The 57671-nt window shown below is 51.9% G+C and carries 53 protein-coding genes, 1 tRNA gene and 1 CRISPR repeat array (1 of these 55 running past the window's edge); of the genes, 27 read left to right on the top strand and 27 right to left on the bottom strand.

Annotated features, from left to right (window positions below):
• On the bottom strand, nucleotides 1–135 hold the 5' end (the start) of the coding sequence (locus M0R30_RS04055; protein WP_292543666.1) for a CDP-2,3-bis-(O-geranylgeranyl)-sn-glycerol synthase. The gene continues 366 nt to the left of window position 1, outside the view; 135 of the gene's 501 nt are visible here — the first part of the coding sequence; it begins with the start codon at nucleotides 133–135; its stop codon lies off the left edge, out of view.
• A gap of 156 nt (nucleotides 136–291) precedes the next feature.
• Between M0R30_RS04055 and tes the strand changes: the two genes are divergently transcribed.
• Nucleotides 292–1758, top strand: a complete 1467-nt coding sequence (gene tes / locus M0R30_RS04050; RefSeq protein ID WP_292543663.1) for a tetraether lipid synthase Tes — start codon at nucleotides 292–294, stop codon at nucleotides 1756–1758.
• A gap of 833 nt (nucleotides 1759–2591) precedes the next feature.
• Here tes and M0R30_RS04045 read toward each other — a convergent pair.
• The 5 genes from M0R30_RS04045 to pyrC all read right to left on the bottom strand — a co-directional run bounded on the left by M0R30_RS04045 (nucleotide 2592) and on the right by pyrC (nucleotide 7284).
• The gene (locus tag M0R30_RS04045) at nucleotides 2592–3527 is read right to left on the bottom strand and encodes an ornithine cyclodeaminase family protein (protein WP_292543660.1); all 936 of its coding nucleotides are present in this window, start codon (nucleotides 3525–3527) and stop codon (nucleotides 2592–2594) included.
• A gap of 81 nt (nucleotides 3528–3608) precedes the next feature.
• Nucleotides 3609–3890: a UPF0058 family protein gene (locus M0R30_RS04040; protein ID WP_292543657.1), complete on the bottom strand. Its 282-nt coding sequence runs from the start codon at nucleotides 3888–3890 to the stop codon at nucleotides 3609–3611.
• A gap of 197 nt (nucleotides 3891–4087) precedes the next feature.
• Nucleotides 4088–5317: a DNA primase DnaG gene (gene dnaG / locus M0R30_RS04035; RefSeq protein ID WP_292543654.1), complete on the bottom strand. Its 1230-nt coding sequence runs from the start codon at nucleotides 5315–5317 to the stop codon at nucleotides 4088–4090.
• 164 nt (nucleotides 5318–5481) lie between these two features.
• Nucleotides 5482–5799, bottom strand: a complete 318-nt coding sequence (locus M0R30_RS04030; RefSeq protein WP_292543650.1) for a DUF167 domain-containing protein — start codon at nucleotides 5797–5799, stop codon at nucleotides 5482–5484.
• Between the two features lie 261 nt (nucleotides 5800–6060).
• On the bottom strand, nucleotides 6061–7284 hold the full coding sequence (pyrC, locus tag M0R30_RS04025) for a dihydroorotase (RefSeq protein WP_366513109.1): 1224 nt from the start codon (nucleotides 7282–7284) through the stop codon (nucleotides 6061–6063).
• Nucleotides 7285–7532: 248 nt separating this feature from the next.
• Here pyrC and M0R30_RS04020 point away from each other — a divergent pair, with 248 nt between their 5' ends.
• The 4 genes from M0R30_RS04020 to M0R30_RS04005 all read left to right on the top strand — a co-directional run bounded on the left by M0R30_RS04020 (nucleotide 7533) and on the right by M0R30_RS04005 (nucleotide 9964).
• Nucleotides 7533–8273, top strand: coding sequence for a hypothetical protein (locus M0R30_RS04020; RefSeq protein WP_292543645.1), 741 nt, complete (start codon nucleotides 7533–7535; stop codon nucleotides 8271–8273).
• A gap of 44 nt (nucleotides 8274–8317) precedes the next feature.
• Nucleotides 8318–8557 carry a YwbE family protein gene (locus M0R30_RS04015; protein ID WP_292543643.1) on the top strand — a complete coding sequence of 80 codons (240 nt, stop codon included), beginning with the start codon at nucleotides 8318–8320 and terminating at the stop codon, nucleotides 8555–8557.
• Nucleotides 8558–8737: 180 nt separating this feature from the next.
• The gene (locus M0R30_RS04010; protein ID WP_292543641.1) at nucleotides 8738–9358 is read left to right on the top strand and encodes a chemotaxis protein CheC; all 621 of its coding nucleotides are present in this window, start codon (nucleotides 8738–8740) and stop codon (nucleotides 9356–9358) included.
• 81 nt (nucleotides 9359–9439) lie between these two features.
• Nucleotides 9440–9964, top strand: a complete 525-nt coding sequence (locus tag M0R30_RS04005; RefSeq protein ID WP_292543639.1) for a DJ-1/PfpI family protein — start codon at nucleotides 9440–9442, stop codon at nucleotides 9962–9964.
• Nucleotides 9965–9986: 22 nt separating this feature from the next.
• On the opposite strand, the gene M0R30_RS04000 is transcribed toward M0R30_RS04005, so the two are convergent.
• Nucleotides 9987–10069: transfer RNA gene (locus M0R30_RS04000), tRNA-Leu, on the bottom strand.
• A 284-nt stretch (nucleotides 10070–10353) separates the two neighbouring features.
• Here M0R30_RS04000 and M0R30_RS03995 point away from each other — a divergent pair.
• From M0R30_RS03995 to M0R30_RS03960, 8 genes are all read left to right on the top strand, one after another.
• Entirely contained in the window at nucleotides 10354–11358 is a 1005-nt protein-coding gene (locus M0R30_RS03995) for an asparagine synthase-related protein (RefSeq protein WP_292543637.1), read from the top strand.
• On the top strand, nucleotides 11348–11617 hold the full coding sequence (gatC, locus tag M0R30_RS03990) for an Asp-tRNA(Asn)/Glu-tRNA(Gln) amidotransferase subunit GatC (protein WP_292543635.1): 270 nt from the start codon (nucleotides 11348–11350) through the stop codon (nucleotides 11615–11617). Before M0R30_RS03995 ends, gatC begins: the two co-directional genes overlap by 11 nt.
• A complete protein-coding gene (gatA, locus tag M0R30_RS03985; RefSeq protein WP_292543632.1) occupies nucleotides 11617–12918 on the top strand; it encodes an Asp-tRNA(Asn)/Glu-tRNA(Gln) amidotransferase subunit GatA in 1302 nt (433 codons plus the stop codon). The genes gatC and gatA overlap by 1 nt, the downstream gene beginning before the upstream one ends.
• Nucleotide 12919: 1 nt before the next feature.
• On the top strand, nucleotides 12920–14374 hold the full coding sequence (gatB, locus tag M0R30_RS03980; protein ID WP_292543629.1) for an Asp-tRNA(Asn)/Glu-tRNA(Gln) amidotransferase subunit GatB: 1455 nt from the start codon (nucleotides 12920–12922) through the stop codon (nucleotides 14372–14374).
• Between the two features lie 5 nt (nucleotides 14375–14379).
• The gene (locus M0R30_RS03975; RefSeq protein WP_292543625.1) at nucleotides 14380–17208 is read left to right on the top strand and encodes a DNA topoisomerase I; all 2829 of its coding nucleotides are present in this window, start codon (nucleotides 14380–14382) and stop codon (nucleotides 17206–17208) included.
• Between the two features lie 125 nt (nucleotides 17209–17333).
• On the top strand, nucleotides 17334–18020 hold the full coding sequence (locus tag M0R30_RS03970) for a phosphoglycerol geranylgeranyltransferase (RefSeq protein ID WP_292543623.1): 687 nt from the start codon (nucleotides 17334–17336) through the stop codon (nucleotides 18018–18020).
• A gap of 9 nt (nucleotides 18021–18029) precedes the next feature.
• A complete protein-coding gene (locus M0R30_RS03965; protein WP_292543619.1) occupies nucleotides 18030–18791 on the top strand; it encodes an RNA methyltransferase in 762 nt (253 codons plus the stop codon).
• A 30-nt stretch (nucleotides 18792–18821) separates the two neighbouring features.
• The gene (locus M0R30_RS03960; RefSeq protein ID WP_292543617.1) at nucleotides 18822–19034 is read left to right on the top strand and encodes a hypothetical protein; all 213 of its coding nucleotides are present in this window, start codon (nucleotides 18822–18824) and stop codon (nucleotides 19032–19034) included.
• Between the two features lie 61 nt (nucleotides 19035–19095).
• Here M0R30_RS03960 and M0R30_RS03955 read toward each other — a convergent pair whose 3' ends face one another.
• Nucleotides 19096–20733 carry a serine hydrolase gene (locus M0R30_RS03955; RefSeq protein WP_292543614.1) on the bottom strand — a complete coding sequence of 546 codons (1638 nt, stop codon included), beginning with the start codon at nucleotides 20731–20733 and terminating at the stop codon, nucleotides 19096–19098.
• 234 nt (nucleotides 20734–20967) lie between these two features.
• A complete protein-coding gene (locus tag M0R30_RS03950; RefSeq protein ID WP_292543613.1) occupies nucleotides 20968–22134 on the bottom strand; it encodes a serine hydrolase domain-containing protein in 1167 nt (388 codons plus the stop codon).
• 148 nt (nucleotides 22135–22282) lie between these two features.
• On the opposite strand from M0R30_RS03950, the gene M0R30_RS03945 reads away from it, so the two are divergent.
• The 10 genes from M0R30_RS03945 to M0R30_RS03900 all read left to right on the top strand — a co-directional run bounded on the left by M0R30_RS03945 (nucleotide 22283) and on the right by M0R30_RS03900 (nucleotide 33477).
• Complete coding sequence (locus M0R30_RS03945) at nucleotides 22283–22516, top strand: hypothetical protein (protein WP_292543612.1); 234 nt, start codon at nucleotides 22283–22285, stop codon at nucleotides 22514–22516.
• Between the two features lie 392 nt (nucleotides 22517–22908).
• On the top strand, nucleotides 22909–23466 hold the full coding sequence (gene dcd, locus M0R30_RS03940; protein ID WP_292543611.1) for a dCTP deaminase: 558 nt from the start codon (nucleotides 22909–22911) through the stop codon (nucleotides 23464–23466).
• Between the two features lie 782 nt (nucleotides 23467–24248).
• A complete protein-coding gene (locus tag M0R30_RS03935; RefSeq protein ID WP_292543608.1) occupies nucleotides 24249–25427 on the top strand; it encodes a tetratricopeptide repeat protein in 1179 nt (392 codons plus the stop codon).
• A 123-nt stretch (nucleotides 25428–25550) separates the two neighbouring features.
• Complete coding sequence (locus M0R30_RS03930) at nucleotides 25551–27383, top strand: threonine--tRNA ligase (RefSeq protein WP_292543606.1); 1833 nt, start codon at nucleotides 25551–25553, stop codon at nucleotides 27381–27383.
• Nucleotides 27384–27570: 187 nt separating this feature from the next.
• Entirely contained in the window at nucleotides 27571–27831 is a 261-nt protein-coding gene (locus tag M0R30_RS03925) for a type II toxin-antitoxin system HicB family antitoxin (protein ID WP_292543604.1), read from the top strand.
• An 84-nt stretch (nucleotides 27832–27915) separates the two neighbouring features.
• On the top strand, nucleotides 27916–28038 hold the full coding sequence (locus M0R30_RS03920; RefSeq protein WP_292543601.1) for a hypothetical protein: 123 nt from the start codon (nucleotides 27916–27918) through the stop codon (nucleotides 28036–28038).
• Between the two features lie 603 nt (nucleotides 28039–28641).
• Nucleotides 28642–29220, top strand: a complete 579-nt coding sequence (locus tag M0R30_RS03915) for a hypothetical protein (protein ID WP_292543598.1) — start codon at nucleotides 28642–28644, stop codon at nucleotides 29218–29220.
• A 62-nt stretch (nucleotides 29221–29282) separates the two neighbouring features.
• Nucleotides 29283–29819 (top strand): hypothetical protein, encoded by a 537-nt coding sequence (locus M0R30_RS03910; RefSeq protein WP_292543596.1) that lies wholly within the window; start codon nucleotides 29283–29285, stop codon nucleotides 29817–29819.
• Nucleotides 29820–29904: 85 nt separating this feature from the next.
• Complete coding sequence (locus M0R30_RS03905) at nucleotides 29905–31296, top strand: hypothetical protein (protein ID WP_292543593.1); 1392 nt, start codon at nucleotides 29905–29907, stop codon at nucleotides 31294–31296.
• A gap of 99 nt (nucleotides 31297–31395) precedes the next feature.
• Nucleotides 31396–33477 carry a fibronectin type III domain-containing protein gene (locus tag M0R30_RS03900; RefSeq protein WP_292543590.1) on the top strand — a complete coding sequence of 694 codons (2082 nt, stop codon included), beginning with the start codon at nucleotides 31396–31398 and terminating at the stop codon, nucleotides 33475–33477.
• Nucleotides 33478–33498: 21 nt separating this feature from the next.
• Here M0R30_RS03900 and M0R30_RS03895 read toward each other — a convergent pair whose 3' ends face one another.
• The 16 genes from M0R30_RS03895 to M0R30_RS03820 form a co-directional block, all read right to left on the bottom strand.
• Nucleotides 33499–34848: a response regulator gene (locus M0R30_RS03895; protein WP_292543587.1), complete on the bottom strand. Its 1350-nt coding sequence runs from the start codon at nucleotides 34846–34848 to the stop codon at nucleotides 33499–33501.
• A 357-nt stretch (nucleotides 34849–35205) separates the two neighbouring features.
• Nucleotides 35206–35577, bottom strand: coding sequence for a response regulator (locus tag M0R30_RS03890; protein WP_292543584.1), 372 nt, complete (start codon nucleotides 35575–35577; stop codon nucleotides 35206–35208).
• Nucleotides 35567–37366: a PAS domain-containing sensor histidine kinase gene (locus M0R30_RS03885; RefSeq protein WP_292543581.1), complete on the bottom strand. Its 1800-nt coding sequence runs from the start codon at nucleotides 37364–37366 to the stop codon at nucleotides 35567–35569. The genes M0R30_RS03890 and M0R30_RS03885 overlap by 11 nt, the downstream gene beginning before the upstream one ends.
• A gap of 112 nt (nucleotides 37367–37478) precedes the next feature.
• Nucleotides 37479–38819: an adenylosuccinate lyase gene (purB, locus tag M0R30_RS03880; protein ID WP_292543579.1), complete on the bottom strand. Its 1341-nt coding sequence runs from the start codon at nucleotides 38817–38819 to the stop codon at nucleotides 37479–37481.
• A gap of 54 nt (nucleotides 38820–38873) precedes the next feature.
• Nucleotides 38874–39167, bottom strand: coding sequence for a hypothetical protein (locus M0R30_RS03875; RefSeq protein WP_292543576.1), 294 nt, complete (start codon nucleotides 39165–39167; stop codon nucleotides 38874–38876).
• Complete coding sequence (locus M0R30_RS03870; RefSeq protein ID WP_292543573.1) at nucleotides 39164–39370, bottom strand: hypothetical protein; 207 nt, start codon at nucleotides 39368–39370, stop codon at nucleotides 39164–39166. The genes M0R30_RS03875 and M0R30_RS03870 overlap by 4 nt, the downstream gene beginning before the upstream one ends.
• A 200-nt stretch (nucleotides 39371–39570) precedes the next feature.
• A complete protein-coding gene (locus tag M0R30_RS03865) occupies nucleotides 39571–39993 on the bottom strand; it encodes a PIN domain-containing protein (protein ID WP_292543570.1) in 423 nt (140 codons plus the stop codon).
• Nucleotides 39929–40156, bottom strand: coding sequence for a hypothetical protein (locus tag M0R30_RS03860; protein WP_292543567.1), 228 nt, complete (start codon nucleotides 40154–40156; stop codon nucleotides 39929–39931). Before M0R30_RS03860 ends, M0R30_RS03865 begins: the two co-directional genes overlap by 65 nt.
• Before the next feature lie 112 nt (nucleotides 40157–40268).
• Nucleotides 40269–45005: a CRISPR direct-repeat array (repeat unit 37 nt; unit sequence GTTTCAATCCTTGTTCTCTTGGATGAATCGCTCGAAG).
• A gap of 105 nt (nucleotides 45006–45110) precedes the next feature.
• Complete coding sequence (cas4, locus tag M0R30_RS03855) at nucleotides 45111–45704, bottom strand: CRISPR-associated protein Cas4 (RefSeq protein WP_292543564.1); 594 nt, start codon at nucleotides 45702–45704, stop codon at nucleotides 45111–45113.
• A 2-nt stretch (nucleotides 45705–45706) separates the two neighbouring features.
• The gene (gene cas2, locus M0R30_RS03850) at nucleotides 45707–46000 is read right to left on the bottom strand and encodes a CRISPR-associated endonuclease Cas2 (protein WP_292543562.1); all 294 of its coding nucleotides are present in this window, start codon (nucleotides 45998–46000) and stop codon (nucleotides 45707–45709) included.
• A gap of 11 nt (nucleotides 46001–46011) precedes the next feature.
• Nucleotides 46012–46980, bottom strand: coding sequence for a CRISPR-associated endonuclease Cas1 (gene cas1 / locus M0R30_RS03845; protein ID WP_292543559.1), 969 nt, complete (start codon nucleotides 46978–46980; stop codon nucleotides 46012–46014).
• A 6-nt stretch (nucleotides 46981–46986) separates the two neighbouring features.
• Entirely contained in the window at nucleotides 46987–47655 is a 669-nt protein-coding gene (locus M0R30_RS03840) for a CRISPR-associated endonuclease Cas6 (protein ID WP_292543556.1), read from the bottom strand.
• The gene (gene cas3 / locus M0R30_RS03835; protein WP_292543553.1) at nucleotides 47652–49883 is read right to left on the bottom strand and encodes a CRISPR-associated helicase Cas3'; all 2232 of its coding nucleotides are present in this window, start codon (nucleotides 49881–49883) and stop codon (nucleotides 47652–47654) included. The genes M0R30_RS03840 and cas3 overlap by 4 nt, the downstream gene beginning before the upstream one ends.
• Nucleotides 49880–50614, bottom strand: coding sequence for a CRISPR-associated protein Cas5 (cas5, locus tag M0R30_RS03830; protein WP_292543550.1), 735 nt, complete (start codon nucleotides 50612–50614; stop codon nucleotides 49880–49882). The genes cas3 and cas5 overlap by 4 nt, the downstream gene beginning before the upstream one ends.
• Before the next feature lie 13 nt (nucleotides 50615–50627).
• Nucleotides 50628–51566: a type I-B CRISPR-associated protein Cas7/Cst2/DevR gene (cas7i, locus tag M0R30_RS03825; protein ID WP_292543547.1), complete on the bottom strand. Its 939-nt coding sequence runs from the start codon at nucleotides 51564–51566 to the stop codon at nucleotides 50628–50630.
• Nucleotides 51566–53236, bottom strand: coding sequence for a hypothetical protein (locus M0R30_RS03820; protein WP_292543545.1), 1671 nt, complete (start codon nucleotides 53234–53236; stop codon nucleotides 51566–51568). Before M0R30_RS03820 ends, cas7i begins: the two co-directional genes overlap by 1 nt.
• 237 nt (nucleotides 53237–53473) lie before the next feature.
• Between M0R30_RS03820 and M0R30_RS03815 the strand changes: the two genes are divergently transcribed.
• The 3 genes from M0R30_RS03815 (at nucleotide 53474) to M0R30_RS03805 (ending at nucleotide 55301) form a co-directional block, all read left to right on the top strand.
• Nucleotides 53474–53746, top strand: coding sequence for a hypothetical protein (locus M0R30_RS03815; RefSeq protein WP_292543542.1), 273 nt, complete (start codon nucleotides 53474–53476; stop codon nucleotides 53744–53746).
• Between the two features lie 900 nt (nucleotides 53747–54646).
• Entirely contained in the window at nucleotides 54647–54883 is a 237-nt protein-coding gene (locus M0R30_RS03810; RefSeq protein ID WP_292543539.1) for a hypothetical protein, read from the top strand.
• Between the two features lie 94 nt (nucleotides 54884–54977).
• A complete protein-coding gene (locus M0R30_RS03805) occupies nucleotides 54978–55301 on the top strand; it encodes a PIN domain-containing protein (protein ID WP_292543537.1) in 324 nt (107 codons plus the stop codon).
• A gap of 91 nt (nucleotides 55302–55392) precedes the next feature.
• On the opposite strand, the gene M0R30_RS03800 is transcribed toward M0R30_RS03805, so the two are convergent.
• Both M0R30_RS03800 and cas6 read right to left on the bottom strand, forming a co-directional pair.
• Nucleotides 55393–56154 (bottom strand): tetratricopeptide repeat protein, encoded by a 762-nt coding sequence (locus M0R30_RS03800; protein WP_292543535.1) that lies wholly within the window; start codon nucleotides 56152–56154, stop codon nucleotides 55393–55395.
• A 15-nt stretch (nucleotides 56155–56169) separates the two neighbouring features.
• Entirely contained in the window at nucleotides 56170–56922 is a 753-nt protein-coding gene (gene cas6, locus M0R30_RS03795; RefSeq protein WP_292543532.1) for a CRISPR-associated endoribonuclease Cas6, read from the bottom strand.
• A 394-nt stretch (nucleotides 56923–57316) separates the two neighbouring features.
• On the opposite strand from cas6, the gene M0R30_RS03790 reads away from it, so the two are divergent.
• Entirely contained in the window at nucleotides 57317–57607 is a 291-nt protein-coding gene (locus tag M0R30_RS03790; RefSeq protein ID WP_292543529.1) for a hypothetical protein, read from the top strand.
• Nucleotides 57608–57671: the final 64 nt, after the last annotated feature.

Raw genomic sequence — 57671 nt, 5'->3', positions numbered from 1 at the left:
GCCGGCAACGAACCCCCGCCAGGTCTTTCCGTCGCCAAAGATCCGTTTCCCGTCGGAAAAATTCTTCCCGTTGTCGATGGGAATACCTCCGCCGCACAATGCGGCCACTGGATTGGGGAGGTAAGCCGGCAGCATGATCCACAGGGCTGAAAGCAATGGTATTATGAAGAACTCAATACTAATAATGTAGCACTCCAATACCTGTAATAAAGAGCAGATAGAAAGATTAAGGTTACTAAAACTGGAATCTCTTTCGGGAATCAATCAATAACATCCATCGGGTGGACGTTAATGCTGATAAAAAAGACACGGAGCCTTTGCCCCACATGTAATTCCGTCTTGGAAGCGGAGATTGTTGAAGAAGAGGGCAAGATCTGGCTACAGCGGACATGTCCGGAACACGGGTACTTCAAGCATCTCTACTGGTCAGATGCACGGATGTATCACCGGTACCAGGAGTACGATGCCGTTGGAAACGGTGTTGCAAACCCCCAGAACACTGCGCCACCGGAGAGTTGCCCAACAGCCTGCGGTCTTTGTAACAACCATCACTCACAGACGCTGCTGGCAAATATCGATCTCACCAACCGCTGCAACCTGGACTGCGACTTCTGCTTTGCCAATGCACGTGCATGCGGGTTTGTGTACGAGCCGTCGTTTGACGATGTCGTCCGCATGCTCCAGGTGCTCCGGGACGAGAAGCCGGTCCCCGCCCCCGCGGTCCAGTTCTCCGGCGGGGAACCGACCATGCGGGACGATCTTGCGGAAATCATCAGGAAAGCCAAGGCAATGGGTTTCCCCCAGGTCCAGATCGCAACCAACGGGGTCAAGCTGGCAAAGGACCCTGCGCTTGCCCAGCAGCTCAAGAGTGCCGGCCTGAACACGGTCTACCTCCATTTCGACGGGGTCAGCCCGGAGACGAACCCGTTCCTGAAGATCCACGAGAAGGCACTCGATAACCTCAAAAAGGTCGGCCTCGGGACCGTCCTCGTGCCCACGGTGATCCGCGGGAGAAACGACAATGAACTTGGGGATATCATCCGGTTCGCCATTGATAATATCGCAGTTGTGCGGGGAGTCAACTTCCAGCCGGTCGCATTCACCGGTGCCGCAAGCGACGATGACCTCCAGAAGTCCCGTATCACCATCCCCGATGTCCTTGCGAAGATCGAAGAGCAGATGGGGGGCGTCCTCAAGAAGGACGACTTCTACCCGGTACCCTGCGTCATACCATTCTCCGACCTTGTCGAGGCATATACCGGCCGGCCACAGGTCCGGTTCACGGCCCACCAGCACTGCGGGGCAGCGACCTATGTCTTTGCCCGCGAAGAGGGCATCATCCCGGTCAACCGGATGGTGGACGTCGACACCTTCTTCGAGTCGATCGAACAGATGGCCGAGACCCTGAAAAAAGGCGGTACGATCAATAAGTACAAGGCACTGCTCGAAGGGGTCAGGAACATGCACGGTTCCGTCCAGAAGGGGGAGCAGGGTGCGACAACGGAATTCTGGAAACTGATCAGCAAGTCCCTGATCGGCCAGAATTTCGACGCCCTCAGGGAGTTCCACTGGAATGCCCTCTTCATCGGTACTATGCATTTCATGGACAAGTACAATTACGATCTCGAGCGTGTCCAGCGGTGCTGCATTCACTACGCGACTCCCGACGGGAAATTGATCCCCTTCTGTACCTACAACAGCGGGCCGGTGTACCGCGAGCAGGTGTGGAAGAAGTACGCGAAGAAGACGGAAGAGTAAATTAAGTTCCGGTTTTTTTCGTTTTTTTATTACCAGCATTTCTATTATTGCGATACCCTGCACGCAAAACGCCTCGTCGGGACTCGGAGAACACTGATGCGGTCTTTTCCAGCCATATCTCTGAAAAGACTCGACATTTTACGCTACTCATTTACCTGTTATTTTAAATGAACCTTCATTGAACCGCTGCGGGGAATCAGTCGTCGCATCCGCGAGGACTGATTTGAGAAGAATCCGATAGGATTCTTCGAATGTGCCCCGCCGGGGGCGGCGGCGTGCATCGCAATTTCCACCGAAATGTTTCTTCACCACTAAGCGGGGGGTACCCACCCCACCCACTCAGGGAGGGGCACCCAGGGGGACCCCCCCTCCTCTGAAACCGGAGGGGAGGGGTAGGTACCCCTCCGGACACATGAGGGGTGGGTACCCCCCTCCCCCAGACCAAGCCAAACAAAACGTCGCTCCGACGACACCTCCACACGAACCCCAACCAGACCGGCTCCAACCGGAGTGGGGTAGCTACCCCTCCCGCTGAGGGAGGGGTGGGTAGGGGGACCCCTCCTCTTCCGGAAACGGGGGGGAGGGGGTGGGTACCCCTCCGGGCACAAGAGGAGGGCCCACCCCCCTTGCGGCCAACCGCTTCACCGTCGGAGGTCCACGCGAACCCCTGCTCCGGAAAATGCAGCAGGAGGGGGGTACCCCCCATCAACCTCCGGAGGGGCAGGGGGTACCCCCTCCCAAAAATTAAATGATGGGGGGAGGGGGCCCGGCAATTTAAAATCCAAGTGGAGGGGATATGTCGCAGACCCCCCCTTGCTCCGGACCATTCTGGTTCACGGAAACGGCAGCTCGATCCGCTTTCCGTGCTGCATCGCGATCTTCGCAATCGCGAGGTCCTGGATCGCAAGGCCGGTGGAGTCAAAGACCGTGATGGCCGACGGATCCCGGCGCTGTTTCTTCCCAATCACTACCTCCCCAAGCGTCCCGGCAATATCCGCCTCACGATATACCCCCGTACTGATCGGCACGTTGATCTCACCGGAATGAACTGCCTGCGCCGGATCGTCCACGAAGACCTGCGCCCGCCGGAGGATTGCAGGATCGAGTTCTTCCTTCCCCGGCGCATCTGCACCGATCGCATTGATATGGGTCCCCTCATGGATCCATTCGTCCCGGACAATCGGGCTCCTTGACGGGGTCGTCGTGACGAGTACATCGCAGTCACAGGCCTTCTCAACCGGTGCTGCCACGCACGGAAACTCCATGAACCGGTCGGTAAATTTCCGGACATGCCCGTCATTGCGGCCCCAGATCTTTATCTGCCGGATCTTCAGTTCCCGTGATATGGCTGCGACCTGTGCCTCTGCCTGCCGCCCGGTGCCAATGACACCGAGGACAATCTCTTTTTTCGGGGAGAGGTACTTGCATGCTACTGCACCGGCCGCACCGGTCCGCATGTCCGTGAGGCGGGTCGCATTGATGACTGCCGTGGGCTCGCCGGTCCCGATATCCAGGATCACCGTGAGGGCCATCACGGTCGGGAGGCCCTGCGTAGGGTTGTCGGGATGGACGTTCACAATCTTCACGCCGGCGATCCCGAGCGAGGGCAGGTAGGCCGGCATGGTCCGGAAATCCCCGTCAGGAAGCGTGATGTACACCTTGGGGGGCATCTGGACATCCCCCTTCCCGTGATCGGCGAACGCCGATTCCACCGCCCGGTTGACAAGACCGATGTCGAGACCCATGTCCGTGTCAGTGAAATACTCCATGAACGGGAATGATCGCTGATGCACCTTTAAGGTTGGGATGTTTAAGGATACGCTGCCGGAGGCAGAAAAACAGGTAAAAAGTTACTGGAAATCCATCTCTTTCAAGGTCTTGTCGGCCAGTTCTTTCATCCGGGCCGATATCCTGCTGGACGAGCTGTAATCCACTTCTTTCATCGCGTTGGCAATCTCGGTGCCGAGCACGAATATTGCGTATTTGTGCTCCATCTTGCTCTTGTGCTGCTGGGAGGGGGTGATCTTGAGCGCTGTATATTGGGAAAATTTCAGATCGGGATTAATCTCTTCGAAGTAATCCTTGACCTCCGCAAGCATCTGGTGAAGATTGATCAGTTCCTCTTTGTGCATGCTACCACTCCAGACAGTAGAATGGTCATATGCAGCATAAATAAATTTGTGTTAACGAGAGGTTCGAAGAACCTCGAGTTGGAGAAGACGACGCAACGGAGTCTTCGACATACGAGAGGTTCTTTTAGGACCTCCGGCTTTTCTCATCCTTGACCTTCGTTTTGAAGGTCTCGGATTCATCAGAACATAAAAAAAAATTACGACCCCATCTTCAGGAGACGGATCGAGAGCGGCCGCTTGATGATCCCCTTGAAATCCCGTGCCGCAACATAGGAAAGGCCTTTCCAGACAAGACGATCAAGGAGTTTCTGGTCTACGGGACGGTCAAGGACGAGGCCGGTGGCGGCGGGATCGATGGTCTCAATCGCCTTCTCCACTTCATCCGACCTCATCTCACGGACAACCGTCAGCTCGTCGTTTAAAAAACGTGCCGTGTTCTGCCCTTTCACATCATCGATGTGCTCTTTGAGGCTCAGGGGGCCGCCGGCTTCCCGCTGGTGTTTTGCCGGAGCCGATGTTTTTCCTTTTCGTTCGGGGGTGTCATCGGCATCGGACGATGGCCGGCCGATCCTGAAGTCTACCGGGAGTTCGGCCGAGGTCTCAAAGTACTGGTCGCGGACATATTCTACGGGGACCTTGTTGCGGAGCGTCTTGATGACCTCCTTCCTCGTCATGTCCTCCACGCTCTTTCCCTTGGGAGAGAACGCAACGAAATCGATGTCAGCGACCTGCATGAGCTCCCTGAGGATCAGCTCGCCCCCACGGTCGCCATCGAAGAATGCTGTCGTGGTCTTCTTCTCGCAGAGATCCACAACGCTCTTGGGGATATTGGTCCCTTCCACTCCCACAGCATTCTTGATGCCGTACCGCAACAGGTTCAGGACATCCGCCCGCCCCTCCACAATGATGATGGCATCCGCCTCAATGACATTCGGCCCGGCGGGTGCATGCTCCTCACCAATGGACCCGATCTTCTCCACGCGCAGGGTCTGCCGGACATCGTCCAGCAGTTCGTCAGAATCGATCGTCCCGTCATCGAACCGCTCGATCAGGATCTCTTTTGCCCGTTCAACGATCAGTTTCCGTTTGCTGACCCTGATGTCCTCGATTGATTCAACTGCCACGTGCGCCACACAGGGACCTACGCGGTCGATCGTCTCGAGGGAGGCGGCAAGGATCGCCGTCTCCGCCCGGTCGAGCGAGGAGGAGATCAGGATCTCCCCCTTTGTCTCGCCCTTTTTGCTCGTGATCTGGACGTCTATTCGTCCCACACGTCCCGTTCTCTGGAGATCCCGCAGGTCAAGGTCTTCGCCGAGTAGCCCTTCAGTCTGCCCGAATATGGCACCGACTACGTCAGGTTTCTCGACCACCCCCTCTGCACTGAGGCTGATGTGAATAAGGTACTTGGTAGTATCCGGTGAATACAAGTAAACGCACCCCCATGTATCATGCAATGCATGTAAAGCCTGATCATAGGTATAAAAAATATATATCGCGCGGAATTACTTATAGTTAAGGTTAAAGATACTTCCGGTTCTTCTTCTCAGTATCCAGTTATACGAAAGGCCTGCAGAAAATGCGGATTTTCGGGTTATTTACCGGATCCTTCGAGTTTTATGAGGACATCATCCAGGGACATGCCCGTAACCAGGATCTTCTTCTGCGATGATGTTGCGCCGGACAGGATACTGACCGATGCAGTCGACCGGCCGAGAGTTCTTGCAACCAGTTCGATTACCGCCCGGTTCGCCCTGCCTTCGAGCGCCGGAGCCGAAACACGGCACCCGACCATCTTCCGCCATTCGTTGTACCCGGCAGGGAATGCCTCTTTTTTCCCCCCGGCCGTCACCTCGATGGCAATGACAGTCCCGTTATGGTCTTCCAGAAGAGCATCGGCGATCCCCGGCATTATAGTACTCCATTAAGAAGAAATGTCGCCCGGCAATAACGCACGCGGATCACCAGTGGCTGCTGCCGTTCTTCACCGGTGTTTAAACCCTTGCCGGGCTGTCTGCCTGTCGCGCACCCGGGTTGTCCCATGGATCATATCCAGACGCTTGTCAATCGATCACCCGGGGACCTATGGATGCGCAGGTATCGGCACTACGTATTCGATGTCCGTAATGATGAGGGTTTGGGAATGTGCAGAACCGGGCCGACAGGAAACCGTTCACCGGGGAAAAAATCCTTTCCCGGCAAACCATGCCGGTGATCCCCGGGAGAACTCCCCCTCTTCATACACGACCTCGCCACCCAGGACCACGGCCCGGGGAAATACCGCGGGGAGTCCTTCGAAGGGTGAAAAGCCGCACCGACTGTGGAGCGTGTCGGGATCCACCGGGAGGGCTGATCTCGGATAGAGGGCAAAATCCGCACGGTCTCCGGGTGAAAAACCAGCCGGGGGAATCCCGAGCAGTTCCGCCGGTGCCTGCGAGGACTTCCGGATCACGTCCGCAAGGCTGATCTTCTTCTCCAGCACGGCCGCCAGAAGGAGCGGCACCATCGTCTCGACCCCCGGAATTCCGGCAGGGGCATCGCGGAACGGGGCCTGCTTTTCTGCACGGGTATGCGGTGCATGGTCCGAGGCAATGACATCGATCGCATCCCATGCCGCCCAGAGGTCCCGTCGTTCCTTCTCACTCCGCAAGGGAGGGTTCACCTTGCCCAGCGCATCAGTTGGTTCAAACTGCTCATGGGACAGGAACAGGTGATGGGGGGTCACCTCAACGCTCCCGGCAGCTGCTGCTGCAATGACCGATGCGTTCGTGCTCATGTGACAGAAGTGGAGCCGGCACCCGGCGGAGTTGCACTGGCGGACCGCTTCAACCGCCCGGAGCTCCCCGGCCGCTGATCGGAGACGGTCGTGGGAGACCAGATCAGTATCATTCCCATCTGCAACCTCCTCGGCATGGACCGTGGCAAGCGCCCCGCACGCGTGGATCTCGCGGAGCGCTGTCCTGAGTTCCCCCTCCGACAACGCCTCGCCATAACTGGATGGGGCAAAGAACGTTTCCCCGAACGCCAGTGCACCGGCACTCCACATCCCTTTGACGGGTGTATCGAACGTCACGCTGCTGTTGATGGCAAAACTGCAGAGCGAGTGGGACCGGGCTTCATATACGCGGGCGTGGAGCGCATCCGGGCTTGAGATGGGGGGGATGGTGTTCGGCTGATCGACCACCACGGTAGCTCCCCCGGCAAGGGCACTCCTGCTCCCGCTTTCCCAGTCCTCCTTGGCCGACTGGGTACCTCCCCGCATATGCACGTGCATGTCAACCGCTGCCGGAAGAACGAGAAGATCGCTGCAATCGATCGTGCGGTCTGCAGGTCCGCTGGCACCGGCATGCGAGACAACACCCTCCCGTACCGATATATCTGCAACACGCCCCCCCACCAAGGAGACATTCCGCAGTATAAGGGAACAGGGAGATGGCATACTAGAAGCTTTTTTTCCTGAGCATAAAGTGATAGTGATACAATAGGGAACGTGCCTGTAATTCGCCGGAATCCGGCCGGACCACAACAATTCTATCGACAGGTATTCAATCCGGATGGATCAATATAGTCCAATTATAATCCGGAAGGACCGCACAGGTACCAGCGATACGTGGCCTGTGCGGACTCCGGGGGATGTGTAAGGTTATGGACAGGATCATAAAAATCACCATGAGTCTCTTCATCATACTACTTGTGACGTCTGTCGCTCTGGTAAATTACAACGGATACGTGGAAAACGCATACCGGACATCCCTCACCAGTACGTATTCCTATACATGTTCCATCACCACCGATTCACCCCTCTCCAATGTGACCATCTTCCTTCCCGTGCCAGCAGACATGAACGGAAATTCCCCGGTCATTGCACAACTGAGCGCCCATGAGGTTTCCGGCGTCCCGGACACCTGGAAAACTGAAATTTACGGAACGGGAAAATCAACGATGGTGAAGATTACCACCCCCTCGATTGTCCCTCCTGAAGGGACCAGCACGAAAAACCCGTTTACCGTTACGATGTATACGAATGTAACGTCCAATCACCTCATTGATACCAGGGACCCGGTGGAGAACAGCCCGATGTTCCGTCCCGTGCAGGATGTTACCACCAAAGAATGCAGAAACGATGAGACGCCCGCATCCGGAGGGCAGTGTTATTCTTACCTGACCTCGCTGTACGCGGACTACAACGCAGACCCGAACGCTGAAGTGTCTGTCCGTTCCTCCCTTACCGGCAAGAACGAATGGAATATCTTCGAACCAAAGGAGAACGAATACCGGACGGACATATACCTGCTGATGTTCGGGGAACAGAAGAGCTGGACAACGGTGAGAGGATACTTAGAGGCAGGTCTCGGGGCATATGATGCCCCTTCACTGCAATCCTGATTCCCTCCCTTACCGGTTCTGATATCCGGACCAGCGGCACATCCATGACCATACAGCAACGATCGTCACTACGCGCAGGTCTTCAGGTTGATATCATCCAAAAACAGGATCAGCGCACCGGGAAGCTGACACGGGGCACGGTCAAAGAGATCCTTACGCATTCAGATTTTCACCCGCATGGTATCAAAGTAAAACTCCATGACGGACGGGTGGGGAGGGTTGCAAAGATTATCGGATCCTGCGCAAACGGAGAGATCGGGCCGCAGACAAACGAGGGAGACTGAAGGCCATCAAGTGTAAAAGACCCGACAAGTGCCTGGGGCTGGTTGTACGAAATTATAAATGATTGGATAGTGACCATCTCTCTGTCTGCAGTATCGAAAGAATGAGCGTAGCGAATCAACGGACTGTGCAGACAGATGGTACTGCCAGTGGACTTCCCAGATGGCAGGATCGGGTGCCGTATGGAATTTACCTCAGAACAGATGGATGCATTGCAGGAGATGGCAAATATCGGGGCTGCACATTCTGCAACCACGCTCTCGCAGATGCTCGATACCCGGATAGGGATGAACGTTCCCGACATCAATATCGTGGACATCGGGAAGGTCGGGGAATTCCTCACCGATGAACTGACCACGATGATCATCTTCGAACTGCAAGGCGATATCCCTCACGGGGGTTTCCTGGTCCTGCACTTCCCACGGGATTCGGCAATCCGGACTGCGGGCATCATGCAGGGCTCTGCCGGTGCAGTGCACACGTTTGACGAGATGGACCAGAGCACGATTATCGAAGTCGGCAATATCATGATCTCCTCGTTTTTAAGTGCCACGTCCGACCTCCTTGGTTTCATGATGCTCCCCTCGCCCCCGGTCCTTGTTGTCGATATGGCGCATGCGGCGATCACCTCGCTGATTGCCCAGATGACGATTGATGTGGACGACGTGATCCTCTTCCAGGTCAGGCTCTCATCTGAAGAGTACAACATCGCGGGTAACATCCTCATTTTCCTTGAGATCTCCACCCTCCGGAAAGTCGAAGCCCGGCTGGAAGAGATGATCCGGTCCCCACCGGGTGCATAGTGAGTATATTTCCTGTTTTTTATATCCCGCAGTATTCGCAATATCCATAATCCTGCGCGAACAGAGAATGATCCGGATATTATGAAAGTACTGATTGCAATATCCCCGGAAAAATACCGGGATGAGGAACTCGCCGAGCCGGTTGCGGCACTGGCAAAGGCCGGCATCGCATACGATATCGCGTCCACGCGCCGCGGCACCTGCACGGGAATGATGAACGCAAAGGCCACCGCAACACTCTCATTCGAGGAGGTTGAACCAAAACAATATGACGGGATTATCATCGTTGGAGGGAACGGGACGCCCGCACATCTCTGGGATGACGAGATCCTTTCTGCGCTGGTCAAACATTTCGAGGAAAAGGGAAAAGTGGTTGCAGCGATCTGCCTGGCACCCATAGTCCTCGCCCGGGCCGGTATCCTGAAAGGGAAGAAGGCCACGTACTCGGAGAATCCCACTGCGTTCCGCGAGATGAGGGCCGGGGGTGCAGTGCTCGTGAACCAGCCGGTGGTCATCGATACAAGAATTGTCACTGCCAACGGTCCGTCCGCGTCAAAAGCATTCGCAGAAGCGGTTATCAAGACGATGACTGCGGTAGAGTGGTAAAGGCTCCGCGCAATTTTTTTTATGGGAGGATTGGGATTCGAACCCAAGAACCACTAAGGACCGGATCTTAAGTCCGGCGGAGTTGGCCAGCTTTCCTATCCTCCCGCCACTACTCCCATACCTATTTTCACGACGAGGTCTTAAGTCCGGCGCCATAAGCCGGCTGTCTTTCCTCGCGCTCTCCAATAATTAACCCTTGTATGCAAAAAAAGATTCCATCGTTTTAACCTTACCCCACATTAAGTGCCAAGTTGCTAATCATCTGAGTATCCCGGTGCAGTGATTGGATGCGATCACCTCCGGGTATAATCCAAGGATTCTTTAGACATGTGTTAAAAACGAATGTGAATGAAAAGATCGTGTCCAGTAACGGACATGACAGGTCCCTCATGACAACCCCGTCTTTAACCGGCTGGATCGAGATCGACGGAAAACTGCTCGGCCCGGATGCAATTGAGGCTATACTTCGCACCTCACCGGAGCAGGTCCTCCGTTTTGGGGGAGAATTTTTTCTTAAATGGGACGGGTGCAGCGCCCGCGACCATTTCGGCATCATGGAAGGGACCGGCCAAAAGGGTATGCTCATCTGTAACGGAGAGATGAAAGGGGAAATTAACCCCGCTCCCATGGAGATGCCACTCGAAGAAGCGATCGTTACTGCCGTAAAACTCCGCAGCGATGAAGGAGTCGTTGCCCTCTCGGGGGGTATTGACTCGGCACTCGTCGCATATCTCGCACAACGCGAGTGTGTAGCAGTTGGTGTTGAGGGATCGCACGACCTGAAGCAGGCGCGGCATGCGGCGGAGACACTCGGGCTCTCCTGCGCGTATGCGACGATTACGGAGGATGAGATTGCATCGGCACTCCCTGAAGTAGTGGCAACGATCCCCAAAAAGGACCCGGTCAACACGGGCATCGCGCTCACGTTGTATTTCATTGCCCGGTGGGCTGGCGAACACGGGTACCACCGCATCATCACAGGACAGGGTGCCGATGAACTCTTCGGGGGATATACCCGGTACCTTGAGACCTCAACCCTCGAGGCAGATCTCGAACGGGACTTTGCCGGTCTTGAGGGACAGGCACGCCGCGACCAGGCAGTAGCGGCACTCTACGGGGCGTACCTCTCGATGCCATACCTTGACACCCGGGTCGTGCGCGCTGCGCGCGCAATCCCTGCAACGGAGAAAGTGAAAGACGGCCGCCGGAAAATACCTTTAAGGACGGTCGCAGAACGCTACATTCCGCAAGATCTCGCATGGTACGAGAAGAAAGCAATGCAATACGGGAGCGGGGTCTACCCGACCCTCAGGAAGCTTGCCCGTAAAAACGGTTATAAAACGTCCATGCAAGATTACATAGACCAGATTATCAGGGTGGAACATGGTCACTGAAAAAGACGTACAACATATCGCGGAACTGGCCGATGTCGGTGTCAGTTCCGAAGAACTGGGCACCTTTACGCACCAGTTCAACGAAATACTCGAATATTTCGACCTGCTTGACACGGTGAAAGGCGATGCGGCTGCCACACGGGACCTTTACAATATAATGAGAGAGGATGAAGTCGAGCCTTCCCTCCCGCAGGAAGAGGTACTCCGGAATGCGCCGGCACAGGAAGACGGTTTTATCAAGGCGCCGCGGGTGATGTAGTGGCGGAAAGATCGATCCTGTTCGAACCTGACGACAAGTACAATGCATTTCTCAGGGTGTGTAACAAGCCGTCGTACACTGAGGGGAAACTTGCCGGTGTTGCCGTTGCCGTAAAGGACAACATCTCAACCCGGGGCATCGAGACCACCTGCGCATCACGGATCCTCAAAGGCTACGTCCCCCCGTATGACGCACGTGCGGTAGAACTCCTCCGGAATGCCGGTGCCGCGATCGCCGGAAAGACCAACATGGACGAGTTCGGGATGGGGACCACTACCGAAAACTCCGCCTTTGGCCCCACCCTCAACCCATGCGACACCGGGCGCGTCCCGGGCGGCTCTTCGGGCGGAAGCGCTGCAGCGATTGCCGGGGGCATGGTGCAGATGGCACTCGGCACCGACACCGGGGGCTCCATCCGATGCCCGGCCGCATTCTGCGGGATCGTCGGCCTGAAACCCAGTTACGGCCGCGTCTCCCGCTACGGCCTGATCGCATACGCGAACTCGCTCGAACAGATCGGACCGATGGGAAAGTCCGTCAGTGATGTCTCCACCCTGATGGAGGTGATCGCCGGCCACGACCGCCACGATTCCACCACCCATGACAGGCCGTATACCCATACCCCGCATGCGGATATCAAAGGGCTGAAGATCGGGATCCCACAGGAATATTTTGGCGAGGGTGTTGATCCGGCGGTTGCCGACGTTGTAAAGAAGGCGATCGGCCGACTCGAAGAACTCGGGACAACCACCGTCCCGTGCAATATCCCCTCAATGAAGTATGCCCTTGCCGCATACTACGTCACCTGCACCTGCGAGGCAAGCTCCAATCTTGCCCGGTTCGATGGCGTGCGGTATGGCCCGGCCGCGGACACGAAAAGATCGTGGCACGAGGCCTACCAGGAAGTCCGTAGCGCCGCATTCGGTACCGAAGTCCGGCGCCGGATAATGCTTGGCACCTTTGCGCTTTCGAGCGGGTATTACGGGAAGTACTATGCGAAGGCGCAGGTAACCCGGGAAAATATCAAGGCAGATTTCAACCGGATCTTCAAGGATGTCGATGTGATCGCGGGACCGACCATGCCCACCATCGCGTTCAAAATGAAAGAGAAGAGCGACCCGCTCTCCATGTACCTTGCCGATATCCTCACCGTGCCGGCAAACCTTGCCGGTATTCCAGCCATTTCAGTACCCTGTGGCAAATCAGAAGGTATGCCCGTCGGCCTCCAGATCATGGGCAGGATGTTCGAGGACGAACGTATTGTTGACGTTGCCTATGCCTACGAACAGGCGGTGAACTGATATGGCGGATGCTGAAGACCAGGTCATCGTCGGTCTTGAGGTCCACTGCCAGCTGGATACGAAGAGCAAGCTCTTCTGCGGCTGCGATACAGACTACCGGAGCGACGGCCCCAACACCCACGTCTGTCCCATCTGTCTCGGCCTGCCCGGCGCCATGCCCTCCCTCAACAAGAAGGCAATCGAGTACGCGATGCGGGTGGCAAAGGCCCTGAACTGCACCGTGATCCACGAGTCGGAGTTCTCGCGGAAGAACTACTTCTATCCCGACCTCGACAAGGCCTACCAGATCACCCAGTACGACAAGCCGCTTGCAGAAGGCGGATACTTAGAGATCGAGAGCGACGAGGGCGGGGAGCGGAAGATCCGGCTCACCCGTATCCATGTCGAGGAAGACCCGGGCCGGCTCGTCCACATGGGCAATGTCGAGCGGGGGAAATACTCGCTCGTGGATTATAACCGTGCGGGCATCCCGCTCATCGAGATCGTCTCCGAGCCGGATATGCGCTCCCCGAAGGAGGCCCGAAAGTTCTTAAACAAACTCCGTGCCACGCTCGAATACCTCAGTGTCTTTGACTCCGAGAAGGAGGGATCGCTCCGTGTCGATGCCAACATCTCGATCAAAGGAAACGAGCGCGTGGAGGTCAAGAATATCACGTCGTACAAGGGTGTGGAAAAGGCGCTCCTGTTCGAAGTGACAAGGCAGAAGAACCTGATCCGGCGCGGCCAGCGGATCGAACGCGAGACCCGGCACTATCTCGAAGCCCGTGGCGTCACCCAGTCTGCACGGAGCAAGGAGATGGAGAACGATTACCGTTACTTCCCCGAGCCGGACCTCCGTCCCCTCCGCGTTAAATCATGGGTTGAGGGGATTGTCCTGCCGGAACTCCCGGATGCCCGCCGCGAACGGTTTATTGCAGAATACGGCTGCTCGCTCAACCATGCCCGGACCCTGACCGGTGAACTGAAACTCGCCAACTTCTTCGAGAAGGTGGTTGCCTCCGATCCGAAAGGGCTGTCACCACTCGCTGCTACATGGATTGCCGATACCCTGATTGGGGAACTGAATTATCGGGACATGGACCTTGATCCTGTCGATCCGGAGAGTTTTACAGAACTGGTCCGGGTATTGAAGGCAGGCACGATCACTGACAAGAGCGGTGTTGACGTGCTCCGCGTGATGCTCGACCAGCGGCTGAAAAATGAGACCCGCGAAACCCCGGCGGGCATTGTTGCCCGGCTCAACCTTGCGAAGACCGATGGCGATACCGGTGCGATAACGGCTGCAATTGAAGAGGCCATCAATGAGAACTTAAAGGCCCTCGAGGACTACCGTGCCGGTAAAGGCGGGGCGCTCAATTTCCTCGTAGGGCAGGTTATGAAAAAGACGCGTGGCAAAGCAGATCCCGCAGAGCTGAACAGGATGCTTACCGATGCGCTGAAAAAGAGGGAGGCGTAACACCCGTGCACCTGATCGTTGCAGAGAAGAACATCTCGGCCCGGCGCATCGCGGAGATTCTCTCTGAAGGAAAGAAGATCACCGAGCACAAGGATACCGGTGTCTCCACGTACAGTTTCGGGGACACAACGACGGTCGGGCTCCGCGGCCACGTGGTCGAGATCGACTTCGAGCCGGGATATTCCAACTGGCGCAGCGAGGACGCGACTCCCCGTCACCTGATCGATGCAAAGACCATCAAGATCCCGACCGAGAAGAAGATCGTCTCCCTGCTGCAGAAGCTCTCGCGGAAGGCAGACCGGGTCACGATTGCCACGGATTTTGATACGGAAGGAGAACTCATAGGGAAGGAAGCCTACGAGCTTGTCCGGGCGGTCAACCCGAAGGTCACGATCGACCGGGCCCGGTTCTCGGCGATCACGGCACAGGAACTCCGCCATGCCTTCACCAACACAACAGACCTTGATTTTGCGCTTGCCGCTGCAGGGGAGGCCCGCCAGTCGATCGACCTGATGTGGGGGGCATCCCTCACCCGGTTCATCTCGCTTGCCGCCCGCCGCGGGGGCCAGAACATCCTCTCGGTCGGCCGGGTCCAGACACCCACCCTCTCGATGATTGTTGACCGGGAGAAGGAGATTGAGGCATTCGTGCCGGAGAAGTACTGGCAGCTGGCCCTTGATTTTGAGAAGAAAGGCGAAGTGATCGAGGCCCGGCACACCAATGGCCGGTTCCACGAGAAAACGGTTGCCGAACTGGCACGGGACCGGACGAAAACGCCACTCGTGGTTAAGGACGTGAAGTCCGGCACCAAGCAGGACCGTGCCCCGTCGCCGTTCGATACCACCACGTATATCGTAGCAGCCGCCCGGCTCGGGCTCTCTGCCGCAAACGCGATGCGTATTGCCGAAGACCTGTACATGAACGGTTTTATCTCGTACCCGAGGACCGACAATACCGTGTACCCCGCATCGCTGGACATCGACGGGATCTTAAAGACCCTCAGGAACTCCCCGTTTAAGAAGGATGTCGAATGGGTGATGGCGAACCGCCGTGCTGTCCCGACCCGGGGCAAGAAGTCATCCACTGACCACCCGCCAATCCACCCGACCGGTGCGGCGACCCGGGAGCAGCTGGGAGACGACGCGTTCAGGATATACGAACTCGTGCTCCGCCGGTTCCTCGCCACCCTTGCACCCGATGCCATATGGAAGACCCTCAAGATCCTCTTCGATGCAAACGGGGAAGAGTACACAACGACCGGCGGACAACTGGCAGAACCCGGCTGGCACGCGGTCTACCCGTTCAGCGAGGCGCGTGAGACGCTCCTCCCGGAGTTTGTTAACGGGGAACACCTCCCGATCAAAAAAGTCACGCTGGATGAGAAGGAGACGCAGCCACCTGCCCGCTACACCCAGAGCAAACTGATCCAGCGGATGGAAGAACTCGGCCTCGGTACCAAGAGTACACGGCACGAAGTGATCGCTAAACTGGTATCCCGGAAATACGTTGAAGGCGCACCGTTACGCCCGACGCTTGTCGGGAGGGTCGTGACGGAAGCACTCGAGCAGCATGCCGATACGATCACAAAACCGGTGATGACCCAGACCCTCGAATCACACATGCAGCTGATCAAGCAGAGCCAGCGGACGCGGGAGGACGTGATCAAGGAATCCCGCACCATGCTCCACCACGCCTTCGACCAGCTCGAGGCAAACCAGCAGGTGATCGGCGACGATATCCGGGACAGGACTGCCGAGGAGATGAACCTGGGCAAATGCCCGGTCTGCGGCGGGACGCTTGCGATCAAGCACCTCCGTGGCAACACCCAGTTTATCGGCTGTTCGCGCTATCCTGAATGCACCTTCAATATCGGCCTGCCGATGGCACAGTGGGGCTTTGCCGTCCGCACCGATGAGAAATGCGAGAAACACCAGCTCAATTTTGTCCGGCTCGTGCGGAAAGGGGCACGCCCATGGGATATCGGCTGCCCGCTCTGCCACCAGATCAATTCAAACCGCGAGTCCCTTTCGGAGATCCCTTCTGCCGATAAGGAACTGGTGGACAGGATCCAGGCATGCCACATCTATACCGTGGCTGAACTTACCCGCAGTACACCCGAAGTCCTTACCAGAAAACTCGGGATCCCCGCTGATCGTGCCGCGACGCTCATCCACGAAGCGGGCCTTGTCCTTGAAAAACTGCGCAGGCGCTCAGAGTGCCGCAAGTTCATGCGCGAGCGCATCATCCCCCGCAGGGGGCGCAGTTCTGCAAAGATCCTGACCGCACTCAAGGAAGCCGGGATTTCCGAACTTTCACTCCTTGCAAAGACGGACCTGACAACCCTGAAGAACGCGGGGGTCAGCGACGCGGAAGCAGAGGAGCTGCTCACCGATGCAAAGATCGTATACAACAGCCAGATTCTCAAAGAGATCGGCATTCCCGCCGTCAGCCTCAAGAAATACATTGCAGCTGGCATCATTGAACCGGAGGCCTTTTGCGCCACCACGCCGGCGGCCTTGATTGAGAGGACCGGGATGTCTGCGGGAACCGTACAGCGCCATGTGGGGCTGGTCTGCGCATATCTCAACAAACCCGTCCCGAAAAAGATCTCAAAACTCCAGATCGAACGCGGCAAGAAACAATTGCTGGCAATCAGGGGGTTAAGCGAGTCCATGCTCGAAAAACTGTCCAGGGCCGACATCATCGATGCGGGATCCCTCCTCGCCGCGAATGCTGCAGAGGTTGCCGGAAAGAGCGGGATCCCGGAGGCAAAAATCGGGGAGTTCAAAAAAGCTCTCCAGAAGAAAAAAGATACCGCAGTTATCCAGCTCTGAATCCCTTTTTTTCCCTGGTCGATCCGGGCCACCAGTGATTTCCTTGTCATTCCCCCGGGCATTCTTACCGGGCTCGCAGGGATACCGGTATATGTGGGGGAAGCGCCAATGGTACTGCGATTACGATGAAGTGGAAAGACTGGGTGCATGTGACCAAACTCGATCCTGACAAGCAGCTGAAACCCGGTGACATCGATGCCATTGCCGCAAGCGGCACGGATGCCCTGATGCTCTCGGGCACGCTCAACGTCACGCAGGAGAACCTTGCCGCACTCCAGAAACAGGTGAAGGCCTACGACCTGCCACTGGTCATGGAACCGGCCAGCCCCGACGCAGTCCTCATGCAGGAGATCGATTACGTCTTTGTCCCCAGCGTGATGAATACGACCGATGTCCAGTGGATCGTCGGGAAGCACCGGGCGTGGGTAGAACTTCAGCAGGGCAGGATCCCGTGGGAGTCTATCATCCCCGAAGCCTACATTGTCCTTAATCCAAATTCATCGGTAGGGAAAGTAACAAAATCCCGCTGTGACCTCAAGGCCGAGGAGGTCGCCGCGTATGCCTCCGTTGCTGACCACTACTTCCATTTCCCCATCGTCTATATCGAATACAGCGGGATGTTCGGCAATCCCGAGGTCGTGAAGGCTGCATCGGAAGCGGTCGAGAACGCCACCCTTTACTATGGCGGCGGGATCAACTCCGCAGAGAAGGCAGCCCAGATGGGAAGATATGCCGACACGATTGTTGTCGGGAATGCGGTGTATGACCAGGGCGCGTCGGTCCTGAAGGCGACCGTCGACGCGGTCCAGTAATCTTTTTTTATGCCCGAGATTGACATCGTCCTTGTTGAACCCCTCTACGATGGCAACGTGGGATTTGCCGCTCGGGTGATGAAGAACTTCGGGTTCACACGGCTCGTGCTCATCAACCCGTGCAAGCTTGGCGAGGAGGCAAAGGGCCGGGCATCGCATGCACAGGATGTGCTGAAAAGCGCAGATGTCTGCACCATCGAGGACGTCTTTGCCCGGAGTAACATCGTCATTGCAACGACCGGTGAGGTGAGTAAGTCGGTCTGCCACGCGATGCGGATGCCGTTCTATTCCCCAAAGGAACTCCGCGAGCGGATCAAGGACGTGGACGGCCGGATCTCCATTCTCTTTGGCCGGGAGAACTGGGGGCTCAACAACGAAGAGGTGAAGCGGAGCGACATCATCTGCACGATCCCGACCCATGAAATGTATCCGATCCTCAACCTCTCGCACGCGGTGGGCGTGGTCTGTTACGAGCTCGCGAACCTGCCACTGCCGGAGATCCGGCTTGCCCCTCCGCAGGATATGGAATACCTGTACCGGCATATTGACCGGTACCTGGACGAGATCCATCATCCGGATTTCAAGCGGGAGAACACGATGGTCCTCCTCCGCCGGGTTCTCGGGCGGTGCAACCTTACCATCCGCGAGATGAGCACCCTCCACGGCCTTTTGCGCAGGAGCGAGTGGCATATCGACCCGGCGCTGCTGGACCGGGATAGGACCGGGACGGGAAATTTAACAGAGTTTCGTGAGGATGAAGAGAAGCGGTAGGCAGGTATTCTCTCTACCTGCACCAGGCAGATGACAACCGGGGAGTACAACCGGACGTCGCCAACGGGCCTTATGGCGCATGACGATCATTTTTACGAACACCCGGGCAAGATCGCCGGCTCAAGGCGGGTCCATTACCCGGAGACCAGGCCAGTCCCCGGGTTTCTGCGGGAACAGGTGGGGGCCCGGACATTCCGGTTCCGGAGTGGCCGGAGCCCTCTCCGGTACGGCACACTCTCCTAAAAGCCCCGCCATGAATTTCTCCGAGTCTCAACAGGGACCGGGGAAGAAAAAGAGATTTACCTTATGCTGCGCCGGCCCGGATAAAAGTTGCGTCCTGGTTGAACATCTTTTGCAGGAAGAGCGTAGTGGTCAGCTGCCGGACCGTGCCATCAGGATGTGTGCTGAACACAACCCTGCCATCGTACACCGGCCCCCATTTCCATGCCGGGCAGGTTGCCCTGAAGGAGTTCCCGTCCCACGGTGCGAGATAGAGCGTCACGGGTTTTTTCCCGAGGGTCAGGGTCAGGTTCCCGTTCACTGCTGCAATGGTTGCCTGACCATAGACGTCACTCGTATAGGATCCCGTATAACTCTCGAGAGGGAGTGGTGGTACCGGGTGCTCCGGCCGGACGGGTGTCGGATGGAAGAGGAAATCCTTTATTTCCTTGAGCGGGTCGGTGCTTTCTGCATGGGTATCCGGGGTGAATGTACCGAAATACATCCGGTAAAACGCGTTGCCCACATCCTCGGGGAGGCTTGGCCCGGCTTCGTTTGCGAGCACGACAATACCAAGATTCTCGCGGGGGACAAACATCACGTAGGCATGGTTGCCCAGCGTCTCGCCGGTATGCCGGACAATCGGGGGCGTACCGTTCATCTCCTGGTACTCCCATCCCTGACCGTAGTAACTCTTCGAATCGGCGGTAGTCTCTCCGGGGATCAGGATCTGCGGGGTGTGCAGGTATGCCAGGTTCTCCGGGCTCATGAGCAGTTTCCCGTCATATGTCCCATTCCCCATCTGGAAGATCGTCCACGTTGCCATATCCTTCACATTGGCATTGATGCTGCCGGCCGGCCCTAACGTGTCGGTCGCATAATTAAACTGCCAGTCGGGATCCGCTGCCACCGGCCCGAGGCTTCCATCGGGCAGTTCCCCGATCATGTGCAGGCTCACATGGTCGGGTTCCGACCGGAACGCATCGTAACCGGTAGAGGCGCTGGTCATGGAAAGTGGCGTAAAGATCCGGGTCTTAAGGTTCTCCTCCCAGCTCTTCCCGCTTGTATTCTCGACTGCTGCTGCCGCCACGATGAAGGGGATGTTCTGGTACCGGTACTGGGATCGGAAGCTCGTGACCGGTTCTGCGTACCGGAGTGCATGGATCATCTCGCTCCGGCTGTACCCGAGCGTTGAGAGGTCCTGGCCCCATTTCTCGTCAAGGCCGCTCCTCTGGGCGAGCGCATCGGTAAGCGTGAACTCCTTTGTTACCCACGGGTCTTTCATCTGGAAATCCGGGACATACCGGATCACCGGGTCATTCCAGTTCATCCGGCCGGTGTCCACTTCCATGGCAACGAGAGCGGCAGTGAAAGCTTTTGTGGTAGAACCGATCTGGAACACGGAATCCGTTGTAACGGGGTCAGAACCCCCGGCTGTCTTCACGCCATACCCCTTGGCAAAGATAATTTTCCCGTCTTTCACAACAGCAACTGCCATGCCCGGGACGTTCCATCTCTGTCTTGCCTTTTCTGCGTACGTGTCGAATGTTGCGAGTGTCCCGTTGAACTCTGCAGGGGTCGGGTAGCTGAGTGCCTGTTGAGCAGTATTAGGGGGTGATGTCGATATGCTGGTTCCGGCAGGTAGGCTTGTTGCACAACCGGCAACGCATACCCCAGCGGCAAGAATTGCGAGAAGGATAACGAGAAGAAGAGATCGCTTCATTATGTTTTGTTGCATGGTGTTTCGTGTTTAAACTTTCCACTTACACCGGAAATGTTCTTGAGGATAGGAGATGGACACCCACTTTCCCAAACGCTCCGGTACCTGCCCGGTCCGGCCCGTTCCTGTTCCGGACAATTGTCAAACGGCATACGATTACCGGCTCCCGGCTGGGTCCGTTACGCGGAGACCCGACCAGCCCCCGGGCCCAGCAGAAAAAAGTGCGGGGAAATTATCTCACTGGTACGTCCCGTTTTTCAGGTACGTGAGAAGTGCCGTGCGGATTTTCTTGAGGTTATCTGTTGAGATATCAGCGGAATTCATGTTCATGGCAACGTAGGTATCCTGTTCCGGCAGGTAATCCAGGAACGTGAACGAACCCGGGTATCCCCCGCTGTGACCCTGTGTGGTCACATTCGAGGCCGCATCGAATCCGTTCATATACCCAAGACCATAACTCATACTGCCGGATTGCGGCGATGGTATTTCCATAGCGGCGAACGACGATTTGCTGATAAGCTTCCCTTCGCGCAGTGCACGGTGGAAGCGGTTGAGATCAGCCGTCGTGCTCACAATATCTCCTGCGCCGCGATCGAACTGGACATACAGGCCAGACAAATCTGCAAACATGCCATTCCCTCCACGCTGGGTAGCAGTCATATGCGGCCCGGGGATGTGGTTGGTCTCCTGGATGAACGTGTCGTTCATGCCTGCAGGGACAAAGATGTTCCGGGTCACGAAGTTCTCGTAAGGGACTCCGCTCGCGTTATCGATGATGAGGGTTAAGAGGATGTAATTCACGTTCGAGTAGGTGAAATTCGTTCCCGGCGGGTAGAGTGGACTTGCGTTTATCCCCTGCCACATTGCGGTCTGGTACGTTACCGGGACATCCGGGTTCTGGTATTCCCGGATAATGATGGAGTCCTCTTCATAATCAGCGATGCCGCTGGTATGGTCGAGGAGCTGGCGGACCGTGATAATCCGTCCGTTGGGGATCTTCTCAACAAGATCGGCCGGCAGCCAGCGTGCTATGGGATCATCGAGCGAGAGTTTCTTCTCTTCTGCCAGTTTCTGGACCGCAACACTCGTAAATGTCTTCGAGACGCTGGCAATCAAAAACCGCATGCCGGGCTGTGCCTTTTCGCAGGTGATCGGGGACGCATTCCCGGCAGCGGAATTCCAGGTCCATTTCGGGGTTGCGATATCCATAACGACTCCGGGAATGCCGGTGGTGTGGATACCGGCATGCATGATCTGCTGGAGGGCCGCCCGGGTCTCTTCGGGCGGGGGATTTGGCCCCATGCCCCCCGCTTGTTGCGGCGGCGTTACGGGTTGCGTGCACCCGGAGGAAACGATTGCTGCGATGACGATGAGGACGATCAGAATACACGAGATGTCAGACATAGATGTGTCATGTCTGTTGTTGGTATAAAAGATGATAAAGGGCGGCTTTTTATTCCGATGGACTGCCAGAAAAATCTTGGAATCTCGCTGGAAGATGTGGTGTCCATCCCCCAGGTTTCCGCGGGTTTTTTAACGGTACTAAGCTCCGGTGTCATTACGGACTGATATCCGTCCCTCCCTCCGGTTTAAGAGCTGCCCGACCCATTCCGGTATCGCCATTTTTGCCAAAACACTCTGGTACATGCCGGTTCCGGGCCCGTTCATGTTCCGGACAATTGTCAAACGGCATGCGATGACCGGCTCAAGGCTGGACCGTTACGCGGAGACCCGGCCAGCCCCCGGTTTCAGCGGGGACGGGGGAGCCCGGGCCGGAAATAATTGAACAGACCCTGCGCGAAAATTTTCAACCGGACCTTGATTGAAAAATTCCGGGCAGACCCTGGTTGAAAAAAATAAATCAAACATTGCCGGGAAAATTTCAAGCGAACTCTGCTGCAAAATTTTACAAGGAATTTAAAGTTTTTAATGGTGCACGCGGTGCGTACACAATCTGTTTTTCGATACTCTGCACGTTCTTTACCGCGAATTTCCCGGTGCGTTCATGTACCGGCAATTGCCAAACTGCATCGATAACCCGCCCACGGCAGGATTACAGCGACCACACGGAAAACCGGGCCGGTAAAAAGCGGTAACGTGAAAATTTATCTGCTTTTTTTAATCCCGCTACCGGCCGAATGATCTTCTTATCTTCCTTCAGCACCCATAATAGAGACGATGATTCTCGTAGACTGGCAGCTCCGTGACCGCATCTCGCGGGGCCATATCAAAATCGATCCCTACGATCCAAGACTCGTGCAGCCCAACTCGGTGGACATCCGGCTCGGCAACCATTTTGTCTGGTACAAACCCGGCACGGAAGTCATTGACCCGTACGACAAGGCGAGCGTAACATCAGATGTTGATGAGACTCACGCGGACTCTTTTGTCCTGAACCCGGGGCAGTTCGTCCTTGCCGAGACGCTGGAGTGCATCGGCCTGCCCGACAATATTGTCGCCACGATCGAGGGCAAGTCAAGCATTGCAAGGCTCGGCGTCACGCTCCACCAGACCGGCGGCTGGATCGATGCCGGGTTCCGGGGCACGATCACGCTGGAGATGGCGAACGTCAACGCGCGACCGGTGAAGGTGTACGCGGGGATGCCCATCGGCCAGCTGGTCTTCTACACCACCGAGCGGGCGGAGAATCCCTACGACAAGAAGACCGATGCCAAGTATCTCGGCCAGCGTTCAGCCACGCTCTCGCGGTATCATGGGAACCGGAAAGGGGAGTAAGTGCCGGATTTTCCGGGCCGGTTGATTGCGGGGCCGGGAAATTTTTACCGGATTTTTTTAAATTTTTTCCAAAACATTCCTTCTGAAAAAAATTCCGGAGAAGCCAGTGACTAGTTACCAGGCTCATTATAGTGGCGGTGTAAACAAACCCCCCACCCCCCGATCCATCGATCCGGCCGTCGGAACATACGCTCCATAGCCTGATCGGAGGCGACTTTCGCGATCTGTTAGGGCTCTATTAGCACGATTTAGGCCTGCTGACGTAAAAAGCACGAAATCGGAGGCGAAAATGAGCGTTTCCGGAAGTTTATGTCGGGCGATCCGGGTGAATAAGTCGATTTCGCGGTTTTCGTGAAAAATCGCTGAAACAAATACGGTCAAAATGACTCCCGATCTATGAAATAAGCCTGATTTGAAAAAGGGGCCTTCATGGGGCGGGGGTACTCCCATGAGGATCGGTCTCCGTCGGAGACTTCCCTTCCGTGAGGTGGGTGGTCTCTTCAACCGGGGGTACCTTCCGGGTCGTTGCCTTCGCGGCCAGTTCCCATCTCCGGCACCTGAGGTACCGCGCGAACCGGCTGTAGCAGCCGAGCCGGGACGAGTGAAGTTCACCATCATTTGTTCAAAAGAATTTTAAAAATGGATAGGAACTGCGTTCAACCAAGCTCTGTATTGAGGGATCGGAAAATTTTTGAGATGTGTTATTTTGTTTTTCCTTCTTCAAAACCGTCATATTGCAATCTTAAAAGAATTATTTAGTTCGAAAACTAATCTAGAGTTTAATGAAAACTAAAAATTTTTGTCCCTTCTGTGGATCAAAAATTGAATTTGCTAATGCAGTCAAGTGTCCAAGCTGCAAAAAAGATCTAAATACCAATATTACTTTTCCAAAATTTTGTGAAAATTGTGGGGGGTTATGGGATTATTCAACAACATTAACACCAAGAATTTGTGAAAAATGTGGTGTCAAAAAGGAAAACAATGATGAGTTTTATCTTAAACAATTTCTTATTGAAAACTCAAGTTTATTTGTAATATTTGGAGTTTTTATTGCTCTTTCCGTTTACTTGACACAATTTATCTCAAGTCTTAAAAATACCCTTGTTCCGCTCATTATTTTTAATACACCTGTTAATTACATTGAGATTTCAATTGGCTCAAGTCTGTTAATTGCATTTATCATTCTTCTCGTGATTTTTAACGAGTTGAATAAAGGAAATTTTTTTGATGAATATTTTGAATTTTTATCAAATTACATGCCTAATTTCCCGTTAGGATTGGTAATTCGGTATTTATTCATCATACCATTTCTCATACTAATACTCGGTATCCTGATATTTCTCTACGCGACATATCAAATCGTAATTACACTTTTTTTATCGGCTATTGCAATTGCTTGTGGAATTACATTATTCGTTTTAGGTTGTGCGATAATAACCAACGTCGTTTTTCCAAAAAAGGGAGAATCTAATGTCCGCAAGCCAATTTCATTGTATATTTTATTATTTTCTCTAGCGTCCGTTTTGATTTCACAGTTTTGTCTTTCCTTTGTAATCCCAATTATTCAACATATCTACAATAATAATACGATATCGCTACCGCTGACTGCTTTATTTTATTCATTATTGATTTCAGGGTTTTTAGGAACTATCGTGACGATTGCATTTATTGCAATTTCGATAAAAATCCAAAAAGCGGAACGAACTGGAGTTGATTTGGGTCGTCGAGGAATTGAACTTTGCAATTCGGAAGAATATGATGAAGCCCTTAAGTTATATGATAGAGCACTGGAGATCGACCCCTATAATGCAAAAACTTGGTATAATAGAGGAGTGTTGATGGGAAAATTAAAAAAATATGAGGACGGAATTCAGAATTTCGAAAAAGCTATGGAGATTAATCCATCATACGAAAATGCAAAAAAAGGGAGGGAAAATTTCTTAAAAGAACTGAATAAATGAACGTAAGTAGTTTTTAACCATGCCCTACTCTTCGTACTCAGTGTGGTGTCACATACTTACCTCTTTAATATACCAAGAAAACCCATTTTATACGGATGATCATAGCGGATCGGAGATGAATCTATGCGACTTCTTCTCATTCATTCAGATTACATAGAATACGAAGCCAAAAAGAAGACAAAGATGGCAGAGGAGTGTACTGTCCTCTCGGATAAGGAGACCGAAGCCCTCACCGCCTTCTGCGCTGTTGAATCGATCGATGAAGAGGATCTTGAGGGTGTGATCCTCCAGGGAATTGAGGAAGTAAAAAAGACTGCCGGGCAGGTCAACGTGAACAAGATCGTTGTCTACCCGTATGCCCACCTCTCCAGCGATCTCTCATCGCCCGACACTGCCATCAAGGTACTCAATGCGCTGAAAGCCGGCCTTGAGGCGGAAGGCTTTGCCGTCAAGCGTGCCCCCTTCGGCTGGTACAAATCCTTCAAGCTCTCCTGCAAAGGCCACCCGCTCTCGGAACTCTCCAAGACCATCATTCCCGGTGAGACCACGGTCAAGCCGGCGAAAAAAGAGGTCACCCACGACTGGTTCGTCATGACCCCGGACGGGAAGCAGCACGACTACAAGGAGTACCTCAACGACACCCCCTTCGGCTGCATGGTCAAGAAGGAACTCGGCGTTGCCGTCCCGGTCGGCGGCGACCCGGCCCACGTGGACCTGATGCGCGGAAAAGAACTCGTGGACTACGAGCCCGCGAGCGATGTCGGCTGCCTCCGCTGGTTGCCCAAGGGCAAGATCGTCCGCGACCTCCTCTCCGATTACGTGCTCCACCTTGTCCTCGAATACGGGGGCACACCGGTCGAGACCCCGGTCATGTACGACCTTGGCGACAAGGCAATCAATGAGCACGCTGCAAAGTTTGGCGAGCGCCAGTACCGCTTCAAATCCAACAACCGGGACATGATGCTCCGGTTTGCCGCCTGCTTTGGCATGTTCTCGATCATGCGGGACATGCACATCTCGCCCAACCAGCTCCCGATGAAGATGTACGAGCTCTCCACCTACTCCTTCCGTCACGAGCAGAAGGGAGAGGTCATCGGCTTGAAGCGCCTCCGGTGCTTCACGATGCCCGACATGCACTCGCTCTGCCTTGACATGCCGCAGGCCCTCAAGTGCTTTGAGGAGCAGCTCACAATTGGCTGGCAGACGGGGAAAGACTTCGAGACAGAGCTCGTGGCCGCGTTCCGATGCACGAAAGCATTCTATGACGAGCACGAGGCATGGGTCAGGAAGATCGTCAAGGAATCCAACTGCCCGATGCTCATCGAGATCCTCTCCGACCGTGTCCACTACTGGGTTGCGAAGATCGACCTCGCCGCCATTGACGGCCAGAAGCGCCCGATCGAGAACCCGACCGTCCAGATCGATGTCGAGAGCTCGACCCGGTTCAACATCAAGTACCACAAGGAAGACGGCACTCCCGTCCACCCGCCGATCCTCCACTGCTCCCCCACGGGCAGTGTCGAGCGTGTGATCTGCGCAATTTTAGAAAACATCTCCACGCAGGAAGTTCCCGCCCTTCCCACGTGGCTCTCGCCAACGCAGGTCAGGGTCATCCCGGTTGCCGAGCGTCACGGCGCATTTGCCCTTGAGATCTGCAACCAGATCAATGCTGCACAGATCCGGTGCGACATCGATGATCGCGAGGAGAGCGTGGGCAAGAAGGTCCGCGAAGCCGGCATGGACTGGGTTCCCTACGTCATCGTGGTCGGTGACGAAGAGATGGCATCACAGAAACTGACCGTCACGATCCGCAAGAAGTCGCAGCCGAACAAGCCGTTCAAGGAGCAGATGACCACCGACTCCGTGATTGCGGCCGTGAAGAAGGATACGGAAGGAAAACCGTTCCGCCCGCTCTATACCCCCCGGAAGCTTTCGATGAAAGCCCGGTATATCTGATTTTTTTTTCTTTTTATCAACATTTCAAGCTGGATCAACAACACGGTAAGCACAATCAAGGAAAGGGTTGTGCGGGGCGGGATCTTTTTTCCTGTTACTTCCGGTCGAGTATACCAGAATATATTTGAATGCAGGTACATAACGAATGATTACAGGAATACTAACCGGAATAGTCCTGGTGAACTCCATGATAATCCAGTATATCGAAACAGCCCTTGCCCACGCACGCTATGATATGATCGATGACGAAGAACCGTTTTACGGCGAGGTCCCTGAACTGCCCGGAGTGTGGGCAACCGGAAAAACGCTTGAGGAGTGCCGCCGGAACCTCGTTGAAGTTATTGACGGCTGGATAATCGTGAGGCTGCGCCGGGGACTCCCCATCTCCCCGATTGACAATTGTACTATCGAGGAACTGACAGGGATGGACTCCGGTGTCAGAGCATAAACTGGTGCCGGTTTCATGGACGGAACTGGTTCGAAAGCTTAAATCGCTTGGCTTCGAAGGACCTTACCATGGCGGCATCCCTACATGATCAAAGGATCGTTTGTCCTCACCCTTCCCAATCCCCACCGCACGGAGATCAGTGTAGACCTCATCGTGAGGATTATCCGGCAGATCGGTATTTTACGGGACGAATGGATTGAGAAATGAAAACCCGTTGCATCCTTTCGCTGAAGGCGCAGTATATCTGATCACTCTTTTTTTCTCTCCGATTTTTTATTATTACACGAGTATCCGGTTTAACTAGGATCGCAGGTTCCGCATTCCCCACACGATGGACTCTGCATATCCGCTCAGGTAAATACCTGAATTCTTTTTTCAATGAAGTGACCTGCTATGATTCTCATACGCGGGGGGTAAACACAAGGGAATATAATTATTGGAAATATCATAGATTTCCGTCGGACGGACGCGCACATAAAAATAAGCGAAAATGAGGGATATTTCCGGATCTGCCAGAGGGAATCAGCTGACCGGATTTTGGTGCACCTTTGATTTTCCAGTATCGGTATTTATATTATATTTTTTAAACCTGAAACTGATATTTTGGTTTTATGCTAAAATTTCTCATTAATCAGATATATATCCGGAAAAGATCCCGTTTTTTGTTCGCACAAAAAAGCGTGGAATTCGGGAGATTTCGCCCGTTTTTCTCAGATTTCAGTTCGGTTCAAAATTTGAACCACAGGCCCGGGTTTAACTGTATCTGAATTATTTTAACAATTGATCGAAAGATCAAAGGAGTGCAAAAGGATGAAAACAAAAGTATTGGTTCTAATGGTATTGATCATTGCAATTGCTGCAATGGTGGCACCGGTGATGGCGGCTGATAGTGACACAGATAGTGCGACAGTTACAGCGGATATTACTGGAAGCATGGCGATATCTGTCGGTGCTGCAACGATAGACTTTGGAGAACTCACTGAAACCGATACAGATGAGACTGAAACAATTACGGTCACTACAAACTATCAGGGATGGGCCGTAACTGCTCACGATGCATTGGACGTGGACACCGACCCGGGGGTTGCGAAACCTGGTGCATCCGTAGGAGCATTAACACAATATACAACTGCCCCCGGAACATGGGGAACAAAATATATGGCCAATCCATTAAATGTAAGAAGTCCGGGATTAGCAGACCCTGTTGTCGCAGCAACTGATTATCACGCTTTAACTGGTGCTGGACTACCTCTATTTACTTCACAAGTCGGGGCTGCGGGCGCCGTAGTTCCGGTGTATTTCCAACAGGTTTATGCTGCGGCAGATGACCCCCTGCCTGAGACCCAAACGTACAGGATAGTTGTTACGTTTGCTGCAGGGGCTGCCTGATCAGATTTGTTCCCCTTTATCGAATCCATTTTTCAAAGAGAGACTTCACCAGAGGAAAGCGAATGCACCACCCTCATCCGGACTTCAGGTCAAACATCCTCATCATTATCATAGTCGTACTTCTGCTTCTCTTCTGCAATACAATGGTATCTGCAGCGGACATATCCCTCGGTATCTCAGGGACTATTAATGACTGGAAACTTGCGACAGGTCAAGATAATACCAACGAGGCTCTTTCCCTTACAGTAGTAGCGGATACACAACCTTGGTATATTAAAGTCAGGGATGCGTTAGATGATGAAAAACCCGGTACTTCTGCGGGTCATATGGCAGAATGGTATGGTTCATCCTACGTCACCAGTCCGCATGTACTGAGTAATCCTATGAATATTGCCGCTGCATCGGGAACAGGTTATACCGCAGGGTCTGCCATAAGCCTGAGTGGATCATATCAACAGATTGCAACAGGAACAACAATCCCGAGTCCGAGTGTGACTATCCCGATTATTATTACCCAGCCGGTTGTCATTGCAGATACCAACCTGACGGCGGGTCATGTATACCGGATTGTTACCACATTTTCCGGAGGATTTACCTGATTCGAGTTGAAAGACGAATAAAAACGAATTTATTTTTAAAAGGTTTTTATCAATTATTACACAATTTCACAGTAGAGGTAAAAAAATGACAGCCTTGTTTCCAAGATTTCCTGCTCGAACATTCCAGATTCTTGTATTGTTGATCCTGATTACGATGTGTTTGCCAAACGTCACTGCAATTAGTGTATCTGGAGCAAAATACATGGACAGCATCAAGCCAGGTGGGACAACTACTCACACAATGACGGTGAGTATTGGTGCCGGGGACGATCCGGCTGATATTCAGGTTGATGTACTAGGTTTTGGTCAGGGTCTGGAAATGAGTTATTCCCCCTTAACAACAGCCGATGATGTGAGTCCCTACTCTGCCCGATCTTTTATTACGGTTGATGAAAGCACTGTTCACCTTGAACCCGGTGCAAAAAAGACAATTACTGCAAAAATCTCGGTTCCTGCAAATGCCGGCCCTGGTGGAAGATATGCAATTATCTATATCCACGCATTGCCGGGAAAGGGAAAATCATTCACAACAGCAATAACCGTTCCAGTCATGATAACAATTTCCGGGAGTGCACCAACAGAGACAGGTAGTATTACTAACCTTTCAGTGAGTGATATTGTTGTCGGACAGCCGCTAAAGGTCACAACAATACTGGAAAATACCGGTAATTATCATTATTATCATACGGCAAATTTGGTTGTTATCCGCGATGCAAACGGAAATATTGTGAGTAACAAATCAACACAACCTACCGTTTTTGCAGTTATTCCGGGAAATACCGTCAGGTATAGCGTAACCCCGGAACTGCAAAACCTCCCGATTGGATCATATACTGTCACTTCCCAAGTCCTGCTGGAGACAGGTAAGGTCCTTGACGAGAGGTCAGCAACGTTTGAGGTAAAGACGAATTATGTTCCCCCGATAACTGAATCCAATATTACACTTACGCCGGGAAGTTCAGGAACCCTGACTTCACCAGATGGCCGGTACTCCGTATCTTTCCCGCAGGGTGCCGTGCTGGGTGATGCTGTTGTTATCCTGAAACCGTATTCGAAAGATAGACTTTCTTCTGCACCATCTGGTGCAAATCTTGGGGCGACAAGTTTTGAGATTACCGGGCTCAGCGGTCTTTTAAGCAAGGATGCCACGGTGAAAGTCATCTATTCAAAGGATGATCTTGAGGCTGCCGGGGGGGATGCTTCTCAATTGAAACTCGCTTACTATGATGCGGCCCAGAATAAGTGGGTTGTCCTGCCAACACAGGTAGATACCGGGAGCACAACGCTGACCACAACAACAAATCACCTGAGTGTCTGGGCAGTCATGGTCTCATCAACAACAACCGGTGGCAGCACGGCATCCGGAGATGTACCTGGAGCAACAGCCACCCAGAGTCCGGTTCCCATGACGGTGATTCTCACGGCTCTCACTATCGCAGTTATTGCATGCGGGGAGAGTGTCAGGAAACGAAGATGAATGAAAAATAATTTAAAATTTTTCTCTGTAATCTGCATTCTTCTTTGTCTTACCTTTGGATTTCTTACGTATCCTGCCGATGCAGAAACCACAGGAAATGTGGTAATCACTGCAACAATAACCCTCGTCGGTGATAATATCAAGGCCACGGGAATCGGTTCAAATAATGCCAACATCACATGGAATACTAACTTCAAAACAAACAGTACCGTTGAATATGACACAACAACCGGCTATGGTATGTCCAATACCAATGATACATTAGTGACGTCGCATTTCGTCCCATTGAGCAGCCTCTCTCCCTACACAAAGTACTATTACCGGATCATATCAAAAACCGATGATGGTGTATCCGTAACCAGCACAGGTTCACATTTCACAACAACGCATGCTATCGGGACATCCTTCGCCCAACCCTCCGCAGAAACAACCGTTACCGGGGTAACAGCCAAGACAGAGAACGGCGTCCAGCAGGTCAATCTCAGCAAGTCAACGTTGACGGCAACGGCCACGAAAGAGGCAGATGGAAAAACTGTCACGGTCACTAACCTGAATAACGGCTGGTCCAGCATAAAATATACAGGATCGGACGTTGTCGAAAGCGGGACGGATATCAGTGTTAACGGCATCCAGAGCATTGTCATGACGAGCACGCCGGTTACAGAGGACCTCGGAGGGAATATCGGGACAGTCAGTGCCCGGATAGAGGTTCCCCTGACCAAACTTGTCTCCGGCGAACCCATCCAGCAGAATATCATCCAGGGTGCAACATCTGACGTTGCCAGTGCCTTCCAGCTTGCCGCAACAAGCAGCAGCCTCGATATCAAGTCTGTTGCATATACGGTAGAATTCAAAAACACCGATGCCCTCAATGCCAATCTGGGAGCCGCCGGAGTAACTCTGGACCTGAGCGTCGATCATGCCTGGGTTGAAGAAAACGGTGGCAGGGACAACATCAAGATCATACGGTTTGGAGATGACGGGAAAAAGGAAGTCCTCACTACGCTTTATATCGATAGCGATGTTTCTGGCGACATCACCACGGATAATTTCCGGGCAACTTCCCCCAACGGCCTCTCGACCTTCGGCATGACCGCCGTTGCTTCCACGGGGGGCGGCGATAGTGGGGGCAATGGCGGAGGAAGCAGCGGAGGGAGTGGTACTACCAGTACCAGTAGTGTCAGCAGTAGTGAAAGCAATAGTTACACCGGAGTATCGGGTAGCCACTCCACGATCCAGCAGGCAGTAGCCCCGATTGTGCAACAGATCAACGAGTTCCTTGCACCCTTCCAGGAGGATGAGGCAACAACCGTCCAGCCCCTCCGCGTCGCAGGGTTAACCGCAACGACCGATCCTGCGGGGATGCAGACGATCCGCCTCGATGCTGTACTCGCAAGACAGTCCGGGGCAACAATCACCCTTGCCAACAACGTGATCACCATCAGCCAGCCGGGGTTCACCCTGACCGTGGTAACACGCGATTCATCGGTCATAGAGAAAGATGTAATATCCGGCACGGTCCAGAGCGTGGGATTACGTACTGATCCAGTGTCTGCACAGACCAGCAGCGGCACGGTCTCCGTCTCGCTCGAGACAGCCTTGGCCGGAATTCCGGAGAATGCTGCCATCACCACGACCATTTCAGATGCTGCGAACCCGGATATGCTGAACGCATTCCAGTCGGCTGCCCTCGCCAATAACCGGCAGGTCGAGGATGTTGCGTATAGTGTTGTTCTCGGGAAGTCCAACCTTGCGACAACCGGGCCGGCAACACTCACATTGACCGTCTCACCGGAATGGGTTTCCAGCCATGGAGGGATCCCGTCGATTGGGGTCGCGCATCTATCCGATGACGGGACTTCTGAAATCCTTACGACCGGTTATACAGGTGTCGATAATAACGGCAATATCGCCTTCCTGGCGACATCGCCGAAAGGATTGTCCGCATTCGGCCTGGTCAGCCTGAAGACGCAGACCGGTCCTGCACCAACAACCGGGTCTCAACAGCCTGCGCAGCAGACGGTCCATGACACTCCTGCGGGGACCATCGGGAGGTTTATTGCGAACAATATCGTCCTTCTCGCCGGGATATTTGCCGTTCTCCTGGCAATTGGCGTCGCAATCGTCCTGTACGACCGTCGTTCCGGTAACAGGAATCGCACCAGGAAGAAAGAGCGATGAAGTGCGTGAAAGATCAATCATTTATTCTCTTTTTTCCCACGTGCTGTTGTTCCCGGTATTTTTTTCAGCCATCTCCGCGAGGATATGGTGGAACGTGGATCTGAATTCATCCAGTTTTTGCCGGATATATTTTTTTCCGGACTCTGTCGGGACATACAATTTGGACTTTCCGACCGTTTTCACGGAAAGATATCCCTTCTTCTGGAGGGCATATAACTGCATATAGATCCTTGCCTTGGGAACCGCTATGTTGTAGCGCCCCCGGATCTCCAGCAGGATGTCATGACCGGATATCGGTTTTTCAAGAAGCGAGAGCACGACCGGTTCCAGCACCTTTTTCACGGTCTCATCAACAACGGACTGGGGAAGAAACGAGAGCGATTCAAGGGGGAATGACTGGTCGGCACTGGAGATGAGCGTGCCACGACTGGTTGCCACTACCATGTTGGGTATTTTTTGTGACAGCGCATGTACCAGGGTTTCATCGCAGGTCCCGACGGCCAGTGCGATGATGCCGGACACGGGCACTCCGGCATGGCGGGACGCAACAACCTGATCAACGATCGCTTCGATATCCCCGGGATCAAACCGTCTGGAAAAATCTATGACGATTCTATGGGGGACGGGACCGGCACTATCCGGGTTGAAACAACCTGAAAGTGCTTCCTTAAGGGCGGACAGGTCCCCGCTCTTCAACCGGCAAATCCTGATCTTTCCCATCTGGATCTCATGGAGAAAACTCCTGTGGGCCCGTGAGAGAGAATAAGCAAAGAGCACATCCCCCCGTGCATTCAGGCTTCTTTCAATAAACGAGGTGATGACCTGGTCTTTTACTTCCGTGTTACTGTAGAGGAGGAGGACGATATCCGCAAAAAAACCCTTAAGAGACAATGCCCGGATATCCGAAAGACTGGTGTATCTCCCGTTGGCCTCACCCGGTGTATCGCCACCGCCTGCCGGTGGTGCCGGCATTCCTTTCAGCCGTCCCTGCATCTCGTTGGATTTCCGGGACAGGGCAAGGTCTATTGCAATTTTCAGTTCACGTTCCCTGATCGGTTTGAGCACATATCCGTACGGGTCAGCACGTTTTGCTCTTTCGATGGCCGCATCATCCCCATATGCGGTGACAAAGATTACCGGGATCTCCAGTTCGTCCCTGATGATCTCTGCTGCCCCCACCCCATCAACAGTACCGGGAATCCCGATGTCCATCAGGACAACATCCGGTAAGAATTCACGTGCTTTTGCCACAGCCTCATCGCCGTTACAGGCCGTACAGAGTGGCTGATAGTCCATTGACCTGAGAGTCTTCACAATGTCCAGGCTGATGACAGCCTCATCTTCAACTACAAGGACGGTCGCAGATTCCATCGGAGACCTCCCTCAGGTTTCTTAAAAGAGATATTCCCGCAAGAATCACATCCCATCTCCCCATGCACCCACCAGACGGGTTTTCTTGCGGGGGTGACCGGCATTTCTGAGTTCATGATGGGAAGTATTTTGAAGGGGTACTTGAGGTGGATCATCCGGAAGATCAAAGTAATCCGATCTCCGGAGAGACGTACAATTGGGATGGGGGGAATCCCGGTTTCCTGAATATCCGGTATACTGTAAAAATAGTTTTGAATTATTAAGTCATTGCGATTTAATTCGTGCGCTGGTAGGTCATCTCTTAAAAAATTCCGGAAGGATGATCATTGTGGAATTGCGCCCGGACACACAACGTGGTCACGTCTTCGGGAGATACTTCAGGATCCCCTCTTTCAGGTCCTCGAGAGAGACCGGCTTCTGGAGCACCCCGAGACGGGGGTCATGGATCTGCGCCATCCGCTCCCCCACTTCAGGAGCGGCACTGAAGATGATCACCGGGATGTCCCGCATGCCCTCGTCCCCCCGGAGGGTTTCCAAAAACTTCCACCCGTCGATAGGGACCATCATGATATCGAGGAGGATGAGCGCCGGGGGAGCCCTGCGGATCATCTCCAGTGCAAGGAGCCCGTCCTCGACAAGGACCGGTTCATACCCGAGCTTCCGGATCAGCAGGTCCATCATCTCGAGGATCGGCCCGTCGTCCTCGACCACCATGATCTTATGCGCCATGGGTCACGCCAGCCTGCCGGTGTTTCGGGATATGGATCGTGAACGTGCTCCCGATATTCACGATGGAGTCAACACTGATGAACCCGCCATGCATCTGCACGTATTTCTTTGCAACCGGGAGCGACAGGCCGGCACGGTCAAATTTCCTGCTGCCGTTCGCTGTATCGGGGAGCTGGAACGGTTCGAAGATCTCATCGAGCTGGGTATTGGTGATGCCGGTCCCGTTGTCCTGGATGGCAATGCGGTGCATGGTGTCATTCGGTGTAGATACATACGAGATCCGGATCTTACGGGGAGGTTTTGAGTAGCTCACCGCGTTCGAGAGCATGGAGTCGATCACGGTCGAGATCTTCTCCTTGTCACCCTCGACATCCAGGTCCGGGGGTACATCAACCACGAGTTCCGCCTTTGACGTATACCCGCCATTATCCACGATGCTCCTGATTAAAGCGGGAACACTGAACGTGGTATATTCCAGGGGGTTCCTGCCCGGGTCAACATCAGAGAGCTCCAGCATCTGGTTGATGACCTGGCGTTCGCGGTCAACGCTTTTTGTGACGCGGTCAAGGATCGTGCGGGTCTCCTCCGTCACGCCGTACGTCTCCGGGTTCTGCGTCAGCATATTGAGGTATCCCATGATCGGCTGGAGCGGTGAATGGAGTTCCTTTGCAACCGTGCTGATCATGCCCTGGTGCCGGATGTTGTCCTGCTGGATCGTCTTTTTAAGCTGTTCGTATTCGGTGATGTCGACCAGGTTGATGAGTACCGCCGGGCTGCCTTTCTGGAGGATCCAGGTAAAGAACAGGGTGCCACGCCGTATGTCGCCCGATTTTGTCTGGAACCGCACCTCGGTCATCGTGGGAAGGGTCTGGCCGTTATCGGGGGTACCGGGAATGACCGGGAACCGGTCGCGGTCATCGGGATGGATAACAGTGAGGATATCCCTGCCTGCCAGTTCGTCCTGCTCGTACCCGGTGAAGGCCCGGAACGTCGGGTTTGCATACACGATACCGGTGCCTTTCAGGATGACGATGCTCGTCGGGGCGTGTTCCGTCACCTGCTTGTACTGCAGGAAGTTCTCCTCTGCGGCCTGTTCAGCAAGTTTCCTCTGGTGGATGTCGATGACCGAACAGCTGACCAGGTTCCCGTCTATCCGGCTCCACGAGAGGTTCACCCAGACCGGCTCGCCAGCCCTGGAGAGGAACGTGGTCTCGAAGTTGACCACATCCTCGCTGGACCCGAGGTACTCGAAGAAACGGCGCTGTTCGTCCCGGCCATTGAAGAGCTGGGCAAATGTCATCGACCCCAGCTCTTCCGGTGTGTACCCGATCATTTCGGAGAAATGGGAGTTGGACATGCGTATGGCAAACGTGTTCTGGTCGAAGATGACGATGCCTAAGAGGGATGTCTCAAAGATACCGCGGTACCGGGTCTCGCTGGTGTTGATCTTCTCGGTGAAATAGGCCACAACGGCAGCGATACAGATGAAGAGGATTGCCTGCCCGGTGGTATAGATGAGCCCGGCCGTGTCCGGGAACACGTAGACATAGGCCAGCACCTCGTACACGACGGCACAGAAACCGGCAAGGATGAGGCCGCGCTTCGGGTAAAAATACGTGGCGTACAGGATCGGGAAATAGAAGAGCTGTGCATAGATCGTCTCGACATGCCGGGCTAGGGAGATCGAGGTGATGAAGATGCAGGAGAGCGTGAGCGAGACGATGACACAGACGCGGACAATATCGGTATGGGTTACCGTATAGCCCGAGACTGTGATAGACCGATCCATGAGTATTGTCGTATTCTCCGGGAGAGTTTATAAATATTGTATCTTCAGGGAGTGAAAGTGACAGGTATTGTCAAGGGGTCGTGAAACGAAAAAAAAGAAATCCACTATATATTCAGACCGTGAGCGGCGAGAGCTTTTCGATGAGCCGTTCGACCTGCTTGACAGATGTCCCGATGTATGCGTCCGGCGAGAGAAGGGCGGCGATGTCGGTTTTGGAACAATACCGGACCACTTCGGGGTCTTTTGCAAGGATCTCGGCAAGCGGCCGGCCTTCGGCAAGGGCCTGCATGCTCGCCATCCGGATCCGCTCGTGAGAGTCCTGCCGGTTCATCCCCTTCTTCGTCAGTTCGATCATGATCGATTCGGCCATGTTGATCCCGTGGAGGAACTCCAGGTTCCGGCGGATCACGGCCCGGTTGATCGCGAGCCCGTCAAGCACCCCGGCCATGAGCCGGAGGCAGTGGTCGGTGAGGATCGATGCCTCGGGGAAGAGCACCCGCTCGCACGAGGAGTTGGTCAGGTCCCGCTCGTCCCAGAGCGTGTTGTTCTGGAGTGCCGGTTCAACGGAGGAGCGGATGATGCGGGCAAGGCCGCAGGCCTGCTCGCTCTTGATCGGGTTGCGCTTGTGGGGCATTGTTGAGGAGCCCACCTGTTTTGCACCGAATGCTTCCTCGACCTCGCCGATCTCGGTCCGCTGGAGCGAGCGGATTTCGACACCGATCTTGTCGAGCGTTGTCGCGACATTCGCGCAGAACATGAAATACTCCGCGTACCGGTCGCGGGCAATCACCTGGTTGGACACGTCCACCGATCCAATCCCAAGGTTTTCCATCATCGTGGCCTGCACTTCCATCCCCATCGGCCCGAGTGCGGCCTGCGTCCCCACGGCGCCGGTCATCTGGCCGACCACGACCCGGGGCCGCATCTGTTCGAGGCGCTCGATGTGCCGGGCAACCTCGCTTGCCCAGATCGCAAACCGGAGCCCGTACGTGGTCGGGACGCCCTGCTGCCCATGCGTCCGCCCGATACAGACAAGGGCCTTGGTCTCCCCCGACCGCTTCAGGAGGACCGCGAGGAGTTTCCTCAGTTTCGTATCGAGCAAATCAAGAGACTGTCCGAGCTGGAGGCCGGTCGCGGTGTCGAGAATGTCATTGCTGGTCGCGCCGTAGTGCACCCACCGGCCCGACTCCCCGCAGACCTCCGAGATCGCTTTCACGATCGCCATCATATCGTGGCTGATCTCAAGCTCGATCGCCTTTGCCCGTTCGAGCGAGGCGTTGTGGGCCTTGTCGCTGATCTCAATTGCAGCGGCGGCCGGTATCATGCCGTGGTGGGCCTCGGCCTTTGCCAGCGCGACCTCAGCGCTGACAATACACGAGAACCGGTTCTGCTCGCTCCAGACGGCACGCATCTCCTTTGTGCCGTAACGCTCCTCGATGGGGTGGACTGCCATGGGTAGAAATGGGATGTACAGGGATATAAGGAGATTCAAAAAAAAGATTGCCGGTTAGAGGATACCGTACTTTTTATGGGCCGGTTCGATCGTCAGGACTTCAGTGATATATACTGTTTTTTCTTTAATCTGGTAAAATGCCGTGAAACTGCGGCTGACATGGAGACGGTACACCTTATCGTCAGGCCTTCCTTTTGGCGATTTGATTAATTCCTTGTCGCCGCCTTTGCCGGGAAAGGGATCGTCTTTTAGTGTGGCGAGCCGTGACCGGACGATCCGTCTGTTTTTATCATCAAGTCCGTTGAGGAAATCCGCGGATTTTCGCCCGACAACAATTTCATAACTCACGCTTTGATCTCCGAAAGCGGGACGAAATCGTCTTCTTCCATGATCCTGTGGGTCTCATCGTACAACCGGCGCCGGTTCTCTTCGCGTACCAGCTGTCTGATCACGTCATCAAATGTCTGACCGGGCCTGCGTAATCCGTGGACAGCTTCCCATGTACTCGGACATACCGGAATTCTCTTGGTCGCATATTCCCGATCGGGCATAGATAGTATGTGACCATTGTAAGTATTTACTTATTTACAATCCTGCACAGAATTCTTGGCGCGATCCTGATTTTACCATAAGCAATATAGCAAAGGGCAATTACACAACCAGCCTGAAAAACCCGGCAAGGCCTTCTGAAATCAATCGTGGCCAATCCCGCCCCCGGGTGACATAACAGGACAAGATAAATGTCTGTTGATTATTTTCCGATGTAAACTACTCCCAAACGCCCTTTGAAATGCTGATCGCCCGTGACGATTGTCAACCCGCGGGTCTCAGCCGTTGCAAGAATGATCCGGTCCGCAATCCCGCCCGGGAACTCTTTCTTTGAATACGACCCGGCACGGGTGGCTGCCTGACGGTCGATCGGAATGACACGGCTGAGCCGGTACACTTTCTCAACGGCATCCGCAACCGGCAAACGCCCGGACTTCCAGGTAAATGAAGTAACCAGCTCCGTGATCGTGATGATGGATGTGTAAACCATATCCCGCCCGGCAATAATCTCCTCTATTCCAGGAGTCGGAGTCTCGAAATACTCAATCCACGCCCACGTATCAATAAGGTGTGCGATGGGAATCCTCCTCCTCTCCTGTGCGGTCGAACGGACCCATCCCGGCAAACGCCCCGGCCATTGAGGGCTGGCCGGATTTCCACAGGCCGTATAAGAAGTCCACGACATCGTTGTACGAGGACAGGTTCTCGACCTCTTTTATGTGGTCCAGCTTCTCTTTTGCTTCAAATGAGAACTGCGCCGGCGTCCGCGGCTTCTGCGGACTCTGCACAGGTGTACGTACTCGACGGGTTGCTGCGGTCATACTGTATACTGTATACTGTTGGTGCAAATAAGAATTGTGCTTCACCGGGATTTTAGGGGGGCGGGGAATATGATTGATGGATTTTATCCTTGTTGTCCTGAATGAATCGCTCGAAGAAAGGCTGACGGACCGGGCCCGCACCGAGGACGCAATGTTTCAATCCTTGTTCTCTTGGATGAATCGCTCGAAGCCGGGGCCATATCCCGGGCCACATTCAGCAAAGGTGGTTTCAATCCTTGTTCTCTTGGATGAATCGTTCGAAGTGTGCTTATTCATACTAGAGACCGTTTATAGATGGTGTTTCAATCCTTGTTCTCTTGGATGAATCGCTCGAAGATATATCAAATACATGGATTTTAGAGCATTATTGAGGTTTCAATCCTTGTTCTCTTGGATGAATCGCTCGAAGCCCGAACCGATGACCATCTCGAACACGTTCAACAGGTTTCAATCCTTGTTCTCTTGGATGAATCGCTCGAAGCTGACGAAAGGTATTACTCTTGTCGGGGAAACCCCGTTTCAATCCTTGTTCTCTTGGATGAATCGCTCGAAGGTTCTACCCGCATAGGATCGTCATAACACCGCCGAGTTTCAATCCTTGTTCTCTTGGATGAATCGCTCGAAGCAACTGCTCCCAAAACTGAAACTCCCGGCTATGATGTTTCAATCCTTGTTCTCTTGGATGAATCGCTCGAAGCCGAAATGATCGGAAGAGACGAAGACCTTATCCGGTTTCAATCCTTGTTCTCTTGGATGAATCGCTCGAAGCTCCCCCCAGATCAATACCAGGACGCATTAACCCGTTTCAATCCTTGTTCTCTTGGATGAATCGCTCGAAGACTGACCGTCCCGATCTGTGCCTCGCAGTGGTGAAGTTTCAATCCTTGTTCTCTTGGATGAATCGCTCGAAGAACGTTCACCGCGGGGGACAAAGTTACTATGACACTGTTTCAATCCTTGTTCTCTTGGATGAATCGCTCGAAGAATGAGAGGGCACTCGGGTATGTTGGCCGTGAGTGTTTCAATCCTTGTTCTCTTGGATGAATCGCTCGAAGTTGAACAAAACCAGAGCACTTTCAAGCAGGACCTCAGTTTCAATCCTTGTTCTCTTGGATGAATCGCTCGAAGCACGTTCACTCTCTCGGACAAGTCAACCCGCGTGTTGTTTCAATCCTTGTTCTCTTGGATGAATCGCTCGAAGACGAAATTGATATTGGAGATTTCGATAAAGGACAGTTTCAATCCTTGTTCTCTTGGATGAATCGCTCGAAGGAGGTGCTGAAGAAATTTGGAGTGGCAATTGATTGTTTCAATCCTTGTTCTCTTGGATGAATCGCTCGAAGACCGATCTTATATACACTCTCGATTACCATGGTGGTTTCAATCCTTGTTCTCTTGGATGAATCGCTCGAAGTATTTCAAGGCATCATGGCGTTCCATCGGTTGTGGAGTTTCAATCCTTGTTCTCTTGGATGAATCGCTCGAAGCATGGGAAAATGAGGAGGTACAAGTGATATCATGACGTTTCAATCCTTGTTCTCTTGGATGAATCGCTCGAAGTGATCAATGGGAGGATGTGAGATGACATTCGACGAAGTTTCAATCCTTGTTCTCTTGGATGAATCGCTCGAAGTTCCAGCGTGCGGTTTTTCCCAAGTCATCATTGACGTTTCAATCCTTGTTCTCTTGGATGAATCGCTCGAAGCGGAAGACCAGACATATCAGCAAACGGGGAATACTGTTTCAATCCTTGTTCTCTTGGATGAATCGCTCGAAGAGGCCAAAACCCTTGGGGACAGCGCGCAAGAACAGGTTTCAATCCTTGTTCTCTTGGATGAATCGCTCGAAGGCTACTCCACGACGATATACCCTTTCTCCGGGCTGGTTTCAATCCTTGTTCTCTTGGATGAATCGCTCGAAGTCGGATGTGTTCCTGGTATTGCCGGCGGGTTTCCTGGTTTCAATCCTTGTTCTCTTGGATGAATCGCTCGAAGTTCCGGAAAGTTCTGTGATCCGAACGATCCGTCGTAGTTTCAATCCTTGTTCTCTTGGATGAATCGCTCGAAGCAATCACAAGTGCGAGTTGGTATCCAACAATGGCGGTTTCAATCCTTGTTCTCTTGGATGAATCGCTCGAAGGGAAAGGGGGTTTCCTGTTGTTCTGTGCGGCTCGGTTTCAATCCTTGTTCTCTTGGATGAATCGCTCGAAGCGAACGGCAAAAACCCGGCTGGATTGTCCAAAAGATAGTTTCAATCCTTGTTCTCTTGGATGAATCGCTCGAAGCATCAGGTGCGCGTATGCGACCAGGGTGATCAGGAGTTTCAATCCTTGTTCTCTTGGATGAATCGCTCGAAGTTCATCAGTACAAGTGTCTGGTAGTTGTGCAGGGACAGTTTCAATCCTTGTTCTCTTGGATGAATCGCTCGAAGTGAGTACAAAGACGATATTATCACGAAAAAGGACATGTTTCAATCCTTGTTCTCTTGGATGAATCGCTCGAAGCGTTCTCATCGTTGGAGATACCCGCATTGACTCAAGTTTCAATCCTTGTTCTCTTGGATGAATCGCTCGAAGCAGCCCCCATACGACAATGGTTTTGGTGTACCGGAGTTTCAATCCTTGTTCTCTTGGATGAATCGCTCGAAGGCGACCCCGCGTGGGCCAAGTACGAGAAGGTGCGGTTTCAATCCTTGTTCTCTTGGATGAATCGCTCGAAGAGCAGGAACCGGAATACATCATAAGGGAAGGGTGGGGTTTCAATCCTTGTTCTCTTGGATGAATCGCTCGAAGTGTGCTGTCATAGGCTCATCACCTGCGTTTCCGGGGTTTCAATCCTTGTTCTCTTGGATGAATCGCTCGAAGTCGTAAACAATTTCTTTGAGATGTTCAATCGACGGTTTCAATCCTTGTTCTCTTGGATGAATCGCTCGAAGATCCAAAACTCGGAACCTACGCGGCAACGCTCGTATGTTTCAATCCTTGTTCTCTTGGATGAATCGCTCGAAGCAAATCGGTGACGACCGTGCCCGGGATCCCTACGAGTTTCAATCCTTGTTCTCTTGGATGAATCGCTCGAAGAAGAAACAAATGGACCTTCAGATTTCGAGAGAGATTGTTTCAATCCTTGTTCTCTTGGATGAATCGCTCGAAGGTGATGTCGTGCGTGGTCAGAAACTCATTGGGAGGTTTCAATCCTTGTTCTCTTGGATGAATCGCTCGAAGAACCATACGATGCCACGGGTAGCCTGATCGACCGGGGTTTCAATCCTTGTTCTCTTGGATGAATCGCTCGAAGTTCATTGTTCACCTTCGCTTATTTCCCGCATTACCTGTTTCAATCCTTGTTCTCTTGGATGAATCGCTCGAAGATCAAATGCAAGGAGCGCAAGGGATGAAAGACTGGTTTCAATCCTTGTTCTCTTGGATGAATCGCTCGAAGCCGTAGGAAAAGAACCGGATTATTTTTCAGACGCTTGTTTCAATCCTTGTTCTCTTGGATGAATCGCTCGAAGATCCAGATTTCTGGGTGAATGTTTTAATTTTAATTTGTTTCAATCCTTGTTCTCTTGGATGAATCGCTCGAAGGCTATATCGGCGATCCGTTCACAACGCTCAAAATAAGTTTCAATCCTTGTTCTCTTGGATGAATCGCTCGAAGACCCGGAGGCCGCTCGCGGGTATGCGTGGGATTGGGGTTTCAATCCTTGTTCTCTTGGATGAATCGCTCGAAGAATCCATCCGGTAACGGATGGTGCCAGCCAACCGGAGTTTCAATCCTTGTTCTCTTGGATGAATCGCTCGAAGCTGGGTCTTTTGGTGCTGGCATAATTACTGACTCCTGTTTCAATCCTTGTTCTCTTGGATGAATCGCTCGAAGCCCGAGAATGATATTCTTTATCATGTGGAGTTTGATGTTTCAATCCTTGTTCTCTTGGATGAATCGCTCGAAGACCCGCTGATCGGTGCGGTCCCGAACGGCACGGATCGTTTCAATCCTTGTTCTCTTGGATGAATCGCTCGAAGCCGGCCCGTCTCCATTCTCAATCTCTTTTTGCTCGGTTTCAATCCTTGTTCTCTTGGATGAATCGCTCGAAGCCCTTGTAGGACTGCCAGCCGGTTCGTTCCACCAGTGTTTCAATCCTTGTTCTCTTGGATGAATCGCTCGAAGATCACAATCCACGAATATTATCCACGTCTGAATGGGTTTCAATCCTTGTTCTCTTGGATGAATCGCTCGAAGTGTAAGACCGCAACCTTATGCCCGGTTTGGGAAAAGTTTCAATCCTTGTTCTCTTGGATGAATCGCTCGAAGATGCTTGACGTGTGTCACGCGGCCCCGTGTTCATTAGTTTCAATCCTTGTTCTCTTGGATGAATCGCTCGAAGGACATCTTTGTCAACGCCCTGCCGGCAACCCCGGAGTTTCAATCCTTGTTCTCTTGGATGAATCGCTCGAAGAGGATACGGGCGTATTGAGCGAGAGGAACTGGGGAGTTTCAATCCTTGTTCTCTTGGATGAATCGCTCGAAGGATGTGATGGAGTTTACCGGCTGTTGTCGGATCAGTTTCAATCCTTGTTCTCTTGGATGAATCGCTCGAAGAATACATCGCTGCTGATATGTCCGTCAATGCGGGGTTTCAATCCTTGTTCTCTTGGATGAATCGCTCGAAGACTTATGCCATGATTCACCTTCCGACGGTGTTGACGGTTTCAATCCTTGTTCTCTTGGATGAATCGCTCGAAGAGTCGCATCGGTTTTTATTTTTCTCCATTGGTAGGTTTCAATCCTTGTTCTCTTGGATGAATCGCTCGAAGGCCGCGAAATTTCGCGTATTTTCCGCTTAATCGCAACCAAATCGCTTAAAATTCCCACAGGCAATTCTTCCTGCAGAATTATTGATTCCTATTTAAACATAAGAATCAGGTGCAGATTGTTGCGTAACAACAGTCAATGCACTTGTTTTTGTATTTCCCTTTGTTTGGATAAAATCCTTTGTCGATGATCTCAAGAATTTCCTGAATAATCTCAAGCCCTCGCTTAAAATCCTGTTCCGTAAACTCAAGCGTCTCAATATGATGATTGCTCCGGGTAAAACAGATGAAACCCCTCTTCACATCGCAATGGTAATTCTCCCGGATCATTATCGCATGGAGGACCAGCTGATACTTGTACGTTTCGAAGATCGTATCCTTGAACTCCGCGAATTTATATTCGAACGGAGCTGCCGTCCCATCATCGAGGAACAGGACTTCATCAACAATCCCCTTGATATGATTCTGCTTGGATGCGATGAAGACGTTCATCTCTTTTTTTGTCACGCCCAGTTTCTTTCGCAGGTAATCCGGGTTCCTGATCAATTTTTCTTCATGCACCTCACGCCCCTTCATCACTTTGAACCGCTTCTCCTCATGCTGTCGGATATCGAGACAATGCATGTAGTAGATGAAACGGGGGCAGAAAAGGTACTCCATTACGTCCGATATTGTAATGATCGTTTCAGTGTCAGTCGGCATGATCAGAAAAATTTTGTTAAGAGTTCGTCGCTCACCAGTTTCTTGTCAAAGGCCTGGCCGAGCAGTTTTACTTTCTTAAAAGAAGTGTCATCCATCGGAAACACATACACGGAATCAACCTCCGGATCTATCTCGTGCCCGCACTCCAGCGCCAGCGAATCGCGTTCATTGGAGTTCAGGTTCCCAAGAAACACGCTCTTCTGGACCCGGTACAATCCCTTGTTCAGGCAAATCCGTACCACATGGTTACGGGTTGTCGTCTTTCCAATATCGTACACCACCCAGACCATCGTCATGATTCTGTCTCCTATTTGATCAGTTTGTTTGCGATAGTGTGGCACTCCATCTGGATCGTATTCCGGATCTTCACGTTCCGTCCCCGGTAATCGATCTCCTTGTCGAGCATCTCGTTAATGGCACCGATAAGGACTGCCTTTCCCTCCTTGTTCATGTAGAGGCCGCCGGGAATGGGATCAAAATACTTCTCATTGACCTGCCGCTTCATGAAGAGATTGATTACCGTTTTATCGATGTGAGCCCGGAATAATTCGATGAGATCGAACACGAACGAACGCTTATTGTAATTGTCCGTGTGCAGGAACCCGACATAAGGATCGAGCCCCGCGATGATGCACGAACGCTCGACCTGCGAGTAGAGAACGCCATACCCGTAGTTCAGCAGGCAGTTGAACCCGTCGCGTGCCGGGTCCCGGCTCCGGCCCTTGAACTTCCATGCATCGGGCATAGTGCTGTTGATCGCATCGAAATATGCCTGCGATGCCATTCCCTCAATTCCCATGATCGACCCGCGCTTGTGATCGAGCGTCCCCTTCATATGTTTCAGGGATTCGAGCAGGACTTCCATCCTCGCAATATACTGTTCCAGCGTCTCTTTCTGCTCGGGCCGGTTCTTCTTTAAGTCCTTGAGGAGATTGATCTGATCTTCGATCTTCCGGGAGATCCATTCACGCGCAAGATAAAACCCGGTATCCTCGTTCGCGGCCTCAAGCTGGCGGCGGCGGATCAGCGTCGTGCTGCCGAGCTTTGAGTGCCACACGCGCCCGTACGGGTTGCCGAAGTAATCCAGAAAAATAATATCGATATTGTTCTCAACCGCAAACTGGATCGCGTCGGTTGTAATCGTGGCAGAGGTAGTGATGAGAATGCTGTCGATCTTGTCAGCCGAGACTTCGAAAGTCTTCTCATCGGTCTTCACGAGAAAACAGTTGTTGGATTTCTTCAGGAACGATCCCCGGGTGTTGATGACGAGCTGCATCTGCCTTCACCCGATATTTCCTTTCAGTTGCCGTACTGCGCCGAATCCCCGCGAGACAGATTTGCCGATGCCAAGCAGGTCAGGGATCAGGAAATTTACCTGGAATTTCCCGGTAAAAGTCATGACGCTGACATCTTTCAAACGGTCTTTGCGGAAAGTGACCTGCGCGTCGCATTTGATCTGGCCCGGCACTTCGTAACCCAGCGATTTTGACATCGAGATGAGATTGCCGATCAGGATCTTCCGGATAAATTCGTCCCGCTCGGAAGTTCCTTTGAGTGCATAGTACCTCCGGTAATTCTCCTGGTTCAGCGCGAGCCACGGGGTTGCGAATTCATACGAACGGATCTTCTCCGAGATCTCGAACTCTTCATCCTTCAGCGCGATGCCACGCTCAACGATCTGGTATGTGTTCTCACCCAAGCGGATTTCCTGGTAGTCATCGAAGATCTTTTTGAGAATTTCTGCGCCTTCATTGATGCCGATCACGGTGGGCACATTGCCGATCATCTTGTACTGCACGAGCGGGTAACTATAGATGAATTTGTCTGCGTTATGATGATGGAGCTCGGCATATTCGTTGAATTTTGTTGCGAAGAATCCACGGAGTTCGTGGGCGGAGCCGTGGATGGGCCGGGTGGAGCCGAGGGTAAGCGTGAAGGTGTGGAGGATCATATGATCAGGCTCGATAATTCCGTATCATCAGCAAACGATGCACCGATTTCAGCATCATATTTCATTTCACAAAATGTGATGTCGTCAACGATTTCTTTGTGTTTCCGGACATACCAGTATGGCATCTTTACTTCATACAATCGCCTTTTGGGGGGCGGAAATCCGGGTGCAGTTACCTTCCCTCTGAATTGAGCGGGGATAACTGGAACCTGAAGATACTCCACTCTCCGGGTTTTATCTTCGAATTTATTCGGATTATCAAAAATTCCCATAAGAGTCTCGTGAACCTCTGCATATCGTTTACTTGCATCGACGAAGTGTTCTGATCCTTCTATATCAGTACCTTTGTACACCGTCTCCACAATTGAGATCAGATCGGATTCTGTCAATTCCGAATGGGAATTTTTAAAATTTTCAAACGATTGTGATAACAACCCTGTTGAATTCTGATCATAAATCCGATCAGATGTTTTCGAATGACGATAAATATAGATCCAGCTGTTGGTTTTCGTCCGTCTCCTGTTGACCCGCCCCGCCCGCTGGACGAGTGCATCCGGGGGAGCACATTCGGTATACATAACATCGAAATCAATGTCCAGAGAGACTTCGACAACCTGCGTTGCGATCAGAAGTCGCGCATCATCGATCCCGATCTCTTTTATTCTGCGATCATCGAACGTGAACTTTGAATGATAACAAATCGGATCAAGATGGCGGAGTTTTTCATATAATTCCTGACACTTCGCCACATTATTTACAACGACAAGAGTTTTTTTCCCGGCAATTACCGATTGCTCGATATCCGGAATGGCATCGTCAATGGTTTTTTCGACCGTCTGGAAACGGTTCCGGCATGATGCGAGTAAGGATTCATCACGTATAATTTTTGCATCGGGAAGGGCTCGTTCAAATAAATCGATTAAATATTTCGGGAGGGTCGCACTCATGAGCATGAACCGCGTTCCCATTTTTGAGAAATGTTTCAGGGATTCAATGATGAGACCCAAGGTCCAGGGCTCATACGAATGGATTTCATCGATGATCACAACGCTGTTGGCAGCATTGGCTTCAATGAGTGTCCATTTACCGGAATTGAATCCGGCCATAAGGAGTTGATCTACTGTTGCCACCGTTGCAGGCTTGATGAACGATTTATCAAAGAGAACTGTTCTCCCCACAGACTCTTCCTCATTCTCCATCAGGAATGTGGCTGTGGAATGTGACAGCCCAACGTTTCCTTCACCAAAATATTCTTCCATCCGCAGGAATATGCTGTTGGCCGTGACCATGGTGGGAAGCAGATAGATAAGTTTTGCATCCTGCATTTCACGCATATTATTCAGTGCCCAGAAAAGTGCAGCTTCGGTCTTGCCACTTCCTGTTGGAGCAACAGCAATCACATGTCCTTTCGTATCAGCACATTCCTGCTGGAAGGGACGGAGATTTGAAAACGCGATCTTTTTTTCAGCACAATGGTGCTCGATATGTCTGAAAAGGTCGTCAGCATCATTCTTTATCGAGTACGGTATCTCCGTTCCGGCAGATCCGAGCCAGTCAGAGTAATGAAGAATTGCTTTCAGTAATGAGTACGTTGTCCGAACCGAATCTGGATTGGTTTCACTCTCAAAAAGTTTGGTAAAAATACCATCATAACCGATTAATTTACTCACTTCTTTGTATGGATCGTAATCATGAACCGGGATTTCGGGAAGTGTGTATCCTTCAGTTTGAAAAATTTCTCCTGCAAGGGATAACGCGGAGATTATCCCTTCCTTGTATATAGGGGGTTTTGTACTTACTGCTTCACGGTGAAAGGAATCAAGAGATGGATCAATTCGCTTATGATGTCCCAACACTGCAAGTGCTTCAAGTGGAATCTTTCCAACGAGATTGTTGCCCTCTTGTGAGGATAATGCCATCGCGCCACGGAATACGTAACAATAGGATTCCAGTTCATGACGGTAATTTTCCTTATAATCAAAATTACGGCCATCCCTTTTTGCGTTCATCATTTCTTGGAACGGAACAATATTTTTCCCGATATCATGAAGAACTACAGTTAAAAGTGAACTTTTCAAAAACCGGTCTTCACTGAAACCAAAGCGCTGGCTTGTTCGTTTGATCAGGTTTCTCTTCGCAGAAACTGTAGATTTCCATGCATGATATGCAGCAGTGATATGCTGATCATATGTCTGATCTGGCTTGGCCCAAAAAATTTGAGAGGTCATTGAAGGACAACCGCTTTGCCATCGATATTATAACCGGCTATCGGGTTGGAAAGATTGATAGGTGTGCTGATAAACGTAAACGGTTTTCTCTCGACAACACGTCGCTCATCTCCATGAAATTCAAATTTTGTTGGCAAAAGAAAAACCTGAGGAGTGTAAAGAGTCTCGGTAATCGGAGTCTGTCTCAGGTCAATACTGTGTTTACAGGACTTCGATAAATCTCCCGGAATTACTGTATTCTCAAAGCGAATAATTTTTTCAGATTTGAGTTCCCTGATCTCGGAAATGTCACAGATCTTCAGCAGGTCATCACTGTTACCTGCGGTCAATGCATATACCGGACATTTGAAAGAGTTTTGTAATTGCCTGAGTGGTTTGGGATCTTCTGAGGCAAAATAGAAGGTAAAATCATTGGAGTAAAGGAATTCCCGAATGAGAATACTATAATGCATTCGATTCTTGATCTCTTCCACTGAATATTCTTTATTGCTCAATTTCCGGTAATTCCAGAGATCCTTCATTGTCCCTTCATGGGTCCCGTAAACGCTGACAAGGATATTGTTCTGATCAACAAATGCATGCGCATCATCCAGACGATTTCCGAGAGCCGCACCAATCATGCCGATGATAGCAGTCTTCGGGGGTAGCGGGAGGGTCTGATGAAACGTGTGCGTTTCCGGGACCCGGAATGATGCCGTGATTGCTTTTGCCGTAATTGAGAAAGAGAACATGTGCATCTCTTAATCAGGAATAATATTCATCTACCCACTTTGCCATTTCATCGAAGGCATCGCCAATAGATTTTGCGCCATCAACAGATCCTTCGAAAAATCCCTGACGTACGCCAATAGATTTTGCGCCATCAACAGATCCTTCGAAAAATCCCTGACGTACGCCAATTGTCGAGGCAACAATTTCTTTTTCGTAATCCTTGATTGTCTCTGCAATCATCCCGGTATTGAGCTTCTTACCTTCTACCTGAATGCTTTCAAGGAAGATCGGGTTTTTTGTTTTCAACATGGCCGATGCAACAAATTTGGGTGCAATGTCAGCCAGGAACCGGCTCTGGCGCCCTGAAGCCCAGAGGTTCTTAATCGCGCTAAGCAGATCTTTCACCCTTTGTGCTTTTTCTTTTTTATCTAGATCTTTTCCATCGAACCCATCGCCATTACCAACGCGATCAAGTTCTATGAGGATAGATCCACGGTAAAGACCAGAATGAATTTCGGTCTCGAAAATATTTGGATCTCCACCGGCTTTCGTACCCATGTAGTTTGTCCCGAAATCGAGATCCCCTTGATAAGGATTCAGGGCAACAAGGGGTGAGACACGGACAACTGACGTGCGTTTGGTGGCTTTGCCTTTTTTCCCTGCGGTAGCTTCTTCAGTTCCCATGTAACCAAAAAGATCGTCATCGATATAGGTACCTGGTTCCTGTTTTGTTGTTGCGGCACCTTTAGCGATTTTCGCTGCCTCGCCCTCTGAAAGTGTTCGCCCAAGAACTTCAAGTTGGTTTCTTAATGCTCTCCGAACGGCTTGTGACGATACATACGGATAGTCTTCTTTACCGACTTTGATCTTTTTAATGCTCGAAATGTTGTCTGCTTCCTTGTCTGAACCGTTCAGTGATGCAAATGATACGGGTGTCAGATAGGTCAGAGTGAGTGCCTTTGCTGTTTTCATTATGCTGCCTCCGCTTTTACTTTTCCACCGGTTTCAACAGGTGCCGGGTTCCCTGCATTATACGTGTTCAATGCTGCGATCATGCAGAACTGTTTGAATTCCGTGAAATTTTCCTCCATTTTTTGACCTTGGTTATAGAGATCTGCACTGACTTTTGTTCCATATTTCATCTGGATGCGATTGATCTCATTAAGGAAATCTTCAGGCTTCCGGGTTTTCCTCAGTCTGAAGAGATCCCCCTTGCCTTTTTTCCCGCTCGGTGCAATACTCATTCCAATAGTCTTTCCGACACTGACTGCGACATCGATAATTTTTTGATCCATGTGTGTATCTCCTTCCCGGATTGCTTTTTCATATAAAATGACAAAATCATTCAATGGCCAGATGTTCTGGGTTTCCGATTTGTTAACCCTGAAGACGTGTTGTTCAACAAGTGAGACAATGCTCTGTTTTTTTAAGATATTTTCACATACACGATTTCTTGTAAGCGTTGCATTTTCCAGTTGTTTGTGTTTAATTTTTTCAAAATCTGCTAACTGATGCATAACCACAGATATATTGATTTTATTTCGTTCGAGATGATCGAATAACCTGAAAAGGTACACCGATTCATGGAACGGCCATATCATCTTCCCCATTTGTGCATCGCCAAGGGACTCTGTATACACAACAAGAAAATCAAGCGGTGAATTGTTCAGGTTCACATCATAGAGTGCTTCGTAATCAAGTTCATAATCATCTTCATCTGCTGAAGATGACGTTCGTTTAGTCATGAGGACGCGATACAGCGAATACAGAAACGTAAAAAATTGTTCATAAGGTTTCTGGAAATATCCCCCGAGTTTGTTATCAAAATTTCTCATAAGGTGGGGATCATCAATTTTTGTTGTAGTCAGACTCTGGAAAACATCGTTCATTTTTTCCAGGCTGGCTGAATAGGGGAAGTAAATATGGGTGGTATCCATACTCACATTGTAAAAACCGGTAACTGGGACAAATTTTGCGAGAAAATCACATTTCCAGCATACTTTTTCTGCACTGCTGCCAATCGTATTGAATGAAAGGACACCAGACGATCCGGTAATAAACGGAAAAACGGTTCCTCCAATATCACTGAGCGAATGTGATTCCTGCCCACAGATGAAGCAACGACCTTTTGATTTCCCGGACAACTTGTCAATGTGTATTGAAGGAGAGACAATATTCTCGCCATCAAGAAGTAACGATGCACCAGGTTTTAATTTTGTATCAGCCAGAAATTTTTCGAAACGATCCTGATGATGGGCATATTTTTCTTCGAGTTGTGGATATTGTTGTTTCTTTTGTGATTCGTTGGATTTTACAAATTTTGCGATGCCTTTATTTTTGTAACTCTGTCCAGAAATTTTCACGAGTCCAGCAATTCCCATCGGTTTAACTTTGGGGAATCGGATAAATTGACCATTACTTGTATCCAAATAGAAGCCAGCATTTTTCTCTTTCTGACTTTGCGAAGATGTATTATAATAATCCTTGAGCAAACGATCGTACGCTTTTTGCAGAAATGCCTGAACATCTTTTTCTGATCCTTTGAACGAAACTCCAGAATCGTTGAGAATTATTTCAACACCGGATTCTTTGAATTGTTCTTTGTGAGCAATCCGGTAGAGCCCCAACAACCCGGCGTCCATCCAGAAATGATTCAGTTTTGGAAAATGTATTTCGATAATGGATTCACTCAAAGAAATCACGACACTAAATATTTTTTATTTATCTTCTCACCGTTATACCACGATCTTTCATTAACAACACCACACGATAAATATGTTGATCTGCACCGTGAAAGTGATGAAAATCGTTAACCGGTATCTCTCACCCCCCCCCCGCACAAACCTTCATGACTCCCGGCACGATACGTAATGTACGGTATGACAACCATCAAAGCAAAAGTCATCGACGATTTCCATCTGGAACTTGAGAAGGGCATACCCACAAAAACCGGCGATGAGGTCTTTGTAAAAATCGTGTATCAAAGTCAGAAGGACTTTCATACACGTTTGATGAAAATGCCCGAAGCATTTTCATACCAAATCATAGAGAAAAAACCGGTAACATCGCTCCGTGGCGCGTGGGGCTGCGATGTGGACAGTGCACACTTTGTCGATACCCTCCGTAAATCCCGGAACATCGAACCGCTATGATTTTTAATACCAGCATCTGCGTTGACGTGCTCCGGACCAACGGCCCGGAGCGATCGTTCGCATTGTTCGATTAGTTTTTCTGATGAGAAAAACACCGGGATCGTTTCTGTCATCACGGTTGCCGAGCTTAGTGCAGGTGCTGCGCTCTCCCACCATCAAGGATGCACAAAAGAAAACAGATGAGCTCCTGGCGTACCTTCGGATTGTTGATCTCAATGAGACGGTTGCTATAACTGGCGAAAAAATGTATGCAACCCTTTTTAAAGAGTGGTCGAACGATCGAGTTCGATGATTGCCTGACTCCACGTGAGCAAATAATTTCAATCCTAAATTAGTCCGCTTCAAACGAGTGCTTATAGTTTATGTACTTTTTACCCGGGATCTCGCATTCATGAACCTGAACCGGACTTCTGAAACAGATCACGGCCTCATCGTGAACGCCCGTAATGATCCGGAACCCGCGCTCCCTGCCGACGAACAGGATCGCAGCGAGGCACTGGTATGAAAAAAGTAAATCGGGGAATACGTTATTCGACAACCTTCGCCTTATGCCCTTTCCGGTGAGCAGGGCGAGCGATCTTTTCGGACACTGCTCCCAGTATCTCATCGGCATGAACCAGCTCTTCCCGTGTCGGGAGGGTTTTTTAGCTTCCTGAACCTGACGCCGTCAGTCCAGACAAAACGCTCCTGATGTTGTTTGGTCATGGTCAGATCACAGTTCTCTCTCAACTACTATACTTATAGCGATTGATGCCGGAATTACCGGTCAGTCCCGCGCCCTCACCACATTCACGAACCTCAAACCCGGAACTGTTCCGCACTCCGAACCCGGTACCGGATTACCCCGGGGAGGGGAGCCCCCATGTTTAAATAATCCGGGATGAATATCAACTGGTACGTATGACGGAAACGCTGGAGACCGTTGTCAGGAACAGCGATCATCTCGATATCCCGCAAAAAATAAAAGAGAGCCTCCGCATCCGGGAAGGAGACCGGATACGCTGGACCTACGAAGGCGACCGTCTGGTCGCAGTGGTGATCAAAAAGAAAAAAGGGAAACTGGCCTCGCTTGTGGGAAAATTCAGCGGAGAAGCGACGGACTCAGTAATAACGCATAACCTCACGGGAATGCATTAAATGGATGCATTTATCGACTCCGTGATTCTCATTGGCGCATTTTACCGGAACGATCAGTGGCATGCACAGGCAGCTCCCATAATCAATGAAATCGATGCCGGATCCAAAGGAGCATAATATCACCGATTTTATCCTTGCAGAAGTACTCAACTTCCTCCACCAGAAAGCGGGTCACGCTGCGGCAGTAGAAACTCTTCTCGCGCTGGAAGCAGCAGAGAATATCAACCATATACGGATAACCGATACCCAGTTCGCAGCCGGGAAAGCGTTCTTTGAAAAATATTCCCGGCTGTCTCTTGTCGATGCACTCACAGTCGCGTGCATAAAAGATCTCGAGATAGCCCGCATATACTCTTTTGATTCCGATTTCGACGGGATAGAGGGGATTATCCGTCTTACCTGCCCTTCGGGAGACTAACGAGCGCCAGGATTTACTTGTTCCAGCAGGTTATCCCGGAAATTCCATTCCGGATCCCTTCTAAAAAAATCCGGTGAAACGATTCGCCCCGTCACCGCCGCTTCCCTTTCCGGGACCGGGACGAAACCATCGCCCCCAGCCATCCAAGAGCGCCCGGGGTCTCCTTCCAAACCCGTCGGTTGTCAAGGGTATAGACAATGGCCTCGCTCCGCTCCCCCCGGCTCATACAATCCGGGTGACGGGCAGGGAGATCTTTTTTCCCAAGAAGATACCGTGGAACAAACGGGTTTTCTTCGATCGCTTCCCGCAGGCATACCTCGGCCTCCATACTTTTTCCCTCCTGCCGGAATTTCAGGAGCGCCCGTGAGTACAGCCAGACCGCCGAACCGTCGTTTTCGTATTCCTCAAGGAGCCCCTCAAGTGCCGCATGATCCCCCTTCTCCAGAAAGCAGGTCGCCAGCTCGTAGCGGGCCCCCTGGTTATCGTTCGGGTTGAGCCGGAGGAGATCGGTAAAAATGTCAATTGCACGATCCCGCTCGCCTATATCCCGGAGGAGCAGGGCAAGCGCGAACCGTGCACGCATGTACGGGCGTGTCTCAAAGACGAGCCAGAAATCGCCGACGCATTCCCTGAACACCCGTTTCCCCAGCACCCGCTCCCCGGCACGCACTCCCTCTTCGAGAAGGCGGAGCGCCTCTGCGTTGTCCTGCTCGGCATCGGCAAGAATGACATAAGCATCGGCACAGTCCTTTGAGATCGATAATGCATGGAGGGCAAGAGATGTGCGTTTTTTTCCCGAAGTCTCACTGGCCTGGAGAATGAGCTCATATGCCTCTTCAGGTACCGCTCTCATGATTGTCACTTCTCCTTAACTACATTCACGAACCTCAAACCCGAAACTGTTCCGCTCCCCAAAGCCGGCATCGAGCCCGAATTCAATCACCCGCCGCTGCACGTCATCCATGTGGCTCCAGGAAAATTCCCACAGGCTTCCGGCCGCACCGTAACTTTTCCCGTCAACAATGTACCGGGTATGCACGGTTTTTTTAAACAGGAATTCCTGGAACAGGGGATGATCCGCGATTGACGTACCGTACGACTGGTTGTATTTCCTGGTAAGATTCTCGGTCAGCTGCTTAATGAACGCCTCAAACGAGATCTGCGGGCGCCAGTACACGTACCGGAACCTGCGTTCCTCTTCGGGAACTGCATAAAGATCGTAATTATACTCCGGGATACGCAGGAGGATCGGCGTCGCACAGATGATCCTGACCGGTCCGGTCCCGAGCGGGGTCTCAAGCGTTCTCACGCCATCGAGCGCAAACGCACAGTCGCCGATATGGATTTCCCGTTCTGTATGGTTCGTGGTAAGATGCTGCGCGAGGCGTTCAATGATCGTTTTACCCGGTGATGCGATCATGAAGTGCCGCACGTCTCCTTCCAACAGGTCTCCGAACGGGAAAATGTTGGAGAAGCAGAACGGTTTGTACCCCGGCTTATCGTGCAGCAGGGGAAAACCGGACTCCTGCAATAATGAATAGACAAAACCCTGGAGTTTGTGGTATTCCAGCGAGACGTCTTTCTGATCGTTTTTTGATATGAACCGGAGCAGGAGGCGCATGATCATGAAATTATTTTTAACAACGAAATAATATGCCCCATAAAATCATTAAACTGCCATTGCAGTTCAAATAGTATATCTGGATTATTCCATGGCGGGTCGGGCGGTCCACTTAAGAAATATTTTAATCCAACTCAATCCGTAATTCAACAATCTTCCCTTTACCGCACCGTACGATAAACATAGCGAATCGCACCGTGAAAGTGAACAGGATTTTCCTCAATAGATTCTACAGGCCCGGCAAAGGGATTTGATTAAAACAAAAAATCCGGTTCACCGATCCCAAAAGGGAACCGGAGACACACATTCTGAAAAAATGTCGCCACAACATCGGCCCGGACAAATACCCCCGGAATAATTAATAATGTATAATGTGTACATTACACGTATTACCATGACAAAAGCAGAACGCCAGGTTGCAGATGCCCGCCACACCGGATCCCCGGCACCGGTGCAGGGGAAAGCACGGAAACTGGCGCATGGCGTTCAGGTCAGGGAACTCCGTGCCCCGATGCAGGTTCTTAAGCCAACAAAACAGTGGCTCGACCAGATTATCGAGGAGAAACAGTTTAAAACCTACGATGATGCGATCATGTTCCTGATCATGGAACGGCAGAAACATCTCCCCTCGGGATTTGGAAAGTTCCCGGACCTGCCTGAGTACGTGTGCAGTGGAGAGGATTAACATCGTCATCGTTCTTGATACGTGGGCCTGGGTTCACTACTGGCAGGGGGATATGCGGGTTCAT

Source organism: Methanoregula sp., assembly GCF_023227875.1.
Lineage (GTDB): Archaea > Halobacteriota > Methanomicrobia > Methanomicrobiales > Methanospirillaceae > Methanoregula.
Note: the sequence above shows the minus strand (reverse complement) of the source record. Positions and strands in the feature narration are given on the sequence as shown.

What these genes read in the sequence shown, in the direction of transcription:
- cas3 (WP_292543553.1), bottom strand. Translation starts at nt 49,883, where the DNA reads ATGACCTCTCAAATTTTTTGGGCCAAGCCAGATCAGACATATGATCAG.
- M0R30_RS03810 (WP_292543539.1), top strand. Translation starts at nt 54,647, where the DNA reads ATGACGGAAACGCTGGAGACCGTTGTCAGGAACAGCGATCATCTCGAT.
- M0R30_RS04030 (WP_292543650.1), bottom strand. Translation starts at nt 5,799, where the DNA reads ATGCCGGGGATCGCCGATGCTCTTCTGGAAGACCATAACGGGACTGTC.
- gatB (WP_292543629.1), top strand. Translation starts at nt 12,920, where the DNA reads ATGGCGGATGCTGAAGACCAGGTCATCGTCGGTCTTGAGGTCCACTGC.
- M0R30_RS03790 (WP_292543529.1), top strand. Translation starts at nt 57,317, where the DNA reads ATGACAAAAGCAGAACGCCAGGTTGCAGATGCCCGCCACACCGGATCC.
- M0R30_RS03815 (WP_292543542.1), top strand. Translation starts at nt 53,474, where the DNA reads ATGACAACCATCAAAGCAAAAGTCATCGACGATTTCCATCTGGAACTT.
- M0R30_RS03885 (WP_292543581.1), bottom strand. Translation starts at nt 37,366, where the DNA reads ATGGATCGGTCTATCACAGTCTCGGGCTATACGGTAACCCATACCGAT.
- dcd (WP_292543611.1), top strand. Translation starts at nt 22,909, where the DNA reads ATGATTCTCGTAGACTGGCAGCTCCGTGACCGCATCTCGCGGGGCCAT.
- M0R30_RS03800 (WP_292543535.1), bottom strand. Translation starts at nt 56,154, where the DNA reads ATGAGAGCGGTACCTGAAGAGGCATATGAGCTCATTCTCCAGGCCAGT.
- M0R30_RS03890 (WP_292543584.1), bottom strand. Translation starts at nt 35,577, where the DNA reads ATGGCGCATAAGATCATGGTGGTCGAGGACGACGGGCCGATCCTCGAG.
- M0R30_RS03930 (WP_292543606.1), top strand. Translation starts at nt 25,551, where the DNA reads ATGCGACTTCTTCTCATTCATTCAGATTACATAGAATACGAAGCCAAA.
- cas7i (WP_292543547.1), bottom strand. Translation starts at nt 51,566, where the DNA reads ATGAAAACAGCAAAGGCACTCACTCTGACCTATCTGACACCCGTATCA.
- M0R30_RS03905 (WP_292543593.1), top strand. Translation starts at nt 29,905, where the DNA reads ATGACAGCCTTGTTTCCAAGATTTCCTGCTCGAACATTCCAGATTCTT.
- gatC (WP_292543635.1), top strand. Translation starts at nt 11,348, where the DNA reads ATGGTCACTGAAAAAGACGTACAACATATCGCGGAACTGGCCGATGTC.
- M0R30_RS04010 (WP_292543641.1), top strand. Translation starts at nt 8,738, where the DNA reads ATGGAATTTACCTCAGAACAGATGGATGCATTGCAGGAGATGGCAAAT.
- M0R30_RS03870 (WP_292543573.1), bottom strand. Translation starts at nt 39,370, where the DNA reads ATGCCCGATCGGGAATATGCGACCAAGAGAATTCCGGTATGTCCGAGT.
- tes (WP_292543663.1), top strand. Translation starts at nt 292, where the DNA reads ATGCTGATAAAAAAGACACGGAGCCTTTGCCCCACATGTAATTCCGTC.
- M0R30_RS03840 (WP_292543556.1), bottom strand. Translation starts at nt 47,655, where the DNA reads ATGATCCTCCACACCTTCACGCTTACCCTCGGCTCCACCCGGCCCATC.
- M0R30_RS04015 (WP_292543643.1), top strand. Translation starts at nt 8,318, where the DNA reads ATGACCATACAGCAACGATCGTCACTACGCGCAGGTCTTCAGGTTGAT.
- cas6 (WP_292543532.1), bottom strand. Translation starts at nt 56,922, where the DNA reads ATGCGCCTCCTGCTCCGGTTCATATCAAAAAACGATCAGAAAGACGTC.
- M0R30_RS03960 (WP_292543617.1), top strand. Translation starts at nt 18,822, where the DNA reads ATGACAACCGGGGAGTACAACCGGACGTCGCCAACGGGCCTTATGGCG.
- M0R30_RS03895 (WP_292543587.1), bottom strand. Translation starts at nt 34,848, where the DNA reads ATGGAATCTGCGACCGTCCTTGTAGTTGAAGATGAGGCTGTCATCAGC.
- cas5 (WP_292543550.1), bottom strand. Translation starts at nt 50,614, where the DNA reads ATGTTCTCTTTCTCAATTACGGCAAAAGCAATCACGGCATCATTCCGG.
- M0R30_RS03925 (WP_292543604.1), top strand. Translation starts at nt 27,571, where the DNA reads ATGATAATCCAGTATATCGAAACAGCCCTTGCCCACGCACGCTATGAT.
- M0R30_RS03970 (WP_292543623.1), top strand. Translation starts at nt 17,334, where the DNA reads ATGAAGTGGAAAGACTGGGTGCATGTGACCAAACTCGATCCTGACAAG.
- M0R30_RS03935 (WP_292543608.1), top strand. Translation starts at nt 24,249, where the DNA reads ATGAAAACTAAAAATTTTTGTCCCTTCTGTGGATCAAAAATTGAATTT.
- M0R30_RS03805 (WP_292543537.1), top strand. Translation starts at nt 54,978, where the DNA reads ATGCCGGATCCAAAGGAGCATAATATCACCGATTTTATCCTTGCAGAA.
- M0R30_RS03910 (WP_292543596.1), top strand. Translation starts at nt 29,283, where the DNA reads ATGCACCACCCTCATCCGGACTTCAGGTCAAACATCCTCATCATTATC.
- M0R30_RS03950 (WP_292543613.1), bottom strand. Translation starts at nt 22,134, where the DNA reads ATGTCTGACATCTCGTGTATTCTGATCGTCCTCATCGTCATCGCAGCA.
- M0R30_RS03965 (WP_292543619.1), top strand. Translation starts at nt 18,030, where the DNA reads ATGCCCGAGATTGACATCGTCCTTGTTGAACCCCTCTACGATGGCAAC.
- cas4 (WP_292543564.1), bottom strand. Translation starts at nt 45,704, where the DNA reads ATGCCGACTGACACTGAAACGATCATTACAATATCGGACGTAATGGAG.
- M0R30_RS03915 (WP_292543598.1), top strand. Translation starts at nt 28,642, where the DNA reads ATGAAAACAAAAGTATTGGTTCTAATGGTATTGATCATTGCAATTGCT.
- cas1 (WP_292543559.1), bottom strand. Translation starts at nt 46,980, where the DNA reads ATGCAGCTCGTCATCAACACCCGGGGATCGTTCCTGAAGAAATCCAAC.
- M0R30_RS04020 (WP_292543645.1), top strand. Translation starts at nt 7,533, where the DNA reads ATGGACAGGATCATAAAAATCACCATGAGTCTCTTCATCATACTACTT.
- M0R30_RS04040 (WP_292543657.1), bottom strand. Translation starts at nt 3,890, where the DNA reads ATGCACAAAGAGGAACTGATCAATCTTCACCAGATGCTTGCGGAGGTC.
- M0R30_RS03955 (WP_292543614.1), bottom strand. Translation starts at nt 20,733, where the DNA reads ATGAAGCGATCTCTTCTTCTCGTTATCCTTCTCGCAATTCTTGCCGCT.
- M0R30_RS03920 (WP_292543601.1), top strand. Translation starts at nt 27,916, where the DNA reads ATGATCAAAGGATCGTTTGTCCTCACCCTTCCCAATCCCCACCGCACG.
- M0R30_RS03820 (WP_292543545.1), bottom strand. Translation starts at nt 53,236, where the DNA reads ATGGACGCCGGGTTGTTGGGGCTCTACCGGATTGCTCACAAAGAACAA.
- M0R30_RS04005 (WP_292543639.1), top strand. Translation starts at nt 9,440, where the DNA reads ATGAAAGTACTGATTGCAATATCCCCGGAAAAATACCGGGATGAGGAA.
- M0R30_RS04045 (WP_292543660.1), bottom strand. Translation starts at nt 3,527, where the DNA reads ATGGAGTATTTCACTGACACGGACATGGGTCTCGACATCGGTCTTGTC.
- M0R30_RS03995 (WP_292543637.1), top strand. Translation starts at nt 10,354, where the DNA reads ATGACAACCCCGTCTTTAACCGGCTGGATCGAGATCGACGGAAAACTG.
- purB (WP_292543579.1), bottom strand. Translation starts at nt 38,819, where the DNA reads ATGGCAGTCCACCCCATCGAGGAGCGTTACGGCACAAAGGAGATGCGT.
- cas2 (WP_292543562.1), bottom strand. Translation starts at nt 46,000, where the DNA reads ATGACGATGGTCTGGGTGGTGTACGATATTGGAAAGACGACAACCCGT.